We start from the raw sequence: 57,379 nt of genomic DNA on the forward strand, positions 1-57,379 counted from the left end.
GGCTGCCGCCGATCCCGGCGACGCCCGGACTGCAAGACTACGTCCGGCTGGCCGCCGCCGGCTGGCTCGACTCGCCCATCCGCGACGGCGGCCGCTATCGCCACGCGGCCGGGGCCGGCGACTTCCGCGCCCAGCCGGCGGCCGACGCCGCCTGGATGACGAGCTGGCTCGCCGCGCTGACCGACGATCCGAAGCTGGCGGATCGCCTCCGCGCGGCGTCGACCGAGGCCGAGGCTCAGCTCCGCCCCGACCGCGATCTGCACTCCGCCGTGGGGCACAACCGCTATCCGGTCGCCCCACTCGTGCTCCCCGACGCCGGGACGGCGGACGACGGCGGCGCGGCGAGCTTCGACCGGGCGGTCGCGGCGGTCGTCGCCTCGTCGCGGATGTTCGAGCCCGACGGCACGCGCCGGTATCGGCCGGCTCGGGGCCGCCTCGATTACGGACGGACCCACTTCAGCGACGAGGCCAGCGGATACGCCGCCCAGCCGATCGACCAGATGCTCCGGCTGGCCGCCTACTCCGGCGACCGGGCGGCCGTCGACGAGGGCCTGCGGCTGCTGGCGATCCTCCGCGACCGCTTCCGCGACGGCGTCCCGCGCGGGGCGCAGACCTGGGAGATCGCCCTGCACACGCCCGACGTCCTCGCCTCGGCCTACCTCGTCCGGGCGTTCGCCCTGGGCTACGAGCTGACCGGCGACCCGTCGTTCCTCGACGCCGCGAAGTACTGGGCCTGGACCGGCGTCCCGTTCGTCTACCTCGTGGACCCGACCGACGCGAGCGGGCCGGAGGCCGTCGGACCTTATGCGACGATCCCCGTGCTGGGCTCGACCAACTGGGTCGCGCCCAACTGGATCGGCCTGCCGGTTCAGTGGTGCGGGCTCGTCTACGCCGACGCGCTCATCGAGCTGGCCCGCTACGACGCCGAGGGCCCCTGGAGCCGCCTCGCCGACGGCATCGCCGCGTCGGGGATCCTCCAGACCTATCCGCTCGACGACCCCAACCGGGGGCTCCTGCCGGACTCGTTCAACCTGACCTCGCAGGCGCGCAACCCGGCCGACATCAACCCCGGCACCCTCCAGCCCGGCGCCGTCCGGCTGCTCGCCGGCCCCCTCGCCCGGCCCTACCAGTTCCGGGCCCTGCGCGGGGCCGGCCTCTGGATCTGCGCCCCCGGCGCGATCGAGGTCGAGGCCGACGCCCCAGGCGAGGCCGCGTTCACCGTGCACCCCTGGAATCCCGGGCCGTCGTTCGTCGTCGTCCACGGCGTCGCCCCCGAAGCCGAGGTGTCGGGCGAGGTCGTCGGCCGTCGCGACCAGGGCCGGACGATCCGCCTCGAAGGCGGGGCGAAGCCGGCGCGGATCACGGTCCGGGCCCCGAAGTAATACGGATGTGGTTTTCCGACGATTCCGTCGGGAACGTTGTACGCGCCGGCTTATGGGGTACGATTGAGGAGGAAGACAAGCGCCCCTTTCTCGATCGACGGAGACGACGTCATGGGCCGGCAGTGCGTCCAGGGAGTGACCAACTACATCGTCTGGGATTGCCACGAGGCCGGGTCGTACATCACCCTCGCGAAGCTCCAGAAGCTGCTCTATTTCGCCCAGGCGCGGCACCTGGCGATGCACGGCGAGCCTTTGTTCGCCGGCCGCTTCGAAGCCTGGTCGCACGGCCCGGTCCTGCGGTCGGTCCACCGGCGGTTCGAACACTTCGGCTGGCGCGCCCTCGACGAGTTCATCCCCAAGCCGGAGCTGGACTGCCACACGATGCGGTTCCTCAAGGAGATGCTCGACGACCTGGGCTCCTACGACGCCCGCCAGCTGGAGGCGATGATCCGCCGCGACGACGCCTGGATCGCCGCCCGCCAGGGCGCGCCGGAGTGCGTCGACGGTCGCTGGGAGGGCGTGATCTCAGAGGACCTGATGCGCGACGTCCACCGTCGCATGTTGAACCTGGAACCCGCGGGGGTCTGACGCCGGCATGGGCGGCCCGAACGTCATCGTGCTCGCCGGCCCCAACGGCGCCGGCAAGTCGACCCTCGCCCCACCGCTCTTGCGCGACGCCCTGGCCGTCCGCCACTTTGTCAACGCCGACGCGATCGCCGCTGGCCTCTCGGCCTTCGCGCCTGAGACCGTCGCCGTCCAGGCCGGCCGCATCATGCTGGCGAGGCTGAAGGACCTCGCGGCGGCCCGCGCCGATTTCGCGTTCGAGACGACCCTCGCCACGCGATCGTTCGCGACCTGGCTTCGGACCTTGATCGCGGCGGGCTACGAGTTCCACCTCGTCTTCCTGTCGCTCCCCTCGGCCGAACTGGCCGTGGCGCGCGTGGCCGGCCGCGTGAGCCACGGCGGCCACCACGTCCCCGAGGAGGTCGTCCGCCGCCGCCACGCGGCGGGGCTGAGAAACCTCGAGGAGCTGTATCGCCCGCTGGCCGCGAGCTGGCGCGTCTACGACAACGCGAGGCCGGCCGGCCGCCGGTTCCTGAGGGGCGGGGGCGACGTCGGCCCGGCCTTTCGCGAAGTCTCCCTCGTCGACGCCGCCGTCGACGAGGCCGCGCGTGGGGCGGCGAGGCTCCACAAGAGCCTCGGCCTGCCGCTGGCCGCCTGGCGGGACGGCCGGGTCGTCCACATCCCGGCCGAAACGGTCGACCTGGCGGACGGGGCTCGCGAGGTCGACCCGATGGGCTGAGTCACTCGGCGACCGCGGCCTTGGGGGCGGGGCGGCGGATCTCCGGCGTGTCGGGGATCTGCTCGACCAGGCGGTTGGCGCGGCCGTCGGGCTGCTTCTGGAGTTCGAAGGCGTCGTAGAGGTCGCCGAGCGCCGTGCGGGCTTCGTATCGCAGGACGTCGCCGTCGACGGCGACCACCTGATAGAGCTGCACGTCCTCGCCCGACCGCTTCATCCACTGCTCGGGGTCGAGGACGTACATCTTGGGCCCGGAGACCGAGACGACGTAGACCGTGCCGGCGGTGGCGTCGGGATCGTCGCGCGCGGTGCCCCCCTCGGGGACGTTCTCATAGGACTTGAGCCCGGTCCGGGCGTAGGTGTGGTCGTGGCCCTGGAGCACGAGGTCGACCTTGCGGCGGTCGAAGATCGGCTGCCAGAGGCGGCGCAGCTCGGCGTTGTCGCGGTTCTTGGCCGGGGAGTAGATGGGGTGGTGGAACGTCAGGATCGTCCACTTCTGCGGGTTCTCGGCCAGGATCCGGTCGAGCCATTCGGCCTGCTCGGGCTGGCCTTCGTTGGAGTTGAGCGAGACGATGCGGACGCCCTGGTAGTCGAAGAAGTAGGCCGCCTCCTCCAGCCCGGCGGGCCCGTTCTCCGGCAGCGCGAACTGGGCCCGCCAGTGGGACGTGAGGACCCCCTTGGAGTCGGGGACGACGGTGCCGTCCGGGAGCCTCGGGCGTTCATACTCGTGGTTGCCGGGCGAGGGGACGCTGGGGACCATGCCGTTGATCCAGGCGCCGGCCCCGAACCACTCGCCCCAGAGGGCGTCGCTCGCGCCGCGGTTGATGAGGTCGCCGGCGTGGACCAGGAACGCGGAGTCGGGGGCGTCGCCGTAGGCCTTGCGGATCACCCGCGACCACATCGACTTGACGTCGTTCTGGGCGTCGCCGAAGTAGAGGAAGCGGAACGGCTCGGGATTGTCGGACGCGGTCGACACCTGGAACCACTCGCTCCAGTCGACGCCGTCGCCCACGCGGTAGGCGTACTTGGTGGAGGGCTCCAGGCCGCCGAGCAGGACCGAATGATAGCGGGCGGGGCCGAGGTTCGAAACGAGGTCCTGCGAAACGGCCGCGACGGTCGTCGCCTTCTCGGCGAACCGCGGGCCGTGCTCCGCCTTGGCGACCTGCGCCACGGCCTGGACGACGGCGGCGTCGGTGCGCCAGGTGACGGCGATCGAACGCGCCGGGTCGGCCGCGATCGTGCGGATGATGCGGTCCGGGATCGGCGACGGCCGGTGAGCCTCGGCCTCCGGCACGGGGGCGGTCCGCGTCGCGTTCGCCTGGGCCTGCGCCGGGGCGGGAGCGGCGGCGGCCGGGGCGGGCACGGGCGCCTGGGCTCGGGCGGCGGTCAGGGCGATCCCGAACGTGATCAGGGTCGGGAACGTCGAGCGGCTCGCGGTCATCGCGATCCTCCTGCGTCGGTGCGAAGGGGGGCGGCCGGGGACTTCCCGACGCACGGAACCGACTCTAGCCGGTCGGCCGCGTGGTTTCCAGTCGTCGCGAGGGCTCGCCTGATTGACGGGCGGGGTGCGGGGGGGCATCATGGCGATGTGGCCCGCGGCCCGACCCCCGACGGCGACGCCGCGCCTGCTCGGGCGCCGCTGCGATCGCCGGGATGGGCGTCGCGGCCCGGATGGAACCCTTCGACGGCGGGGGTGCTCGGTGATCGGCCCAGGCTCGACGCTCAACGATCGATTCCTCCTCAACACCGAGCTGGGCCGCGGCGGCATGGGCGCGGTCTACGCGGCGACCGACCTGGTCCTCCAGCGCGACGTGGCCATCAAGGTCCTGAAGGACCAGCAGGCCGGCGAGGAGGTCTCCAAGCGGCTCCGCCTGGAGGCCCAGATCGCCGCCCGACTCCTGCACGACAACGTCGTGCGGATCTACGACTTCGGCCAGGCCGGCGGGACGAGCTTCCTCGTCATGGAGAAGGTCGACGGCACCAGCTACGGCCGCCGCTGGCGCGGGATCTCCCTGGGCGAGCGGCTGAAGATCCTCGCCGGGGTGGCCGAGGCGCTCGACTACGCCCACCATCAGGGGGTCATCCACCGCGACGTCAAGCCGGGTAACGTGCTCCTGACCTCGGCCGACGTCCCCAAGCTCTCCGACTTCGGCCTCTCGCTGCTGGCCGAGCACGACGAGGCCGCCGGGATCGTCCGCGGCACGCCGCACTACATGAGCCCCGAGCAGGCCAAGGGGCAGAAGCTCACCTACCGGACCGACCTCTACTCGCTGGGCGTCATGCTGTACGAGTCGGTCTCCGGCGCGGTGCCGTTCGCGGGACCGCCGGTCACCGTCATGGCGCAGCACGCGAACACCGCGCCCCCGCCGTTGAACGCCCGCGCGGCCGGCGCGTCGCCCGAGCTCGAGAAGCTCATCTTCGCCCTGCTGGCGAAGAAGCCCGAGGACCGCCCCCCCGGCGGCTCGGCCGTGGCGAAGGTGCTCCGCGCCGAGGCGGGCAAGCTCCTGGGGGAGGCCGAGGCGGGCGTCGGCGAGGCGCCCCCGCCCGAGGAGGAGCCCGTCGAGCCGATGATGGACCTGGGCGCGCTCGCCGAGCTGGGCGAGGGGCGGGCCGTGACCCACGGCTCGGCGACCGCCGGGGGCCGGCCCGCGCGACGCCCCTCGACGGCCCCCGCCCGCATCACGGCCGCCGAGGCGGCCGACCTCGCCGCGTCGCCCCTCGTCCGCAAGATGCTCCGCACGATCCTGGCCGAGCCGATCTCGCTCAACCCCGACGAACGCTACCTCTCGGGCTACTACCTCGCCTACCTGCTGGTCGGCTCCCGGCGCAGGCCGTTCTACGCCCGCCGGCCGCTCGAACGCCTGAACGCGGACCGCGCGCGGCTGATCCTGGCCCTGACCTACGCCCTGACCGCGCACGATTCCGAGGCCGCCGTGCAGGAGGCCGCCCAGCTCCTCGACCAGCGCATCGAGGTCCGCCCGGCTCTCAACCCCGTAGTCCTCGCCAAGTTCCTGAGCTGGCGCGACAGCCCCAACCGTCGCCGCATGCTCCGACAGGTCCGCAAGGCCCTGCAGGACGCCAGCGCCTACGCCCGCGAGCACATGACCGACCCGAAGGGTGTGCTCAACGTCGGACTGATCCCCCGCTCGCTCGAGGACCTCCGCAAGATCGCTCCGGAACGCGAGGTCGGCGACGAGCTGGTCGAGCGCTGGAACCGCCTGGCCGAGGCCTGGCGCGAGCACGCCGACCTCCGCGAGACCGTCCTCCGCTACGCCGGCGGCGCCGCCTACCGCGACCCTTCGGGTGCCGCCTTGTGGGCCGAGGTGGTCTACCCGCTCGTCGAGATGGCCCGCTGGCAGCGGGCGCGGCGCGGCCGCCTGAGCGACGCCTGGCACTTCCTGGCGAGCCGCGTGCTCCACCTGCCCGACCCCGGCGAGAAGCTGCACCGGACCCTGACGCGGCACCTCGCCCCGAGGGTCGTCGAGCAGCTCGACCGCTCGGCCGTGCAGCTCGACCGCGTGCTCGCGCGGGTCGAGCCCGACGAGGACGAACCGGCCGACGACCAGGACGCCCGCGCCGCCAGGCTCGGCCAGGGGTCCGAGGCCTCGCGGATCGAGGCGATCGCCGCCGAGGCCGACGCCGAGGTCGACGATTCGGACCAGGTCCTGCTCGTCGACGTCGACCCGATCCGGTTCCTCCAGGGGGAGCTTCACGAACTCTGGAAGGAGGCCGCCGGCGCGATGCAGAAGGCCGCCGCCGGGCCCGGCGCCCGGCCGGTGGGGCACCGGCACACGCCGCTGGGCCCGTATCGCCTGACCGTCGTCCCGTCGATGCGCGGCGCGTCGGCCGGGCAGGTCGTCGTGCAGGGCATGCCCAGCAAGCAGCTCGAACTGCTCACCCCGTCGCTCCGGACCGCCGGCTCGCGAAGCCGGCCGATCGTCGCCGCCTGGCCCTACGCGGACAACAGCCTGCTGCTGGCCTACCAAGACTTCAAGAGCGTCCAGCGCTACATCCTCTGGGACGCCCCCCGGGGCCGACAGTCGAGCTACACCGACCCGGCCGAGGTCTACCGCGAACTCGCCGCGCTCGGCATGGAGGTCCCCTCGGCGATGGAGGGCGCCCTCAGCAAGAGCTTCCGCCCCCAGGGCGGCCGGCGCTGAGGATTCGGGTCAGTAGCCCGCGGCCGACTTGGGGAATTTCGACGTGTCGACGTAGAAGTACGCGCCGCCGGTCGTGGTCGCCAGCCGCCGCAGGGGCGTGTTCTGGCCGAGGTCGCGACCGAGTCCGAATTCGATGGCCTGGATCCGGCTCCGCCCGGATTCGGACAGCAGGGTCGCGACGTTGTCATTGGTCATCGACGCGGCGTCGGTCAGGAAGAAGATCACCTCGGGCTTGTCGACCAGCGCCGTGCGCAGGGCCATCAGGTGGTCGGTGCCGCCGAACGGCGCCACGGCGGCGAGCTGCGCGCGGACGCGGGCCTTGTTCGCCCCGGTCGCCGGCATCAAACCCGGGCGGCCCTGGGCGTCGGTCAGCTTGCGGGCGTTCAGGTCGTAGAACGTGACCGAGAACCGCACGTCGGGCGGCAGCCGGTCCAGGCTCGCCAGCAGCTCGCGCTTGGCGATGTCCAGGGCGTTGCGCGTGCTCATGCTGCCGGAGCAATCGATCACATAAGCGAACGAACGCCCGTGCTCGCGGCTGCCGAAGAACTCGGTCCCCGGCCCGATCCCCCGGCCGACGCCCCCGCCGGAGCCGCCCCCCTCGCCCCCGCCGCCGCCCGACCCCGAGCCCGGGATCAGCCCCGCGCCGGACGTGGGCAGTTCGGGGAGGTCGCGGAAGCGCGTCTCATCCAGCTTGACGTCGCTGCGGGGGAGGATCTCGGAGAGCAGGGCGTCGGCCGTGGGGTCGCGCACCGGCTTGATCTCGGGGGCGTTGCGGGGCCGGGCCGCCATCTCGGGGTCGCCGAGCCCGCCGATGTCTCCCGGGCCGCCGCCGCCCCCGACCCCCGATTCCTTCTCCTGCCCCTTCGCCCGGTTGTCGACCGGCTCCAGCTCGCCCCGCATGGCCTTGCGCCCGCCGTCGTCCGCCGGCGAGGTCAGCGCCGTCAGGACCGAGAGCGAGGCCAGCGCGGCGAGCGCGATGTGGAACAGCGCCGAGGTCCCCAGCGACCGCGGGTCGGTGAGCGGCGTCTCTCCCAGGCGGTGCTCATCGGCGATCGCCATCGTCGGCCTCCGGTTCCAGGAACTCGGGCGCGGGCCCGGGCGGGGCCGCCGATCGGCCGCCTCGACGACGATCCCGGCCGGCGGGGACGGCCAGCGAACGCCACGCGAGGAGCCCGGAGATCAGAGCGAGCCCGATGCACAATCCTACGATCGCGACCGGCCCCGGCCAGTCGGAAACCCCGGGACGGCCGACTACCGGCCGATCCTCCGCCGCCCGCTCCTCGACGCTCGGCGCGGCGGGGCCGACGATCAGGGGGGCGAGGCGATCGCCGTCGGCCTGATAGCGCACGCGCCTCAGGTAGACGCCGGTGAAGGCCACCGCCGCCCCCTTCGCGACGCCCGGGTCGCGGTCGGCGGCCGGGAAGACCAGGCAGAGGAGGTCCCCAGGCGGCTGCTCGATCCAGGCCTCGACCAGCGCGGGGAAGCTGCCGACGGCGTCCTGGCGGAAGATGCGGACCACCCGCCCCGCCACGCGGACTCGCACGCCCCGGAATTCGTCCGGCCGTTCCCAGAGCTGGCGGAACGTCGCGGGCCGGGCGGGGGCGTCGGCGTCGGCCCGGCCCGCGAGCGCCTGGTGCTCGGCGGCGAGGTCCGACAGCCCCAGGGGCGAATCGTCCTGCCGGGCGAGGGCGGTCGGCCCGTGCGCGACGAGGAGCAGCGCGGCGACGAGGGCCCGGCCCCCGGGCCGGATCACGGCGAGGCTCCGGCCGGGGCCAGGCGGACGGCGGCCACGCCGGAGGCCGAGCAGACGGCGATGATCCGCGCGGCGGGCTCGTACAGCAGGCGGTCGTCGGCGATCAGCCGGACGCGCATCGGGCGATCGCCGAGCAATTCGACGTAGCGGCGCAGCCGCTGGCCGAGCTGGGCCAGGTCGGGGACGGGGGCCTCGCCGAGCCTGAGCGTCTTCAGGTCGCCCAGGTCGTCGGCCTCGGCGCGGATCAGGACGTCGTTCTCCAGGTCCGCGTCGACCTTCCGCGAGGTCGGCCTCGCCATCCCGCGCGGGGCGCTGGGGAGGGCGGCGGGCGTCGTGGGCAGGTGCAGGTCGATGTGGGTCTCGGCCGTGGGGGGGCGGAAGGTCAGGATGAAGAAGGCCAGGAGCTGGAACGCCATGTCGAGCATCGGCGCGACCGGGAAATAGACGTCGTCGGGGGGGCCGGGGCGGTAGCGGCGCGACCGCCGGATCCCGTGCTCGTCCTCCTCGATGGGCGTGGTCGTCAGTTGCGGCGAGACGCTCACGGCTGCTCCCGGTTCAGGACCACGAGGCTGAAGTTGGCGAAGCCCTGAGACTGGGCGTCGGTCAGCGTCCGCCTCACCGCGCCGTAGGAGGCCTCGCGGTCGGCGCGGAGGACGACGATGGTCGGCAGCTCGCCGCCTGGGTCGGGGGTCGGGGCGGGGAACTGCAGGCGCAGCGTCGGCGGCTCGGGGGGCGCCGGCCCGGCGGCCGGGGCCTCCTGGATCAGCTCGAGCCCCGCGCGCCGGGAGTCGGCCTGCCGCTTCCACCACGCCGAGGCCTCGGGCCCCTCGTAGGTCCGTCCGTCGGCCAGGAGGTTCCCCCGGGCGTCGATCGCGGCGGCGAGCCGATCCATCGCCAGGTCGGAGCCGGGCAGGGCGGCCGGGGCCACGGGCAGCCGCACCGCGCGGGTCTCCCCTTCGATCTGGTTGCCGAAGTGGATGAGCATCATGAAGAACGTGATGAGCTGCAGGACCAGGTCCAGCAGCGGCGTCAGGTTCGGGTTGAGCGAGTGCGACGTGGATGAACGCGGCATGGCGGCCTCGACCGGGGTCGCTCGATCACTCGGTATGGGCCGGCGGCAGCGCCGAACGGGGCGGGCCGCCGGCCGACGCCGCGAGCGCCGCGTTGAGCGCGAACGGATGCGGGTGCGAGCCCGGCCCGGCGGGGCCGGGCGAGGGGGCCGGCGCGGGAGCCTCGGGCTTGACCCCGGGCGCGAAGAGTTCGAGGAGCGGCTCGGCGGCCTTCTCGGCCTCCAGCGACATCCGGGCGATGCGGTTGCGGAAGAGGGCGTAGAAGTAGATGGCCGGGATTGAGATCGCGATCCCCTCGAGGGTGGCGAAGAGGGCCGTCGAGATCCCCTCGGCCAGCAGGCTGGCCTGCGGCGCGGCCCCCCGGGTGGCGATGACCCGGAAGGCCTTGATCATGCCGTAGACCGTCCCCACCAGGCCGATCATCGGGCCGAGCGTGCCGACGGTCGCCAGGTAGGTCGTCCGGTGCTCCATCTCCATCGTGGCGTCCTCGTTCGCCATCTCCATCGCCCGACGCGCCGGAGCGATCCCCGCGGGGAGCTTCTGCACGCCGGCCGCCAGCACCCTCGCGAACAGCGAGCGGTCGGTCGCGAGCCGGTTGTAGGCGTCGCCGTAACGCCGCTGGTCCAGCAGCTCGCGAGTCTCGCGCACCAGGAGTCGAGGCGCGGCGGCCGAGGTCCGGTAGTGCAGCGCCATCCAGACCACCAGGGCCACGAGGTAGAACGACATGACCGCGATGAGGACGCCGATCAGCCCCGACGCGCGGATCATCCAGCGCAGAAACGATTCGCCGTCGCCCTCGGGCTCAGCGGCCGTCGCGCCGCCGGTCGACGGGGGGGCGGAGGCGGCCGGGGGACTCCCCCCAATCCCGTCCTGCGCCGTCGCGCGCGACGGGGAGAGGGCCCAGCAGGCCGCCAGGAGCCAGATCCCGAGCAGGGACGCGATAGCCCGCACCCGGGCTCGTCGAGATATGATCACCGCCGGCCTCCCGCCTTCGTCGTCATCGATCCACCCCTCCCAACTTACTCGATCGACCCGGATGCGACAAACGCAACCGGCGAGGGCCCGGTCCGCCGGGCCTTGCGACCCCCCCCAAGCGCAAGCCTTCCCTCCTTCAGCGTCCTCGCGGTCGATCTCGTCCCGCGGATCCGCCCGCGCCGGGGCCGCGGGCGCAAGAGAAAGGCCCCCCCGCTCGCGGGGGAGCGGGAGGGCCCGGGATCACGACTTCAGGCCGGGAGCGGCGACGCGGGCGGCGATCAGCGGCCCGTGCCGACGCTCTCGAAGGACTGCTCGGCCGCGCCGGCGAGTTCGGCCTCCATCTCGCGGAGTTCCTTGCTCTCGGTCTTCGAGCGCCAGACGGCCCAGCCGACGCCGGCGATGCTCAGCAGGCCGACGACGTAGAGCGCCCAGGCGTAGTCGCCCTTGCCGGTGGCCAGGATGGCGGGGATGGCCAGCAGGCTGACCATGTTCATGACCTTGATCAGCGGGTTGAGCGCCGGGCCGGCCGTATCTTTGAGCGGGTCGCCGACGGTGTCGCCGGTGACGGCCGCCTTGTGCCGCTCCGAACCCTTGCCGGTGAACTCGGTGCGGGGCTCGTCCTCGATGAGCTTCTTGGCGTTGTCCCAGGCGCCGCCCGCGTTGGACATGAAGACGGCCAGGAGCTGGCCGACGATGATCATGCCGGCGAGGAACCCGCCGAGGGCCTGCGGGCCGAGGAAGATGCCCACGATGATCGGCACCAGGATCGCCAGCAGGGCCGGGCCCACCAGTTCGCTCTGGGCGGCCGAGGTGCAGATGTTGACGACGCGGCCGTAGTCCGGCTTCTTGACGCCCGACCAGATGTCCTTGTCGCGGAACTGGGCCCGGCACTCCTTGACGATCAGGAACGCGGCGCGGCCCACGGCCCGGATCAGCATCGAGCTGAACAAAAGCGGCACGACGCCGCCGATCAGGGCGCCGATGAAGACCATCGGGGCGGCGACCGAGAGCTTGCCGGCCTCGTTCAGGTAGTCGCCCAGGGGCATCGTGGCGACCTTGTCCTCGCTCCCCACCGCGACGACCGCGATGAAGCTGGAGAAGAGGCTCACCGCCGCGATCACCGCCGAGCCGATCGCGATCCCCTTGGTCTCGGCCTTGGTGGTGTTGCCCACCGCGTCGAGGTCGGCCAGGATCTGGCGGGCGCGGTTGTAGTTCTCCTCGCCCATCTCCTCCTTGTCGTAGCCCATCTCGCCGATGCCGTTGGCGTTGTCGGCCACCGGGCCGAACACGTCCATCGAGATCGTGTTGCCGGTGAGCGTGAGCATGCCGATGCCGCACATGGCCACGCCGTAGGCCACGAACAACGGGCTCGCCCCCTCATAGACCACGACCGAGAGGAAGATGGCCCCGGCGATGACCAGGGTCGCCACCACGGCCGACTCGTAGCCGACGGCCAGCCCCTGGATGATGTTGGTCGCGTGGCCGGTCTGGCAGCTCTTGGCCAGGCTCTTCACCGGCTCATACTGCGTGTGGGTGTAGTAGCTCGTCACCTTGTTTAGGGCGATCGCCAGGATGATGCCGATGAGGCAGGTCCAGGCGGGCCGCATGTCCAGCCCCTTCACCATCCCCAGGTCGGCCCAGAACGGCTGGGCGGCGAGGATCGGGCCCTCGTAGCCGGCGGTGAAGTCCTTGAGCGAGACGCCCGAGGCCAGGGCGGCGTCGCGGGCCGCGGCGAACTCGTCGGTCACCTTGTAGCCGTAGGCGGCCTGGGGATAGCTGTGGATGTAGGCGTCGTCGAAGTGCAGGTAACCCAGGCCCAGCGCCATGAAGCCGACCACGCTGATGATCGAGCCGATCACGAAGCCGCGGTGGACCGAGTGCAGGGCCTCGTCGCTGGTGCTGTCCACCCCCGCACGGACGCTGTAGGTGCTGATGATCGAGCCGAGCACGCCGATGGCCCGGACCAAGAGCGGGAAGATCACCCCCTTGTGGCCGAAGCTGGCGTAGCCCAGGATCATCGCCGCGACGATCGTGACCTCGTAGCTCTCGAAGATGTCGGCCGCCATGCCGGCGCAGTCGCCGACGTTGTCGCCCACGTTGTCGGCGATGGTCGCCGCGTTCCGCGGGTCGTCCTCGGGGATGTTCGCCTCGACCTTGCCCACCAGGTCGGCGCCGACGTCGGCCGCCTTCGTGTAGATGCCGCCGCCGACCCGCATGAACAGGGCCAGCAGCGTGCCGCCGAAGCCGAAGCCGAGCAGGACCTCGTAGGCCTTCTCGCCGAAGATGATGAAGATCGCCGTGCCGCCCAGCAGCCCCAGGCCGTCCGTGAGCATGCCCGTGATCGTGCCGGTGCGGTAGCCCAGCTGCATCGCGTTGCCGTAGCTCGTCCGCGCCGCGGCGGCCACGCGGAGGTTGCCCCGCACCGCCAGGTTCATGCCGACGAAGCCGACCAGCCACGAGAAGAAGGCCCCGACGAAGAACGCCGCCGCCCGCCCCACCTGCACCGCGCCGCTCGCCTGGGCGGTGAAGTAGAGGATCAGGGTCAGCAGGAAGATCAGCGGGAAGAGCGCCTTCGCCTGCCGCATGAGATAGGCCCACGCCCCCTCACGCACGGCGTCCGCCACCTCGCGCATCTTGGGCGTCCCCTGGTCCGCGCCCAGGACCTGCCCGACCAGCATCCCCGCGTAGCCGAGGCCCGCGACCGCGATCAACAGCGTCAGGATCAGGCCCACGCGCTCGGGCAGCTCGTAGTCCGTCAGCGGCTCGAACAGCTTGACCGAGTGCTCCTCCGCCGCGGCGATCGGCACCGGCGCCGGCGCGGCGGGAGCTGGGGCGGGGGCCGCCGCGGCGGGCGCGGCCGGGGCGGCCTCTTGCGCAGCGAGGTACGCGGGGCCCATGAACATCGCCGCCGTCATGGCCAGCGACCTGAAGCCAATGCAGGGGTGCATGATCCCTCTCTCCGGATTGTTTCAGAAAGTTTTCGCACCGTGGATTTCGATCGTCGATCGATCCGACGGGTGGTTCGGGGCAAAGCCGCCCAGGGCCCGTTGCAGGCCGGTGTCTCGCGAATCTGATTCGTCGCGGGGGGTGGCGTCCAGCCCGGTCTCGGCGGCATCGACGCCGCCGGCCGTAGGCCGGCTCCTCACCTTAATGTGTTCGTCGCACTTCGAGTCGATTCTTGAAGGGCGACGCCGTGATTCCTCTTCGATTAGACACGAGCTTATCCCCTTGTGGAAGGGGGATGGCGGGGAAATCGCGAGAATTTCCGGCGCGGGTCGCAGGCCGGCGTCGGCGAGATCACTGCAAGTCTAAATATCGGGATGCGTTGGGTTCCATGAAGGGGCGCCGGGCCCGCGCGGCCGGCCTCGCGTACGGGCCGGCCTGCACGTCGGACGAGCGCATTCGGCCCGTGAAGTTCGATGCCGGCCGGCAGGGGATCGGCCTCCTCGGTCGGGACGGCGACGGTTCCGATATGTTCGCCGAAGTCGGCGATGCGATGGAAACGTACGTTACGGCCGTCTCGGTCGAATTTCGCGAAATCTGTGGAATCGACGACGCGGCCGCCGTCGCCGACCACGTCCTCTCCGGGCCGCGGACTTCGAACGCGACGACGCCGGACGACCTCGCCAGGCTCTGCCGATCGCCGAGGTAGACGAACTGGAAGTAATGGATTCCCCGCGCGAACTCCTTCGAACGGAAGGCTGCGTCCGCGTAAAACCGGCCGTCGGGCGTGACCTGGACGAAGGCGAAGGGCCGGCCGTTGTCGAGGAAGAGCACCCCCCCGCTCAAGGGTGGATAGCCCTCGTACTCCGTGAGGCGGACCTGGAGTTCGACCCTGCCGTCGGCGTACTCGAAGGCGGAGGCGGCCATGTTGACGGTCCGCCTGGGGTTCTCGTAGGTCGACGCCATGCGGGCGGGGGCGAAGTCCGGGTCGCCCTCTTCATAGGAACCGATGGCTCGATAGAAGCCGGGTCGGGATCGGACGTCCTCCGGCGGCATGCCGGCCCCGCCCGCCTGCTCGACCGGCCAAACCGTCGCGGCGAACACGCCCGTCGGCTGGACGAACCAGCGTCCGGGGGACTTCAGGCCTGCGTACAGGCCCGCAAAGATCAGCGGGCGGGGACGCTCGACGACGAGCGTCACAGGCTCGGTTGTGGTGACCCGGCCCGCCTCGTCGACGACCTCGGCGCGGAAGCGGCGGCCCGATTCGGCGAAGCGGGCGGTGCCGCGGAGCCAGGGTCGGCCTTCGCCCTCGACGTCGACCCAGGCGAGCCCATCGTCGCTGACCTGCCAGCGGACGGAGCGGTAGGCGCCGCCGCCCGGCAGCCGGATCGTGAAGGTTTCGCCCGCCACGGCCATGACGGTCCCCGGGGCCTCGACCGCGAACGGCGGCGGGACGATTTCCGGATCGGGAGCCGGGGGAGGCTTCGGCGTGGGGGCCGTCCCCGGGAGCGGGGCCGCCAGACCGGTCGCCACGGACTCCCCGGGCGGCTTCACGACCGTGCGGTGGACGCCCGACGAAGCGGCGGCCGTCCGTGGGTCGCCGAGGTAGACGAACTGGAAGTAATGCGGGCCGGCGGAAAGCCGGACCGTCGTCGAGGCCACGACGCGACCGCCGACGACCGCCACCTGCACGAACGCGAAAGGGACGCCCCCGTCGAAGAAGACGACGCCCCCGCCTGGAGCCGGGCCGGTCCCGGACGAATCGAGGACCGCCGTGATCGTCGTCGCCGCGCCGAGCGTCGCCTCCGCCGGCGTCTCCGCGTTCAACGTGGATCGGTTCCTCTCGACCCAGAGGGTCCGCACGTTGCTCGCCGGGGCCGAGACGTCGTCGCCCAGGTAGGAGACGCGCAGGTCGCGGGCCCCCGCCGCGGCCGCGCCGGGGATCGTGAAGACGGCCCGGCCGTCGACCAGCGCGGCCTCGTAGGGGCCGAAGTCGGACGACGGCCAGTACGATTCCAGACGGACGATCCCGGTGGGCGTCGGCAGGCCGGGGACGGCCGCGTCGACCCGGACCACCAGCGTGACCGGCGCCCCGACCGGGGCGGGATTGACGTTGAACGCCAGGGCGATCTGCGGCTCCGCGCGATCGGCCCGGAGCAGGGCGGGGAGGCTGGCGCGGGACGCGCCCGACTCGGGGTCGACGAACACGACCCGGAAGAGGTCCCCGGCGTCGGCCGCCCTGATTGAGAATTGCAGGGTCGAGCCCGTCAAGCCGCCGGAGGAAGTCGTCCGCACCTCGCCGGCGGCGTCGCGCCAGGAGGCTCCGCCGTCGTCGCTGGCCTGCCACCGGGCCTCCAGGCCCGGGGCGTCGGCCGCGGCGTAATACGTCGCCGGCCGGCCGACGATGAGGTCCTGGGGGAACGGGCCCTCCACGACGTCGAACCCGTCGACGAGGTCGAACGCGTAGATCGCGCCACTGCGGCCCCGCGCGCCGTCCCTCGCGTCCGAGACGACGACGAACCCGTCGCCGGTGAGCGCGGCACCCAGGCCGAACAGCATTCCCGACGGTTCCTCGAGGGGGGTCTTGCGAGGTCCGGGCACCCAACCCGACTCGGAACGCCGGAAGACGATCGCCACGCCCCGGGTGTCCTCTCGGTCGATCCAGGCGCCGAACGCGGTCGTCAACGCGACCGAGCCGTCGTGGTTGACGTCGATCGCCTCGCCGACGTCCCAGACGCGCCACTCTTCCGGGATGCCGAGGTAGCCCGACCGCTCCCACCCCGCCCCGACGCGAGAGAGGACCAGGATGCCCTGCGGCCCGCCGTTCCGGGTCACGGCCCCGCCCACGAACGCCGTCGAGCCGTCGCCGCTGATCGCCACTGATCTGCCCAGGATCCCGCCCACCCAGACTCCGGGCTCGGCCCGGAGCTGCGCCTGCCGGACCCATCCCGTTCCGGAGTCGGCGTAGATGAGGGCGGCGGAGCGGTATTCGTAGAGGATCCCGTTGACGGGAGCCCCCACGACCAGCGTCGCGCCGGCCGCGTCGAGGTCCAGGCTCGCGCCGAAGGAGTTGTCCGGGAGGTCTTCGGGCTTGGGGATGACGCCGGCACGCTCCCAGTCGACGCCGCTCCTCTTGAACGTCGCGATCCCGAGGCCATGGCCGACCCAGTCGCGCTCGACCGCCACGATCACGGCCCCGTCGGCCGAGACCGCAAGGGGGCCGACGAGGCGGGCGGCGTGGGAGTCCTCCGCCGCCGAGAACGTCCCCGCGATCGACCATTCGGATTCGTCGCGGATGTAGACCGAGAAGCTCGACGCGTCCCCGACGACCAGTGTCGAGCCATCGTCGCTGACGGCCACCGAAGCCCCGAACTCGTAATGACCGGAATCCGGGACGATCACGGCCGTTTCGACCCAGGCGCCGCCGGACCGCTCGAAGACCCGGACCAGGCCGGGCGTGGCACTCCCTTCGCGCGGCTCTCGCGGCGTGCCCACGACCATGAGCCGGCCGTCGGGCGTGGCGTCGAGCGCGGGGTAGGCGAACCAATCGTGGAAGACGGCCGGCGTACCCGTCTGCACGTACGGGTCGACGACCAGCGGGTAGACGGCCTCGGCGTCGTCGACGAGGATCGCGATCCTCGGGCTCCCGGGCGCGGCGACCACGGTCATGGTCGCGGGGATCGACCGGCCCTCGGCGTCGTAGGCGATCAGGCCGCCGTAGGTGGCGACGGGCGAGCCGTCGGGGCGCGACAGGGCGACGGAGGTCCCGCCCGGCTCGGGAGTCGCCGCCAGGCCGCCCACGTCGAGGACGATCGTGAGCAGGCCGTCGGCCGGCGAGTCCTCAGGCCGGGCGTCGAGCGTGAAGCCCTGCTGGAGGCCGAGCGGGCCGTTGACGTACCACTGCGTCACCGCGCCGTGGTCGTACTCGACCCGGTTGGCCGCCGTCGCGACGGTCGCCGCGCCGAGCGGCCGGATTTCGTCGCCGTAGCCGAGGCCCGCCACGGTCAGCGTCCAGGAGTCCGCGCCGGCGGCGATGCGGAAGCCGTCGGCGGCGACGGTCGCGGCGTAGGCGTTGGCGGGGTTCGCCAGCGCGTACACCTCAGGGCCCGCCGCCACGGCGACGTAGGACCGGTCTTCGCGTCCGAGCGACTCCGAGGCGGCGTAGCGGGCCTCGATGGGCATTCCCGCCGACAGGCCCGCCGCCGGCGCCCGCCGACCCTCCAGAGGCTCGAGGCCCGGCCGGAGCCGACGCCTCGCGGCCGGCGGCCCCCCGGCTCCGAGTCTCTCGAATCGTGAAATCGGCCGCGTCCCGCTCGGTGGATTCTTCATCGTCGATGTTTCGGCCCAGAGAGGGGGCGGGCCCTCGTCCCGCCGTCGGGGGCTCATCTCGGTCGTCGCCTCGCGACGCCATCGTGCCACCACGGGGGCAAACTAACATCCAGCCCGACGCGTCGCCAGTTGACGGCGCGAACTTGCCGCGCCGTGGACATGGGCGGCGTCTCCGCCCGAGGCTCCTCCATCGACGATTCGGCTAACCCTCTCATGCGGCCCCGAAACGGGACCGCCTTCGGCCGGAAGCCCCCCGTCGACCGCATCGCGGCGAACGCGGGGAGCGTCGGCCCGCTGGGATCGCTCGCCGTCTGCGAGGCGAGCGACGGCGTGGCGGCGGGCGGCGTGATCGTCAGCTTGTACAGCGGCGACGACGAGGCGTACGTCCCGGGGTTGCCGAGGTAGACGAGCTGGAAGTAGTGGTCCCCGGGAGCGAGCCCGGCGGTCGCGAAGGTGGCCGTGATCCGTCCTTCGGCGTCGACGGAGAGCTGCTCGAAGGCGATCGGCCGGCCGCCGTCCATGAACATGACGCCGCCCCCCGGCGTCGCCACGGTCCCCGAATGCCCCAGCACGGCCGTCAACCGCACGAGGGAGCCGGCCGTGGCGGTGGCCGGAATCTCGGCCGTCAGGGTGGACGTCCCCCGCACGACGGCGAGGGGCGCGGCGGCGGACGCCGCGCCGTATCTCAGGCCGTCCCCGCCGTACGAAGCCGTCGCGACGTGGCCGCCCATCGCCAACGTTGTGGGGATCGAGAAGGTCGCCATGCCGTCGACGAGCGCGGCGGTCAGTCGGAACGTCCCGACGGTCAGCTCGACGTCCCCCTCGGGCGGGGCGTCAGTCGTGGCCGACCTGGCGACGACGGTGACGACCAGGGGGTCGCCCACCCGTCGCGGGTTGTCCCGGACGCCGAGGGCGAGTCCGACCTGATGCTCGACGACGGTCAGCGTCGCCGGCTCGGACGCCGCGACCACGCCGCCCGCCGTGCGAAAGACCGCGCGGAAGCGCTTCCCGGAGTCGGCCAGGGCAGGGCGGATCGTGAGGACGACGTCGTCGGCGCCCGCGATGTCCGCCCACCCGCCCCCGGCGTCGCTCGCCTGCCAATGCACGGACGCGAACGTCCCGTCGGCCTGGGCTGTGAAGGTCGCCGGTGCGTCCGCCAGCACGGTCTGGTCGGCGGGGCCCGCGATCTCCAGGCCGCCCCTCGCGTCGCGATAGGCGTAAACGACGCCTCGCGAACGGCCGTTGACGATGCTGGGGCGGAAGGCCGTGATGAAGAATAACCCGCCGCTCGCGACCATCGTCGCGCCGAAATTGTCGCCCGCGAGCCCGTCGGCGGCCGTCAGCCTCGCGACGTGCGACCAGGTCCCGCCCGAACGTTCGAAGACGTGGACGGCGCCGCGATTCGCCGCGCCCGAGACGGTCGCCTCGTGGGCCCCCGCGAGGATGGTCGCCCCATCGGGGCTGAACGCGAGCTTCGCGCCCGCCGACGTCCCGGCCCCGATCGGGTCGGCCGAATCCGGGTCGGGGGCGGTCAAGGCGGCGGTCAGGCTCCAGGTCGAGCCGGAGCGATCGAAGACGAGCAAGGCGGGCCTCGCCGCGGCCGGGGCGGCATCGACCCGCGCCCCGGCGACCAGGGCGCTGCCGTCGGGGCTGAGCGCGGCCCGGCCCGTCAGGCCCAGCACGCCGGGGTGGTGGCGCGAGTCCAGGAGGAAATCCCGGGTCCATCCCCCCGCGGCCGTCGAGTAGACCGCCGCGAGCCCGCCGGGCGTCGTCAAGGTCAGCGCGGTGACCAGCAGCGTCGCGCCGTCGGCGGCCAGCTCGACGCCGACCGTCATGTCGACCGAGGCGGTCGTCCCCTCGGCCGGCTCCAACTCGGCCTGCTGGGACCAGACGCCGGATTCGTGGACGAAGACGTAGGCCGAGACCTTGTTCGCCAGCTGCGCGACGCCCCCGCCGCGTTCGGCCCCCACGGCGATCGTCCGGCCGTCGCCGCTGACGGCCACCGAGTAGCCGAAGCGGTCGCTCGCCCGGCCGTCGGACGCGGTCAGAGTCTGGACGAGGGCCCCATTCGTCGCCGGTGCGGGCGTAGACGTACACGGCGCCCTGCGAGGCGCGGCCGTCCACGGCCGTCAGCGGCGCCCCCACGGCCAGGGTCGAGCCGTCGGCGCTCAGGGCCACTTCGAAGCCGAAGCGGTCGGCCCCGACGGCCGAGAAGTGGGCCGCCCGAACCCAGGCGTCCCCCGAGCGGACGTAGATCGACGCCGAGCCCTTGCCGCCCGATCCCGCGATCACCTCGTCATACGCGCCGACCGCGAGCACGGCGCCGTCGGCCGAGGCGGACAGGGTCAGCCCGAAGCCGTCGTCGAGGCCGGCGGTCAGCGTCGTCAGCAGGGCGAACGGCTCGCCCGTCGCGCCGGCCGGATCGAACGTCGAGGGCGACCCGGGGGGCGAGCCCGACGTCGTCGCGGGGGCGGCGGGGGCCCCGAGCGGCGTCGCGAGACCGGGCTGGACGGTCGAGCCCGCGGGCTTGATCGTCATGCGATAGACGCCCGACGAGGCGGCGTAGGTCCGCGGGTTGCCCAGGAAGACGAGCTGGAAGTAGTGTTCGCCCTCGGCGAGTCGAGCCGTGCTCAGGGCGACGGCGTAGCGGCCGTCGGCCTGAAGCGAGAGCTGCACGAAGTCGATCGGGCGGCCGCCGTCCAGCAGGATGACGCCCCCTGGGCTCGGGTGCCCCTGCGGCATCCACTGGTCGACATGCGCGGTCAGCGTCGTCGGGGCCCCCCGCGCCGCCTCACGAGGGATCTCGACCGCGATCCGGCCCGCCCCCCGCTGCACGACGAGCGGATCGAGCGCGGCGGCGACGGGCGCCGTGAAGGCGTCGCCGTCGTAGGAGGCGTCGAACGCGTAGGTCCCGGGATCCAGCGTGTCGGGGATCTGGAAGACCGCCTGGCCGGCGACGAGCACCCCGGCGAGTTGCAGCGGCCCGATGGAGACGCGCGTCAGGCCCCCCGAGGGCGGGGTGCGGCCGGGCTCGCCCGAGGCGACGCGCACCGTGACCGTCATCGGCTCGCCGATGCTCCGGGGGCTGGCGCTCGGCGTGACCGCGATCGTCGACGCCGCGCGCGACAGGCCCAACGTCGCCGGATCGGTCGGAAGCGGGTCGCCCGGGTCGGCCAGGAAGACCGCGCGGAACCGGCGGCCGTCCTGGCCCGGGGCGGTCGCATAGCTGTACCAGGTGCGGGTCGCGTCGGCCACGGTGACGGTCCTGTCGCCGTCGGGCAGGTCCGACCAGTTCGCGCCGCCGTCGTCGCTGGCCTGCCACCGCACCGTCAGGCCGGGGGCGTCGGCCGCCGCCTGGAAGACGACCGCCTGGCCGACGCGGGCCTGCACCGGGACGGGCTGCTGGACGATCGAGAAGCCCGCCGGCGCCAGGCGGACCTCCAGCAGGTCCAGGGACGGCCGCAGCCGACGCCTCGCGGACGATCGCTTCGGATTCCGGATGAAACTCATGGTGGCCGCTTGAGATGGTTGGTCGTCGAGGGTCTTCACGCTCCGCCGTCGTGTCAGCCGGCTCGGCCGAGGACTTGTGCGAGAGAGGCCCCACTCGCCGCGCCGGACTCGGTCTCGATCCTAACATGGCGTCAAGCACGCTGTCATCCGGCGGGTGGGTTTGCCTGGCGGATCGGCCCGGCCCCATTCCCGGGATTGACATTCTCGGAAAGCGGGGCGTCGATTAGGATTCGCCGATCCTTCGGGACAGGGATCATTCTCACGGACGAGACGACCCCGGCGCCTCCGCGTCGCGAGGAGTCCGTCCGTCGGCAGCGGAGACTCCTCGGATCATGGCGCACCCCGACGAACCCGGCCTGGTGACGGCCCCGCGAGTCCTTCGTGATGGGGGCGATGCGAGCCCGACCGGCGGCGATCCGTCGCCCCGGCCTTGGGAACGTCGGCTGTTGATGCTCATGGCCGTCCTGATGGTCGCGTTCTCGGCGCCCCCGCTGGTCAACCTGTTCCGGGGCGAGCCGAACAAGGATTACAGCCTCTGGTATCAGGTCGGCGCCGCCGTGCGCGAGGGGCTCGAGGTCTATCCCGACCCGGACTCGAACCGGCTCTTCCCGTTCATGTATCCGCCGTCGGCCGCGGCGCTGCTGGGGTACGTCAGCTACGTCGGGCCGTATGCGACGGGGGTCTTGCTGGTCCTGGTGCACTCCGTCGCCTGGCTGGGGGCCGTGATCCTCTCGGTCCGGCTGGCGACCGGCGGCGGGGCGAGGGGGCGGAACCCCCTTTTGTATCTGCTGCCGTCGCTGGTGATCATCGCGCTCATCCACAACACCTACCTGCTCGGCCAGCCGAACCTGACGCTGCTGACGCTCCTGCTGGGTGCCTTCGCCTGCCTGCGGGCGGGGAAGGACGGCTGGGCGGGGACGCTGGTGGCGACGGGCGCGGCGATCAAGGCGTTCCCGATCCTGGCGCTGGGCTACTTCGTCTACCGGCGACGCTGGCGGGCTTCGGCCGCGACGGTCGTCGCGCTGGCGGCCTGGCTGCTGGTCGTGCCGCTGGCCTTCCGCACGCCCGAGCAGGCCGTTCGCGACGTGAAGGTCTGGGCCGGCGGGATGCTGTTCACCTACAACAAGCAGGGGATCGCCCAGCGCCCCTTCCGGTCGTACAGCTACAAGAACCAGTCGATCATGGCGATGGCGCATCGCCTGCTCCGCGACGTGCCGGCCGACGGCGAGGCCGTGCTGGCGAAGCGGATCGGCAAGATCCGCCGCGACCGCAAGCTCGGCGGCCCGGACGCCGCCCGCGCCGACGGCTCCCTGGACCTGAAGGCGATGCTGGAAGGGCCTTCGCAGGGCCAGGCCGCCGTCGCCGCCGCGTTCGAGGGGATCGAAGAGGACCTCAAGAAGGCCTGGCGAGTCAACGTCGCCTCGCTGGACTTCCGGGCCGTCACGCTCGCCACGCTCGGCGGCATGGCCGCCCTGAGCCTCTTCACGCTGGCCGCCTGGCCCCGCGAGCGGGCCCGCACGGCGCGGACCGACGCGATCGAATTCGCGATGGTGACGACCCTGATCGTCATGTTCTCGCCCCTGTCGTTCAACTACGCGTTCGTCTGGCTCATCTACCCGATGACCGTCGCGCTGCACGAGGCCCTGGAACACCCCGCGGCCGACCCGCGCCGCCGGGCGTTCGAGCGCGTCGGGCTCGCCGCGATCCTGCTCGGGCCGGCGACGGCCGTGGCCTTCCCGCTCGCCGCTCAGGCCTACGGCAACCTTTTCGTCCCCGCCACGCTCCTGGTCCTGACGCTCGGCGCCAAGCTGTTCCGCATCCGCCGCGAGGCCGTCGAGGGCCCGCCCCTCGCGACCCTGCCCGCCGACGACGGCGGACCGATCGCCCGCGCGGACGCCCAGGCCGCCTGAGCGACGCCCCCCGGCGGACGAGACCGGGAAACGGCTGGGTCGAAAAAGCGCCGGAAGCTCCTTGAAAGTTCGCTGTTCGCCGCGACAATGGGTCCCCGTGCGCGAGGCCGGCGAGGCCTCGCGTGGGTCGATCGATCGACGACGGGGCGAGGCCGACGGCATGAACGCCTGGGTCCAGATCGCGGTCGGACTGGCTTCGTCGTACCTGGCGGCGACGCTTTCGGAATCGTTCCTGCACCGCACGGTCGGCCACGCCGGCCCCCGTCTGAGGCGGGCCTGGGCGCGACGGCCCCGGCTCTGCGGCCACCTGCTCCGCGCGCACTACCGGCATGCGGTGGTCCATCACGGGCTCACCTTCGCGCGGGACCACGTGACGCAGTTCCTCGACGACGAGGATAAGGCGAGGGTCGACGCGATCATCGAGCCGCGCGGCGACCCGCTGATCCAGCGGGAGCGGTACGGGCTCTCCGTCGGCCTTCGGGGCTTCCTGACGTACAACGGGGCGGTCTGGCCGCTGATCCCGGCCCTCGCCCTCGGCGTCGGCCCCTGGGCCGCCCTCGCGGCGCTGCCCATCCCGCTGGCGGCCCCGTTGCTGTCGATGTTCATCCACCCGTATCTGCACCTGCCGCATCGCGAGGCGTTGAGGCGGGCCCCGCGGCCCCTGGCCTTCCTCCTCGACACGGCCTACTTCCGCTCCGTCGCTCGCCACCACTACCTGCACCACGCCTACCCCCGGTCCAACTTCAACCTCCTGCTGGGGGGCGATCGGCTGTTGGGGACGCACCGCCGACCGACGGCCAAGGACCTGGACGCGATGGCGGCCCTGGACATCCCCGCGCGATGATCCGGTCGCCGAGGGCGCAACCGACATGTATCGGCTTTCCGGGCGTCTTGGGATTGCCTTTTTTCGGGGGTTCGCCAAGAATGCCGCGACCTGCTGGTGATGCACCTCCCATGCTGAAGGCGGCCCGCAACGGGCCGTGCTGGATCAGGCTTCAGGAAGCAAGGCGCGTGAAAAGCGTCGGGCGGAGATGAAGGCGCGGGCCGAGCGCGAGGACGCCGGCCCCGGTTCGCGGGCTGTACAGGGATGACGCCGCGGGCCGGATGCGGGGGGTGAGCGGAAAAAGGGCTGGCTGGCAAGGCAAGGAGGCGATGCCCATGGCACGCTGGTTCGTCGATCGTCTACCGCAGCGTGGGATCCCCTCGGTGAGCCTCCGACGGCTGCTCCCCGGGGCGCAGTTCGTGGGATGTCCCGACTGGGAGGTCACCGGATGCGCCGTGGACCACCGCCGGCTCGACCCGGGCCAGGTGTTCGTCGCCGTCCGCGACGCCCGCTACGACGGCCACGGCCACGTCCGCGAGGCGCTCGACCGGGGCGCGGCGGGGGTCGTCGTCGAGCGCGAGGTCCCCGAGGCCGGCCGGCTCCAGGTCGTCGTCGACGACGCCCGCGAGGCCCACTCGCGGATCTGCCAGGCCCTCGCCGGCGACCCCTCGTCGAAACTGGCGATGCTCGGCGTCACCGGCGTCCACGGCAAGACGGTCGTCGGCCTGATGGCCCAGGCCATCCTCGAAGCGGCCGGCGTTCGCTGCGGCCTGGTCGGCGGCGCGGGCTGGTCCGACGGCTTCGTCTCCCGGCCGATGGGCGCGGGGCTCGCCGAGCCCGGCTCCGAGCCGACGGGCGCCTGGCCCGGCGGCGCCGCCGGCCTGGCGTCGATCCTCTCGCACATGGTCGAGCAGAAGTGCGAGGCCGGCGTGATCGAGGTCGGGGCCGAGGCCCTGGAGGCCCGCCGCCTCGAAGGCGTGACCTTCCAGGCCGCCGTGGCGACCGACCTGACCCTCCCCCCCGGCTTCCCCGTCGAGGCCGGCCTCCGCAAGCGTCGGGCGAAGGCCCGGCTCTTCCGCAAGATCGCCCCCGGCGGCGCGGCCGTCGTCAACGACGACGACCCCAACGCCGAACTCCTCGGCGGCCTGAACCTGGACGCCCGCCGCGTGAGCTTCGGCCTGGAGCGGCCCGGCCGCGTCGACGTCTCGGCCGTGATCGAGCGCCTCGACGCCTCGGGCTCGCGGTTCGTCCTCCAGGGCTTCGACCGCGCCCGGACCGTCGACCTCCGCCTGGTCGGGCCCCGACACGTCAGCCACGCCCTGGCCGCCGCCGCGCTCGCCTGGTCGCTCCACCTCGACGTCGACGCCGTGGCGGCGGGGCTGGAGAGCGTCTCGTGCGTCGCGAACCACCTGGAGGCGGTCGACGAGGGCCAGGACTTCGACGTCCGCATCGACGGCGCCCAGACCGCCGCGCCGCTGGCCCAGGCCCTCGCCGCGCTGAAGTCGGTCTCCGCCGGCCGCATCCACCTCGTCCTCAGCGCCGAAGGGGGGCAGGACCGAGCGACCCGCCGGGCGCTCTCCCACGTCGCCGAGACCTCGGCCGACCGAGTGGTGCTGACCCTGGGCAACCCCCGCGCCGAGGATCCCGACCTCGTCCTCGACGACGTGCTGGGGGGCTTCCGCCGGCCGGGCAAGGTCCAGGTCGAGCCCGACCGCCGGCGCGCCATCGAGGCCGCCCTCTCCGACGCCCGCGGCGGGGACGTCGTCCTGATCGCCGGCAAGGGCCGCCACGCCTACCAGATCTTCGCCGACCGGGTCTCCCCCTTCGACGACTTCGCCGTCGCCCGCCGCGCCCTCCTCGGCCGCCGCGCCCGCTTCAACTCCTCGCGCTCCGCCTGAGCCCCGACGAACCGACCGCCCTCACATCGCCCGACGGCCGGAGGCCCCCATGCCCCCGGCCGTTCGCACGCGCCTCGGGCCCTCATGCGAACTCGGCGTGGTATGATCGGCCTCGTCGGGGCGGGTCGACGCCGAGCGGCGTCCGGGGCGGAGGACGGCGATGGGCGTCCGGATCAACATGCTGATCGATCACGATCTGGCCGATTTCCGCGACGTCGGGGAGGTCCTCGCGAGGCTCCACGCCGCGTCCGGCGCCGCGCGGTCGTTGGAGGAGTTCTGGCGGGCGACGGAGCCCGATCACCTCCCGGACCCGCTCCGATCGTGGGAGGCCGACCCGGAAAACCCCCGCCGGCCGGGCCTGCGGACCTTCAACGGTCCCGGGCGTCTCTTCCTGACCGTGACGGCCGCCGCGATGCAAGTGCGATGCGGGGGCCGGTGGCGGGCCCTCGTCGCCGACGAGCCGCTGCGGCGGGCCCACCTGGACGCCTTCCGCTCGATCGCCCGTGGCCTCGGGGCCGGCTTCCTGGCCCTGCACGCCGACTCGGACGACGTGGACGAACTCCTCAGGGACGGTCGGCCCGCCTGGGAGTGCGTCCTCCGGATGGAGTCGCTCTGGGGGCCGCCGGAACGGGGCGTCGAGTGGCTCGACGCCGAGCCGGGCGAGGGCGGGGCGACCTGGCTCCCGAGCCACGCGTGGTTCCTGGAGGACGTCCAGGGCGGGCCCTGACCCGCCCCCCGGCGCGACGCGGCCGGAGAGGGCGGATGCCGACGCCCATCCTCACTCCGCGTCGTCGGGGAGGTTCAGGATCTGCCCGACGACGAGGTGAGCCGGGTCGTCGACGACGTCGCGGTTGAGGTCGAGGATCTCGCGGGCGCGGCGCGAGTCCCCGAGGCGGTCGCGGGCGATGGAACGCAAGGTCTCGCGGGCGCGGATCTTGTGGACGGGGCGGCTCTCGGCGCGACGAGTCACCGTCGTCGGCTCGTCCAGGTCTTCGCGGGGCGAGATGCGGCGGCGGTCGCGGTCGTCGCGATCGGCGACGCGTTCGGTCGAGGGATCGGAGACCGGCAGGTTCAGCTCGCCGTCGTTCCGGCCGGAGCGTCGGACGGCCGGCGCGGCGTCGGCCTGGGCGGTCCGCGTCGGGGCGGTCTCGGGCTCGGCCGGGTCGCGGTTGCGGGCGGAACGGCCGCCCGGCGGGTCGATGAACGCCGGGTCGAGATCCTCGGGGGGCGGGATCCGGACGACGGCCCCGACGTACAAATCTTCCAGGCGCTGGAACTGGTCGGCGTTGGCCTTGCCGAGCGCGCGGTAGTAGCGTCCGGAGGCGTAGTGGGTCCGCGAGATGGTCCAGAAGTTCTCGCCGGGCTGGACCTTGTGGAGGACCGTCTCCATCCGGCCCTCGTCGCGCCGGGCCGAGGCCGGGTCGACGGCCGGCGGGGCGGCCGCCGTCGGGACGGGTGCCGCCGACGCGCTTCCTTCGGAGACGAACCGGAGGGGCTCCTCGGCTTCGAGATCCCGACGTTCGCCGAGCGGGTCGGCGTCCCGGCCGGGACGCGCCTCGAAATCGGCGTCGGTCAGGTCGAGGTCCCCGGGGTCGAGTTTCGGCTCGCCGGCGCTGTGCTTGATCGGCACCCAATCGCCGTCGGGCGGCTCGGCCGTCCGGCCGCGGTCCGGGGCCGGATCGGCGTTGGGGAGCGGATCGCCCCCCCCGCGGAGCGTCGTCGGATCGGACTCGGGGACCCGCCCAAGCGGAGGGACGTCGGTCGGGGGCGTCGTACCAGTCGTCGGGTTGCTCGGCAGCGGAAGCGGTAAGGGCACGGGCACCGGCACGGGGGCCGCATCGGCCGGCGGGGCCGGGGCCGACTGGGGAAGGCCGATGGCCGCGGGAGCGGCGGAATCGGCCGCGGGAGCCTCGGGGGCCGCGTCGGCCACCGCGGGGAGGTCGAGCGCCCCCGGCGCCTTCGGCGTCTCGGCCGGGGCGGAGGCCGCCGGCGGTTCCGTCGCGGGCTTGGTCGGCTCGGGGGCTGCGCCGAGGTCGGTCGGAGCCGGATGAGCCGCGGGGGCCGGGGCCGGCTGTTTCACGTCTGCCGCGGGCGAGGGGGCGGTGCCCTGGTCGGCCGCGGGGGCGGGGAGGGGGGCTGGGCCGAACGAGGGCTCTTTGGGCTCATCGAGTGGTGCGGGTGCGGGGGCCGCCTTGGGCTCCTCGGCGTCCGGCTCCAGGGCGGGTGCTGGCAGGTCGCCCTTGGGATCGAGATCGGCCCTGGCGAGCAGCATCGACGCCCCCGCCGGCGCGGGGAGCGCGGGTTCGTCGAGATCCGGCGCGGGGGGCTCGCCGGGCGAGGGCTCGTCCATCGCCGGCAGGGCGGGGAAGCCGAGCTCGCCCAGGGCGCTCGTGCGTTCCACCTCGTCGGTGGCCGGCGCCGGCGCGGGAGCCTCGGCGACCGCTTCCGAGGCGGGAGCCGGGGGCTCTGCCTCCTGCGAGGTCTCCGCTGCGACCTTTTCGGGGAGGCGCGGCTCGTCCCCCGGCCGATCCGTGTTCGATGCGGCCGGCGATGGCTTGGGGCCGGGGAGCTGGACGGTCGGCGACTTGCCGGACTTCAGCGAGAGCACGCCCGCGAGGACCAGGACGGACAGGGCGGAAGCGGCCGAGGCGCGGGGATACGCCCAGGCCAGGCCCGCGACCCGGCCGGCCGCGAACGACGCCGCCTTCCCGCAGGCCCCGGCGACCGCGACGGCCCCGTGCAAAACCTTCGCCATGGCGGCCGGCGACCTCGCCGCCTTCGCCTCGGCTTCGAGCGCCGATCCGTCCGCAGCCTCGTCGTGGTCCGCGTAGCCCGTCGTCGCGCCGGCCGGGGCGTCGGGCTCGGCGTATGCGTAGGCCTGCGCCTGGTCGTCGAGGTAGGCCGGGGCGTGGTCGACCGCGTCGGGCGTCAGGGCCTGGGGCTCGTCGGGGTCGGGATAGCTTCCTGGTTCGACCATCGTTCGGCCACCCTTAGTTTGGCGCTGCGGGCGCGGGGGTTGACGGCCGTTTCCTCGGCCGTCGCGGTGACGGGTTTCTTGGTCAGGACGGCCCACCTCGGGTCGTTGCGGAACGCCCACTTCACGCGTCGGTCTTCCAGCGAGTGGAAGCTGATGATCGCGGCGCGACCCCCGGGGGCGAGGATCTCGGGCAGCTCCGCCAGGATCGCGTCGAGGTGCTCCAGCTCGTCGTTGACCAGGATGCGGAGGGCCTGGAAGACCCGGGTCGCCGGGTCGATCGGGCCGTGCCTGAGCTTCCCCGGGATGCACCGCCGGACCAGCTCGGCGAGCTGTCCGGTCGTGGTCAGGGGCTCGGCGTCCCTCGTCTCGACGATCCGCCGGGCGATCCGGCGGCTGAACCGTTCCTCCCCGAATTCGAAGAACGCCTTCGCGAGGTCCTCGGCCGAACTCTCGGCGAGCAGCTCGGCGGCGGTGGGGCCCTCGGAATCGGCGTCGAACCGCATGTCGAGCGGCCCGTCGGCCCCGAAGCTGAACCCGCGATGCCGCCAGGCCAGCTGGTCCGACGAGAGCCCCAGGTCCAGCAGCACGCCGTCGACCGCGCCGGCCTCGATCCCCAGCCCGGCCAGCCGTCGCCGCATCGCGCTGTAGGGGGCGTGGACCAGGTCGACCGGCAGGCCGGCGACGGCCGCGCGGGCCAGTTCCAGCATCTCGCGGTCGCGGTCGAAGCCGACGACCCGGCCCGCGGCGCCGACCCGGCGGGCCAGCGCGGCGGTGTGGCCGCCGGCCCCGGACGTGCCGTCGACGAGGATCGACCCCTCGCGGGGCGCGAGCCACTCGACCACCTCGTCGATCAGGACGGGGCGATGGACGGCCCTGGGCCTCCGCTCCGGCTCGGCTCCTCCCGCTGGCTCCTCGGGTGACACGGCCTGGACGCTCGTTTCCGTTTGAAATGACGACGCCCGTCCCGTCGCCGGGATGGTGCGCCGGAATCTAACCGACCGCCCGATCCTGTCAACCCCGACGCCCCGACGGGCGTCCGGCCGCGGCGGACGATCACTCCTCATTCATCATAAGATCGTCGCCCCGACCGCGCCTCTTGAGGCCAAGTCGCCGGCGCCCCGCCCTCGCGTCGATTCCACTGGCCTTTCCGACGAGGGCCGCGATCGGATAGGATCGCCAGGCAGGGGTCGAGCGGCGCCGTGGCCGGACGAGACGTGGACCAGGGACGGCGAAGCCGAGCTGTTTGATCGCGGCCGACGCGGCCGAGGCGAGTGCATCATGACGCGACGTTCTCGAGGGCGCGAAGTCGCCCTCCAGGTGCTCTATCAGCTCGAGCAGAACTCGGGCGTCATGACGGCCGACGTCCGTCGCTTCATCGACCGCCGCCTCCTTCGGGACCGGCCCCTCGTCGAGTTCACGACCGGGCTGATCGAGGGCGTGCGGCAGAACCAGCCCCAAATCGACGAGGCCATCAAGCAGGTCGCCGAGAACTGGCGGCTCGACCGCATGGCCGCCATCGACCGCAACATCCTCCGGCTCGGCGCCTTCGAGATCCTCCTGGGCTCCGACGTCCCCGCCAAGGTCGCCATCAACGAGGCCCTGGAGCTGGCCAAGCGCTACAGCACGGCCCAGTCCAGCCGGTTCGTCAACGGCATCCTCGACAAGGTCCTCCAGCTCCAGGCGCCGGCCTCCCGGTCCGGGGCCGAGCCCGAGAGCGAGCCCGACGTCGCGGCCGAGACCCAGCCCGGTCCCGAGTCCTCGCCGACGACCGCCGGGGAAGGCCCCGCCGCGTGATCCGCCGCGACGCCGACCTGCACGTCCACACCACCCACTCCGACGGCGCCTGCTCCCCGCGCGAGGTCGTCGTCGCCGCGGCGCAGGTCGGGCTCGCCGCCCTGGCGATCACCGACCACGACACCGTCTCCGCCCTGCCCGACGCCCGCGACGAGGCCGCCCGGCTGGGCGTGGAGCTGGTCCCCGGCGTGGAGCTGACCTGCGAGTACGAAGGCCGGGAGGTCCACCTCCTGGGCTACTTCTTCCGCGACCATCCCGACCTGACGGCCGCCGTCGACCGGCTCCGGGCCGAGCGCGTCGGCCGGTTCGCCGCGATGGCCGCGAAGCTCGGCGAGCTGGGCCTGGTCGTCGACCTGACGGCCCTCCGCCGCTGCTTCCCCCGGGCCGTCCTGGGCCGGCGGCATCTGGCCGAATACCTGTTCCGGACTAAGCAGACCCAGACCGTCCGGGAGGCCTTCGACCGCTTCCTCGCCGACGGCAAGCCGGCCTGCGTGGTCAAGGAGCGGCTCGACGCCTTCGAGGCGATCGCCCTGGTCCGCGCGGCCGGCGGCGTCGTCTCGTGGGCGCACCCGCCGTTCAACCTGAAGCTCGAATCGCTGCGGACGCTCACCGGGGCCGGGCTCGGCGCGATCGAGACGGCCGGGCCGGGGATCCAGAACCGCGTCGGCCGCCGGTTCCGCGACTGGGCCGAGATCCTCGACCTCGTCCCCACCGCCGGATCCGACTTCCACGCCCCCGACCGCCCCGGCCGCCGCGTCGGCGCCGTCGCGACCCCGGACGCCGACCTCGAGCGCCTCCGCGGCCGGGCGACGGGCCCGCCGGGGCCGGCCTCGGCCTGACCGGCCCGGCGTGCTAAAATGGCTTCATCATCCCCGGGCCGCGCCCGAGGACGGCGACACTCGACCCGCAGGGAGACGAAGGGCGGACATGGCGATCAAAGGGATCCTGGAGCGGTTCAAGAAGGGGCTCGCCAAGACGGCGCAGCTGTTCAACGTACGGTCGTGGTTCGGCCGGAAGGTGGACCAGGCGTTCCTGGACGAGCTGGAAGGGCGGCTGATCCAGGCCGACGTCGGCGTGGCGGCGACCTCGCGGATCATCGAGTCGGTGCGCGAGGCGTTCGCCGACCAGACGGCCGACGAGAACCTCGTCGCGTTCGTGAAGGATCAGCTCAAGGAGCTGCTTCGCGACCCCAGCCCGGACGCCCTGACCGTCTCGGCCAAGAAGCCGAGCGTCTACCTGATCGCCGGCGTCAACGGCTCGGGCAAGACGACCTCGATCGCCAAGCTGGCGCAGCGTCTCCGTGACCAGGGCAAGTCCGTGGTCCTGGCCGCGTGCGACACCTTCCGCGCCGCGGCCGCCGACCAGCTCTCCATCTGGGCCGAGCGTTCCGGCTGCGAGATCGTCCGGGGCGCCCCGGGGGCCGACCCGGCGAGCGTCGCCCACGACGCCTGCCAGCGCGCCCTGGCGCGGGGGAGCGAGGTCCTGATCGTCGACACCGCCGGCCGGCTCCACACCCAGACCCACCTGATGCGCGAGCTGGAGAAGATCAAGTCGGTCGTCCAGCGGCAGATCCCCGGCGCTCCGCACGAGGTGCTGCTGGTGCTGGACGGCACGAACGGCCAGAACGCCATCCGCCAGGCCGAGGTCTTCACCAAGAGCATCGGCTGCACGGGGGTCATCCTGACCAAGCTCGACGGCACAGCCAAGGGGGGCGTCGTCGTCGCCGTCCGGCAGACGCTGAAGCTGCCGGTGAAGTTCCTGGGCGTGGGCGAGGGGATCGAAGACTTCCAGCCGTTCGACGCCGAGGCGTTCGTCGAGTCGCTCTTCTCCTGAGGGTCCCGCCCGAGGCCGCCCGCGATTGACAGATCGGGCGGAATGTGGATAACACGGTCGCCCCGCGACGCGTCCGGCGTCCGGCCCAGGGACGGGCCATGACGACGGGCGGTTCTCCCGACCGGGGCGGATCCGTGGAGGATGGATGGCGACCTTCCGCATCGACGCGCTCGGCAAGACGCCGGCCCGCCTTCGCTCCTGGCTCGACCGCACCCGCAAGGCGACGGCCGGACGCTCCGCGACCTCGCGGTTCGCCCTGCTGGCGCTGATGGCCGGCGGGATCGCCGCGGCCGGCGGCCTGGCCGCCTGGTCGATCGCGCCGGCCGATCGCGTCTATCTCGAATCGGGGCGGGATTTCCCGCGCGAGGACCTGGGGCGTGTGGGGCGGGCGCTGCGGGCCCAGGGGGTGGACTACAGGATCGAGGGCCGCCGCGTGAGCGTCGCCGGCCGCTCGTCGGTCGCCGCGGCCGCGATCCTCGCCAAGCTCGACCTCGGCCCGCGATCGCCCGGCGAGCTCCGCGAGAGCGCCGCCGCCGGCTCCTCCTTCTGGGAGTCGCCGCGCGAGAAGGAAGAGCGCGCCCAGCGCGAGAACGCCAAGCTCTTCGAGGCGATGATCGACGACCTGCCGGGCGTCGAGAGCTCGTTCGTGTTCTTCAAGAGCGAGGCCCAGCGAGGCGTCCTGCGGCCGACGACTCGGACCACCGCCGTGGTGCAGGTCCAGACCGTGGAAGGCCGCGAACTCCCCTCCTCCACGGTCGAGACGATCACCTCGATCCTCACCGCGGGCGTCCGCGGCCTGACGCGGCAGTCGTTCACCGTCGTCGACGGCGAGGGCCGCGTCTATCGCGACGCCGACAACCCGGCCCTCGCCGCGCTCTCGAACAACCGGGCCCGCGAGGAGGAGCTGAGCCGCCGCATCCACGACAAGCTCGACTGGATCAAGGGCGCGCGGGTCGACGTGAAGATCGAGGACGCGCCGGCCGAGCCCGAGCCGGTCGCCCTCCGCCCCGCCCCGACGCCCATCCCCTCGGCCTCCGCCCCGCGGCCGGCCCTGGCCGTCGGGCTCAACCGGGCGATGGAGCTGGACCCCGACGAGGAGGCCCCGGCGCCCGAGGCGGACGCGATCCTCGCGCCGGCCCGACGGGCCCAGGGCCGCGTCCGAGTCCTGGTCCCCCGGAGCTACTACTACAACACCGGCCTCATGGCCGACGGCGGCCACGCCTCGCACGAGGAGTACCTCGCGCTCAAGGACCGGACCGAGGCCCTGGTCCGCGACACGGTGCGGCTCATCGTCCCCGAGGCCGACCCGGTCGACTGGGAGCCGACGCTCGTCGAGGTCCTGCCCGACGGGATCCCGTCCGACCACGCGCCGGCCGCCGCTTCGACCTCGTCGCGGCGGACGGGCCGGGAGTGGGCCATGGCCGGCGCGGCGGGCGCGGCGGCCGCCTCGCTCGTCGCCTTCGGGACGTGGGTCTTCGGCAGCCGACCCGCGCCGCGGCGGGCCTCGCCGTCCCGAGGCGACCTGCGCTACCATCGCGGGACCGCCGGCACCCCGCCCCCGACCGAGCGCGTGCTGGAATTCGTGCGACGCAACCCGGAGACCGCCTTCAGCGTGCTCAACCGCTGGACGAGCCAGGGAGGGGGAAGGTCATGAACCCGTCGACCGCGTCCGCTTCCGTCCGAAAGCCCCACGCCCAGGTCGGCGCCGACCCCCTCCGCGGGGACGCCGGCGCCGGGCTCGACCCGCTCGCCCCCGGGGCCGAGGCCGCCGACGCGCCGTCGATCGCCTCGATCCCGCCGCTGCGCAAGGCGGCGATCGTCCTGGTCAGCCTGGAGCAGTCGCTCTCGTCGCAGATGCTCGCGCACCTCGACCGCGACGCCGTCGACGCGGTGACCTGGGAGATCGCCCGGATGGAGAGGGTCGACCCGGCCGAGCAGGCCGTGGTGCTGGAGGAGTTCCTCAGCCTCGGGCTCCGTCGCCTCTGCTTCGTCTTCGAAGACCTCCTCCGCATGGACGACCGCGAGATCCGCGCCGCCTTCCGCGCCGAGGACGCCGAGGCCTGGGCCCTGGCCCTCGCCGGCTCGGCCCCGCCGCTGCGGGCCAAGGTGATCGGCGCCCTGAACGCCTCGGCCGGCCAGACGCTGCAACGCTACCTGGAGAACCTGGGCCCGTTCCGCCTCTCCGACACCGAGGTCGCCCAGGTCGAGGTCTCGGAACGCCTCCGCATCCTCTACGACCAGGGGGTGATCGACCTGCCCGACCCCAGCGGCCGCGAGGAAGTGCTGGTCTGACCGGACCCGCCCCGACCCGCGATCCCCCGCGCTTCGCCCCGCCGAACGGCTCCCGCGACTCATGAAGGACCCTCGCATGGAACGAGCCAAGCTCTCCCTCCTCGTCGCGCTGCTGCTGGCGTTGGCGACCGCTCCGGCCGCGTCGGCGCAGGACGTCGCCGCCCCGCAAGCCGTCCCTGCACGACCCCATATCGAAACCGCCGCGAGCAAGAAGTCGCGAGGGGCCTCGCTGGCGCCCGGCTCGCAAGGCTGGTGGCTCGGCACGGCGTTCATGGTCGTCGTCCTGGGGGCGGCCGGCGTGGTCTGCATCGCGGCGAAGCGCCAGGCGGTCGGCGGGCCCTCGGTCAAACTGCAGGTCGTCGGCCGCGTCTCGCTTCCGCCCAAGCACGCCGTCTTCGCGGTCAAGGCGGGCGACCGGACCCTGCTCATCGGCGTCGGCCCCCAGGGGGCCCCCGCGCTCCTCGGCGAGCTGGACGACGAGGCCGTCGCCGAGGCCCCGCCGCCGGCCGCACGGGTCGCGGCCGTCCCCCCCGCCCACCGACCGATCGCCTCGCAAAGCCGCTTCGACGTGCGGATCGGAGACGAATCATGAGCGGGCGCCACGACGAGCCAGGAGCCGTATCCCCTTCCCCCCTGGTGGGGGAAGGTGGCCCGCAGGAGCGGATGAGGGGGACCATCAAGGCGAACTGCGCGAGTCCGCAATGGGATCTTCGGGCCGCCCGTCACTCCGAAGGGTGTTCATGCTCGTCTTCCCCCTCATCCGGCCCTGCGGGCCACCTTCCCCCGCCAGGGGGGAAGGGATGGTTCGTCAGAATCGCCGTGCTGGTCCTCCTGACGACGGTCTTCGCCGGCTCAGGCCTGGCGCAGACGACCTCGAAGGAAGCCCGCAAGCCTGCAGCCCCGTCGCGGTTGAACACTCCGGCGGCGGTCGTCGAGAAGCCCCCGGCCGAGGACGTCGAGCCCGCGCCGAGGAGTGCCGAGGCCCAGCCGCCGGCCCCGACGGATTTGACCCGCACGCTGCAGTCGGCGGTCCTGTTCGGCGCGGCCTCGCTGGCACCCGTAGCGCTCCTGATGATCACGCCGTTCGTGCGGATCAACATCGTCCTGATCCTGCTGCGGCAGGCGCTGGGCAGCCCCCAGGTGCCGGGGAACCAGGTGCTCATGGCGCTGGCGCTGCTGCTGAGCGCCCTGGTCATGCGGCCGGTCGCGGAGCGGGTCTACGCCGAGGCCGTCGAGCCTTACATGGCCGGGAAGGCCGGCCCGGTCGAGGCCTGGAACGCGGGGTCGAAACCGATCAAGAAGTTCATGGTCGATCAGATCGTCATGACCAACCACGGCGAGTACCTGACGACCCTTCACGATCGGGCCCGGGGCGGGACCCCCGGCGCCGCCCAGCCGGAAGCCCCCGAGGACTTCGCGATCGGCGTGGTCGCCCCGGCCTACATCCTCAGCGAGCTGACGACGGCGCTGAAGATCGGCTTCCTGCTGTACCTGCCTTTCCTGGTCATCGACCTCGTGGTCTCGGCGGTGCTGGCGGCGATGGGCCTGTTCATGCTGCCGCCGACCCTGGTCTCGACCCCCGCGAAGCTGATCGTCTTCGTGCTCGCCGACGGCTGGCTGCTGGTGGCCGACATGCTGCTCGCCGGCTTCTCGGTCTAGAAGGGAGGCTCCACGTGGACATCAATCAGGCGATCGACTGGACCCGCGAGGCGCTCCGGCTCACGCTGCTGCTCGGCGGGCCGCTTCTGGCGGCGGCGCTGGCGGTCGGGCTGGCGGTGAACATCCTCCAGACCCTGACCCAGCTCAACGAGCCGGTCGTCGGCCTGGTCCCCCGGCTGGTGGCGGTGGTCCTGGCGACCCTGGTCCTGCTCCCCTGGCTCGCGGCCCGCTGGATCGACTTCACGGTCGACCTCATCGGCTCGATCCCGGATATGATCTGACCTCGATGCGAAGGACGGGGCCGCGATGACCGACCTGCCGCTCGACGTCGGCTGGCTGACCGCCAACGGCGCGGCCTGCGCCCTGATCGCGGCGCGGTCGGCGGGCGTCTGCTTCACCGCCCCGGTGCTGGCCGCGCCGGGCGTCGACTGGCGGTTCCGCATCGTGCTGGCGCTACTGCTCGGGGCCTGGATGGCGCCCCTGGCCGCGCCGCTGGTCGGCACGCCGTCCTCGCCCTACGGGCTGGGCTGGCTCGCGATCAACGAGGGGCTCGTCGGCGCCCTGATCGGGATGGCGGCGTCGCTCGTGGTCGCCGGGGCGAAGCAGGCGGGGGACATCGTGGCGGCGCAGGCGGGTCTGTCGACGGCCTCGCTGTTCGACCCCGAGTCGGGCGAGGAGCTGACGGCGCTGGGCCACCTCTACGGCCTGATCGCGATCGCCGCGTTCCTGGCGGTCGACGGCCCGCTGCGGATGACCGAGGCCCTGCTCCAGAGCTTCGAAACCGTCCCGGCCGGGCGGCTCGTCTTCGAGCGGTCGACCGTGCAGGCGATGTTCGCGCAGGCGGCCGAGGCGCTCCAGCTGGCGGTCCGCGCGGCGGCGCCGCCGGCGGTCGCGCTGGCGACGGCCGGGGTTGCGCTGGGCTGGCTCGGCCGGCTCGCGCCGAGCGTCCCCTTGATGGCGCTCTCGCTGCCGATCCGCGCGGCCCTGGGCGTGCTGCTGGTGATGGCGGGCCTGGTCGCACTGACGGCCTGCCTGGAAGCCGCCTGGATGGACTGGGCGCGGGCCGGATTCTGATCGAACGCGAGCGGAGGAGGGGAGGGCCCGATGTCGGAAGATCGCACGCAGCCCGCGTCCCCGATGCGTCGCCAGCTCGCCCGCGAGCAGGGCCAGGCGGCCCACAGCCCCGAGCTGACCGCCGCCGCCGGCTGGCTCGTCGCGGTCTCGCTCCTGACCGCCTTTGAAACGCGATTGACCGGCTCCCTCGTCGCCCTGGTCCGCGCGCCGATGACCGGCCCCGCCGCACCTCTGGCCGACGCGGCCGACCTGGCCTGGGTCGTGCGCGACGCGGCGGCGGGGGTCGTCCTCCCGGTCGCCGCGGTGCTCGCCGGCTTCGCCCTGGGGGCCTTCGCGGCGCATCAATTCCAGACCCGGGGGCTCTGGGCGCCGGCGCTGCTGGCTCCGGACCCCTCGCGGCTCTGGCGAGTCGGCCGCGGCGGCGGGTTCGGGATGAAGGTCGAGCGGGGCGTCTGGTCGGTGGCGAAGGCGCTGATCCTGTCGGCCGTCGCGGCCTGGGGCGTCCGCTCGCGCTGGGGGGCCCTGCAGGGGCTGAGCTTCCTGGACTTCCCCGACGCCGCGCGGGGGGCGTTCGCGATCCTGACGGCGCCCGCCTGGGCGCTGGCGGCGGCGATGATCGCCGTCGGGCTCGTCGACTACGGCCTCCGCTTCGCGCGGTTCGAGGCCATGCTGCGGACGACGCCCGAGGAGCAGCGCGAGGACCTGAAGACGATCGAGGGGGACCCGAAGGTCCGGGCCTCGCGACGGCGGCTCGCCCAGGCGCTGCGCGACGGCACGCCCGAGCTGCTCGAAGGGTCGTCGCTCGCCCTGCTGGGGGACGCCGGGCTGATCGTCGTCCTCGCCGGGGGCCCGCCGCCGCGCAAGGTGTTCGTGCGGGTCGTCGCGCGGGGGGCCGCGGCGCTGTCGATCCGCGGGGCGGCGGCGCGGTCGGGGCTGCCGATGGTCGACGCGGCGTCGCTCGCCCTGCGGATCGCCTCGCGGCCGGACGCCGGATCGCCGCGCGCGGCGGTCGCCGATCCGCTCCTGACCGCCCAGCTTCGCGGCGTCTGGCCGTCCGCCTGATCAGGCCGGCGAAACCCCGCCCGGGGGGGCTTTCGACCTGGACAGTCCGGGGCGATGGATGTATTGTCCCCGCACACATCACGCGGGCCGATTCGGGCCTGCTGGAGACGGCTCGACCGGCCGCCCCCCTTCGCTCGCGACGGGTGGCCGAGGCGGGCGGATGGAAGGTTCCGGCGAGTGGGCGCGGGGCGTGGATCGCCCGCCGCGTCGGCGTGTGGATTTGGTGCGTCGTTCGGTCCGTTGGGAGTGGAATGGATGCCCCCGTCGACTTCGGATCGTGCCGCCTCCGCCTGGCGGGCCGCCTCGGGGCTGGTCCTGCCGATCACCCTCGTCGGGGCGGTCCTGGTCTTCGTCGTGCCGGTCCCCCCGGAGCTGCTCGACCTCCTGCTGGCGGCGAACCTGACGCTCGCCGTCCTGGTCCTGCTGACGACCCTGGCGATCCGATCGCCGCAGGAGTTCAGCGCCTTCCCGACGATCCTGCTGACGACCACGCTCACCCGGCTGGTCCTGAACGTCGCCACGACGCGGCTGATCCTCACCCGAGGGGCCGAGCACGGCGCCGACGCGGCCGGCTCGGTGATCCGGGCGTTCGGCGAGTTCGTCGCCGGCGACCAGGTCCTCGTGGGGGTGATCCTGTTCTCGATCCTGGTGGTCATCCAGTTCGTCGTCATCACCAAGGGCGCCACGCGGATCAGCGAGGTCGCCGCGCGGTTCATGCTCGACGGCCTGCCCGGCCGCCAGATGGCGATCGACTCCGACCTCCATGCCGGCCTAATCGACCAGCGCCAGGCCCAGGCCCGGCGCGACGAGGTCTATCGCCAGGCCGACTTCTTCGGGGCGATGGACGGGGCCGGCAAGTTCGTCCGGGGCGACGCCGTGGCGGGCGTGGTCATCCTGCTGGTCAACGTCGCCGGCGGGCTGTTCATCGGCGTGGTCCAGAACGGCATGGCCGTGGGCGAGGCCGTCGAGGTGTTCACCAAGCTGACGATCGGCGACGGCCTGGTGAGCCAGGTCCCGGCGTTCCTGATCTCGCTGGCGGCGGGCCTGATCGTCACGCGGTCCTCGTCGGCCAGCGACATCGGCCGCGACGTGGTCGGTCAGCTCACGACGAACCCGGCCGTGCTGGGCGTCTCGTCGGCCTTCCTCGGCCTGCTCGCGTTCACGCCGCTCCCCAAGATCCCGCTCCTGGCCCTCTCGGGCGTCCTCGGCTGGCGGGCCTATCGCCTGCGAGGCTCGACGCCGATCGAGGCGGAGGAGGCCGAGCCCGAGGCCCGTCCGGCTCCGCGACGGTCGCCATCACGCGCCGACGCCCCCGAAACCGCCCGGCCGACCGCCGCGACGACCCCCGCGACGCCGGCTCCGGACGTGCGGCCGGAACCCGCCCGCTCCTCGGGCGACCCGACGTCGGACGACATGGAGAACCTCCTGCACGTCGACCTGCTGGAGCTGGAGATCGGCTACCGGCTCATCAGCCTGGCCGACTCGACGCGGGGCGGCAACCTGCTGGAGCGGCTGCGGACCGTCCGCCAGAACGTGGCCCGCGAGCTGGGCCTGATCGTCCCTCAGGTGCGCATCCACGACGAGATCGGGCTCTCGGCGCACGAGTACCGGGTGAAGATCCGGGGCACGGTGGTCGGCGGCGGGTCGGCTTACGCCGGCCGCTTGCTGGCGATCCCTCCGGCCGACGCCGCCGAGCCCCCCGAGGGCCGCGAGGCGGTCGACCCCGCGAGCGGGCGGGCCGCCGTCTGGATCCACGCCGAGGGCCGCGAGGTCGCCGAGCTGGCCGGCTGCCGGATCCTCGAAGCCTCGGCCGTCGTCGCCTCCCACTTCGGCGAGATCGTCCGCAGCCACGCCGACGAGCTGCTCACCCGCGACCAGATCGAACGCCTGCTCGACCGGGTGCGGACCACCGCCCCCACGCTGGCCAACGAGGTCGTCCCCGGGCTTCTCCGCCCCGGCGAGCTGCAGCGGCTGCTGCAGAACCTCCTCCGCGAGCAGGTGAGCATCCGCGACCTGGAGACGATCCTGGAGACCCTGGCCGTGCACGCCGGCAAGACCAAGGACGTCGAGCCGCTGACCGAGCTGACCCGCCAGAGCCTGGCGCGGCAGATCACCGAGAGCCACCGCTCGGTCGACGGCCGGATCCGCGTGGTCACCCTGTCGCAGGACCTCAACTCCCGGCTCTCGATCGTGGCGGGCCAGTCCGAGGCGCACCCCTCTGAGGCCCTGGGCGACGAGACCGTCCGGAGCATCCTCCGCGCCGTGGCGCAGGGGGTCGGAGCCCTGGTCGACGCCGGCCTGCCGCCGATCGTCCTGACCTCGGCCCCGGCCCGCGCCGTGCTCAAGGACCTGACCCGGGCCGACCTGCCCCGGCTGGTCGTCCTCAGCCAGCGCGAGATCCCCCGCGACACGCCCGTCGAGGTCCTGGGGACGATCGTCGAGGAGCCCGCCGAGGGCGACGACGCGGCCGAGCCGGCCGTCGATCCGGTGACGTTCGCGACGACCGAGGCGTTCGCATGATCGGCGAGCGGCCCGCAAGCCGGGCGAAAGAGGGGGAAGCGGCCGCCAGGACCTACCGAGGCCGGACGATGCGGGAGGCGCTGGCGCGGGTGCGCCGGGACCTCGGCGGCGACGCCGTGATCCTCGCCGCCCGCGAGGTCCGCCGCCGCCGGTTGTTCGGCCTGTCGGCCCGCGACACGGTCGAGGTGGACGCCTCCTCGCCCTCGTCGGAATGGGTCGCGGCCCCCGCCCCCGCCAGGCCCCCGAGGGGGCTCCCGGGCGACCTGGGCCGGGTCCACGCGATGGTCGGCGAGCTGAGCCGACGCGGCCTGATGGAGCAGTGGTCGCCCGACCTCCCGGCCGAGCTGGCCTCAACCTACGCCCGCCTCCTGGAGGCCGACGCGCCGGAGCCCTCGGCTCGGGCCCTCGTCCTGGAGGCCGCGCGGGCCTCGGGGCCGGAGGACCTGCGGACGCCCGCCTCGGCCCTGGCGGCCGTCCGGCGCGTCCTGGAGGACTCGCTGGCCGTCGCGCCGCCGATCCGGGCGGTCGCGGGCCTGCGACGGGTCGCGGCCCTGGTCGGGCCGACGGGGGTGGGCAAGACGACGACCATCGCCAAGCTCGCCGCGACGCTCAAGCTCCGCCGCGGGGTGAAGGTCGGGCTGCTCACGGTCGACGCCTATCGGATCGCCGCCGTGGAACAGCTCCGGACCTACGCCGAGATCCTCGACGTGCCCCTGGCCGTCGCCGACGAGCCCGAGGCCGCCCGCCGCGCGCTCGACGACCTGGGGCCGCTGGACGTGGTCCTCGTGGACACGGCCGGCCGCAGCCCTCGCGACCGCGAGCGGATCGGCGAGCTGGGCGAGCTGCTGGCCCGCCTACGCCCCGACGAGGTCCACCTGGTCCTGGCCGCCTCCACCTCGCGCCGGAGCCTGCGAGCCGCGGCCGACCTGTTCGCCCCGGCCCGGCCCGACCGCTTGATCTTGACCAAGCTCGACGAAGCCGAGACTCTAGGGCCGCTGCTGGCGGTCCTGGGTCGCTCCGACCCCCCGGTCGGCTACCTGACCACCGGCCAGGCCGTCCCCGACGACATCGAGCCCGCCGCCCGCGGCCGGCTCGCCCGCCTGATCCTGGGCGAGGAGTCGGCGGGATGACCCCGGCCGAGACCCGATCGCGCAGCCGTCCCGCGTCCCTTCCGCCGCGTCCTTCACGGAGGCGTCCCATGAACGACCAAGCCGAGAGCCTGAGACGACTGGTCCGAGCCCATCGGGATTGGGAACGGCTGACGGCCGCCCCCCCGACGGCCCCTCGGCCCGACGCCGACCGCGAAGGTTCGGCCTCGCGGGACGCCCCCCGGCGTGCCGGCGCGACCTCGGCCCCGGCCCCCCGGGCCGGCCGCGGAGACTCGCGAAACCCGAGGTGAACGCCGAGGCCGGGCCGGCCGCGACCAGGGATGGGTGGGATCGGGCCCGATCGGCGGATTGTTCGGATTCTTCGGACGGCGAGGCTCAAGACGAATGGGCGGGTCGTCCGATGAGTAATGAGGATCGAGTTCCTTGAATGGCGAGGGGCATGGGGCGGCGGCCCCGGCCGACGCGGCCCGAATCCCCGGCGGGGCGGGCGGGCGGATCGGACGGGACGCCCCGCGATCGCCGGCGGACGGGATCCTCGTCCCTTCCTCGGAGGCCGCACAGGGATGTGCGCCCCCCTCGCGCAGCCGACACGGAGGTCAGGATGTCAACCAAGGTGGATGTGGATGTGACGGAACTCTGGCGGGAGTTCAAGGAACAGCCCACCACGGAGATGCGGAACCAGTTGGTCGAGCGCTACTTGGCCCTGGTCAAGTACAACGCGGAACGCATCTGGCAGCGCCTGCCCGAGGGGGTCGACCTCGACGACCTGATCTCGGCCGGCGTCTTCGGCCTGATGGACGCGATCGACGCCTTCGACCTGACGCGCGGCGTCAAGTTCGAGACCTACTGCGTCCCGCGGATCCGGGGGGCCATGCTCGACGAGCTGCGGACGATGGACTGGGTCCCCCGGCTCGTCCGATCCAAGGCCACCAAGATGGAGGAGGCCCGCAAGGAGCTGGAGGCCCGGCACGGCCGGCCCCCCACCCCCGCGGAGCTGGCCGAGCGCCTCGGCCTGCCGATGGAGGAGTTCGACAAGATGGCGTCCGACGCCAACGCCGTCGGCCTCATCTCGCTCAACAAGAAGTGGTACGAGACCGACAGCTACAAGGACGTCCGCGAGATCGACATCCTCGAGGACAAGAAGGGGGAGGACCCCACCCGGCGTCTCCAGCGCAAGGACCTGATGCGCATGGTGACCAAGGGGCTCAACCGCAACGAGCGCCTCATCATCATCCTCTACTATTATGAAGAGTTGACGATGAAGGAGATCGGCGCCACGCTCGACCTGAGCGAGTCGCGGGTCTCGCAGATGCACTCGTCGATCATCCAGCGGCTGCAGTCGCAGCTCTCGCAGCGCCGCCCCGAGTTCGGGACCTGACCCGCCGAGGTCCCGCCTCGACCCGATCCGGCCGCCGCGCCGGACGAGTCGCGAGCCCGAGCACGGCTGCGTCGGGCCCCCGGCCGTCCCGCGCCGATCCGATCCCCTCCGAACCGAATCGATCCGATCCGCCGAGCCCGCCCCCCGGCTCTCGGGAGAACCCCGAAGGCCGAGGGGCGGTCCCGCGCGCGGCGGCGCGTCGTTCCCAGGCCCCGGCGCTTCAATTCCCCGTCGGCCCGACTTAGAATGGGAGCCGCGAAGCCATCCGCCCTCGATCGACCGTCGGGCGCGCCGCGGGGACGGTCCCGGGCGCCCGCCGCCCTCGACGGCTCCCCCTCGTCCCGATTCGGGTGCCCGACGATTATGAAGACGCCACTCGCGCCGGCCCTCGTGATCAGCCTGGCCGTCGTCTCCGCCTCGCCGGGAGTCGCCCGCGCCCAGGACATGGGCATAGGGTGGTTCATGCCCTGGAACAACGTCCCCTCGCCGACGAACTTCATCAACGACTGGGCGTTGCAGAACGCCGCCCGGGGCGGCCGCCGGCCCCCCTCGAACAATGTCTACGCCAACAACCCGAACTCCTACGTCAACCGGGTGCGCGACAACGGTTTCGTCACCCAGTACGACGCGCGGGGACGCTCGCCGGGCCGCCGTCGCCCGGCGTCTTCCGCAGCCTCGACCTCGCTCGGCCAGCCGCCCACGGCCGCCGCGCGGCCGGCCGCCGAGGCCGCCCCCCAGCCCGCCGCCCCGTCGCGGCCCGTCCCCTCGCTGGCGAGCTTCTTCGACGCCGCCGGCCGGCTCGTCTGGCCGTCGGACTCGCCCGCCGGCGACCTCCAGGCGAAGCGGGACGTCTCCGACCAGGCCGTCTCCGCCGTCCGCAAGGAGGTCGACGCCCAGGGCTGGGCGCCCATCGCCCTGGCTGCCGAGGCCCGCCAGAAGCTCCTGGACTACGGCCGGCCGGCCCTCCAGGAGATCCGCGAGGAATCCTCCCCTCGGATCGCCGAGGCCTTCCACGGGTTCCTGATGGCCCTCTACGACTCCCTCGCCGCCGCCAGCATCCCGCCGGCCCCGCCGGTCTCGCGCTGAGGCGAGGCCCGGCCGAGCCGCGCCGGGGCCGCCGAAGATCAGCGGCCGAGGAGCTTGGAGACGGTGGGCTCCAGGTTCTTCCGCACCAGGTCCATGCCCACGACCTTCCCTTCGGCGTCGATGAGGACGCTGGCGGGGATCTCGGCCACGCCGTAGGCCTTGGCGACGTCCGCGTCGCCGGGGCCGTTCATCAGGATCGGCCAGCGCAGGTTGTAGTCGAGGGCGAAGCGGCGGACGCCCGGGACGAAGGCCGCGACGTCCGACTTCTCGTCCTGGAGCGGGTCGAGGTTCACGCCGACGATCTCGAACCCCTTGGCGTGGTCGGCGTCGTAGGTCTCCTGGAGATAGGCCGTCTCGGCCGCGCTGGGGAGGCACCAGGTGGCCCAGAAGACGACCAGGACGACCTTGCCGCGGTGCTCGGCCAGGTCGAAGGGGCGGCCGTCGAGGTCGACGCCCCGGATCGCCGGGGCGGGCCGGCCGATCAGCTTGAGCCGGTCCAGCCGCGAGGCCAGGTAGTCCTTCACCTCGTCCGACTCGGCCTGGCCCAGGACCAGCTGGAAGGCCCGGGTGGCGACGTCGTAGCGGCCGGCGTGGACCAGCCGCTGATAATAGGCGTCGGCGACGCCGATCAGCTCCGGGGTGCTGAGGACGTCGGCCGCCTGGTCCGGGCCGTCCTTCTTCGCGAGCAGCGCCGCCAGGTCCTTCAGCGACTGCTCGTGGTCGCCGCGGTCGCACTCGGCGATCAGCTTGACGAGGTGGGCCAGCGCCAGGCAAGAGGGGGAGGGGAGGCCGGCCTGGATCGCGGCGTCGGCGGCGGGCTCGGCCTCGACGAAGAGGTCCGCGGCGATGGCCGACCGGAAGAGCTGCTCGAAGACGGCGGCGGCGCCCTTGGGGGGCAGCCCGGCGGCCAGCGTGTTCAGCTGCTTCAGCCGGGCGAGGTCCAACCCCTTGAGCTTCTCGGCGTAGGCCGTGTCGATGGCGAGCAGGGCCTCGGCCGTCCCCTTCTCGGGGCGGCTGAGGTTCGCCGACTCGCCCTTGGTCGTCGTCGCGGGGGAGGCGGAGGGCGGGGCGACGGCCGGCGCCTGCTGCCCCCACGCCGCGCCGGCGGACAGGAGCAGGCCGAGCGCCGCCGCGGGGGCGGCCTGGGCTCGGCCTCGGCGAGCGGCTCGGTCGGGGGCGGACGGGGTGCGGCGCGTCATCGGGAAGCCTCCTGGTTCGGCGGGGTCGTGGAGCGTGCGGCGACGATCGGCGTCGCGGTGGGCGCGGCGGCGGCCTTGCGCGGGGCGGCGGGCGACGAGGCCCGGGCCCGCCCCCGGCCGGACGGAGTTCTCGGCGTCGGCCGGTTCACCAGCCGCCAGAGCGCGACGGCGAACAGGATCGCCGCGAGCAGCGCGACCGCCCAGAGCGCCGCCTTCAGGCCCGCCGACAGGGGGGCCGCCGGGACCTCGCGGAGATACTCCGGGAAGCTCTTGACCGGGCCCCCGGACGCGACCGATTCCTGGACGAACAGCTCGTGCTCGCGCCGCCTGATCGAGATCTCTTGCTCGGGATGGTCGCGTCGCTCCCCGGACATGCCGCCGTTCTCCGCGCGGGGCCGAAGCCCCCGTCGATCCTGGTCCGCCACTCCAGACTAGTGACGCCGCGCGGCCCGCACAAGGGAAGCGCGGGCTTCGGCGTCGGCGTCAGACCTCGGCCCGGAAGGACCAGTCCCAGCTCGGGGCCTCGCCCGCCAGCTCCAGGGCCCCGGCGAAGTTCTCGTCCCAGGGGTAGAGCACGCGATCGAGCGCGACCGATCGGAACCCCGCCTTCTTGAAGCGGTGTTCGAACTCGAAGGGCTGCCAGAACTTCTGACGGAGTCCCTGGAAACGGAAGCGGCCGAACGCGAAATCGTAGTAGCGATGCTCGCCGTGGAGCGCCGCGAACCGCTCGGCGTCGGCGGGCTCGAGCCCCTGGTCGAGCGCCTGCTCGTAGAGCAGCATCGTGTGGTACTGGATCGCGTCCATCGACGGCGCGATCCCGAGGAAGACGCCGCCGGGCCGCAGGGCGGCGCGGATCGACGTCAGCACCCGGTGGATCCGCCGCACGTCGGGCATGACCAGCGAGTTGTTGGCGATCGCCACGTCGAGCGTGCCCGCGAGGTCGTCGATATCCTCCATTGACCGCTGGAGGAACGTCACCCGAGGCCGGTCCTCGGGCGCGACCCGCTCCCGGGCCTTCGCGAGCATCCCGGGCGCGAAGTCCAGGGCGACCACCCGGCCGAAACGCCCCAGCAGCGTGTTGATGAGCGGGCCCGTGCCGCATCCCAGGTCGGCCACCGTCTTCGAGCCGGCGTCGGCCACGGCGTCGAGCGCCTCCCACTGCGGATTCCGGACCTTGGGGCCGTACGGGTCGAGGAAGACCTCGTCGTAACGCGCCGCGGCTCGGCTCCACGACCGTTGCTGATCGGGCGTCTTCCGGCTGAATGTGGACACGATCGCAAGTGCCCCCCGGATCGGTCCGGCCGCCGGCCGGCGCGGCCTTCGGCGTTTTCGACCCGCAAGAATTCCACTCCAAGGCAAGTCTAGGTCGCCCCCGGCGTCGGGGTCAGGAACGGGGAGGAGTCCACCCGGCGGCCAGGACCAGCTCGGTCCCGTCGAGCACGAGGCTCCCGAGGCGGGGCAGGGCGAGGAAATCGAAGCCGTTGGCGTTCCCGAAGGCCCACGACGCCGCCCTGGTCGCGCGTCGCGTCCTGCCGGAGAGCCGCCGCCAGGTCGAGCGCAGCAGGGCGTCGGCAGGCTCCCCCGTCTGAACGACCACGCGACGATTCCGTGACAGCGCCTCCACGATCGAGTCCACCCGAGGGTCCGCCGCGTCCTCCTCGCGACCCCCGAGGCCGGCCGGCTTCAGCCGTCCCTGGGCGAGCGGGGCGTCCTGATCCGAGGCCGTCCAGTCGGTCCGGAACGCCGGCTCGAAGGCCAACGGACACGCCCCCGCGCGGCGATACGACCACGAGGAGACGAAAAGCCCGTGGAACGCCAGGGCCCCCGGGCGACCCTGGTCGTCGCAGCCTAGCGAGTCCGCCTGGACCACCATCCAGGCCGAGCGGTCCACGGGCATCGCGAACACGCTGCGGAAACGGCCCACCCCGGCGGGACGCTCGCCGAACCGGCCGCAGGCCCGCTTCAGGGCGTCTCGCCAGGCCGGCGGGCAGCCGGGCGAGGCCGCGAGCAGGGCGTAGCCCTTCGACCAGAATGGAAAGCTCCCGTACACCGCCTGCTCGTATCGTATCCCGCCGAACATCGAGGCTCCGCCCCCCGGACCCGAGGCCTGGACTTCCCTTCGCCCTCCCAGGATACCGCAAACGGCCGAGGGCCGGGGGCGACGCGGAGAAATCCCGGGTGCCGACGGGACGGGCGCGAGCGAATCCGTCACTCGGCGATCAGCGAGATGCTGATCGGCACGTCGGCCGCCGACACCGCCGCCGGATGCCCGGCGGGGAGGTTGGCGGGGACGGTCCCCGCGGCGACCCGATCGGTCGCCACTCCCGCCCGGACGAGCGCCTCGCGGACGGCCTCCGCCCGGCGCAGGGCGGCCTCGCGGGCCTCGTCGGGGTCGGCGTCCCGGAGCGTCTCCCGGCCGTCGACCCGGAGCTTCACGTCCGGGTAGGCCTCGGCCACCCTGGCGAGCTGCCCGATCGAGGCCACGGCCCCGGTCGTCAGCGCGCCGTCGCCGTCGAAGGTCAGCTCGCCGGCGACGAACCCGCGCGACACGGTCGGTTTCCCCTGTCGCAGAGCCTGCACCATCCCCTCCAGGTACGAGCCCGCCGCGACTTCCAGCTTGACGTCGCGCGGAAGCGCGAGCGAGACCCGTCGGGCGGCGGTCTCCACCACCTGCCGGCCCTCGGCCGTGACGACGTCGTCGGCGGGCGGAGGAGCGTCGGCCGACTCGCGGGCCAGGTCGGTCGCGGGCTCGTTCGTCGCCGGGGCCCGGAGCGGATCCTGCGCGGCGTCCGGGTCGATCTTCCGCGGCAGCATGAGGAACCCGACCACGAGCGCGAGCACGCCGAGCGCGACCGGGGCCACCCATCGCGGCCGGGGGGGCTCGACCCGTTCGATCCGGAGCCCCGGAGCGATCGCTGACGGGTCGCGAGGGGTCGCCGCCAGGTCGGTCAAGCTCCGCACCTCCAGCACGTCGGCGAGGCCGCCGGGGGCCCGGCGGGCGACGGAGCCGACCTGGTCGGCCAGGAGCCTTCGAAGGGCGTCCGGGTCGGCCCCCCGGCCGTCGAGCGACTCGCGGATCAAGCCCGCCAGCGCCGGGGCGAGGGCGGCCAGGAGGGCCGCGACCGAGGTCGATCGCGCGCCCGTATCGTCGGCGAGCAGGTCGATCACGCCGCCCAGCCGGTCGCCGAAGATCGAGCGGAGCAAAGGCCGCCCACTTCGGGCGAGGGCCTCCGGTGAGACGTCCGAAAGTGCCGGTTCGGGACCGGGCGTCGCACCCGGATCGCGCCCGAGGGCGTCGATCAGGCGGCCGGCCTCGTCCGGGGAGTGGGCGGCCCGGACGAGTCCCGCGAGGATCGTCGGCGCGCCGAGCGCGAGGGTCTGCTCCACGCGGTCGGGCTGCTCGTCCAGCGCCACGCCCAGGTCCAGGACGACCGAGGCGTCGAAGAGCGACTGGACCTTGCTGAGGAATTCGACGGCCATGATGCATCCCTCCATCGGTTCGCTTCCCGAGGATGGGCGGAGCCCGCCCGGAGCGAGGATGGCTCGTCGCCCACCTCCGGGACTCGTCCCTCCGACAGGGGAGGGGCGTGATGGAGGACCTCACAGGCAATCGCCGTACCGTCGGCCGCCGCCGCGCCGCTCGATCGCGACGCGACGCGGCGACCTGGCCGCTCAGTCGACGAAGAGTCCGTTGAGGACGGCGTTGTGTCCGGCGAGGCGTGTGAAGCGGAAGGAGACGCGGCCCTCGAGCCGCCAGGTGAGGTAGACGCCGTCGCGGAAGGAGGCGATGGACCGGGAGTCGATCACGTTGCCGGCGGCGTCGAGGACGTCGATCCGCTGGGAGCGGGAGCTGGTGTCCCAGTCGAGGAAGTAGAGCGAGACGTCGCGGGGCCCGGAGGAGAGGTCGAGGGCGACGGTGAAGGAGCTGTTGGAGTACCAGGTGGAGGCGATCCGGGAGGTGCCGGCGGGCGTCTGGAGGGCGCGGGGGTCGGCGGTGGATGCGGCCCAGGTGTAGAGGGATGCGCCCGAGGTGGCGAGGCCGGCGGGGGGGAGGGCGGAGGTGGTGGCGGCGACGGCGTATGCGGCGGCCCCGTAGGTCCCCTTCCACGTCCCCCGGGTCGTCGCGTCCGTCCCCTGGAAGCCCAGGTCGTCGGCCGGCGGCGGCGGCTCCGAATCCTCCACGGCGTCGACGAAGAGTCCGTTGAGGACGGCGTTGTGTCCGGCGAGGCGTGTGAAGCGGAAGGAGACGCGGCCTTCGAGCCGCCAGGTGAGGTAGACGCCGTCGCGGAAGGAGGCGATGGACCGGGAGTCGATCACGTTGCCGGCGGCGTCGAGGACGTCGATCCGCTGGGAGCGGGAGCTGGTGTCCCAGTCGAGGAAGTAGAGCGAGACGTCGCGGGGCCCGGAGGAGAGGTCGAGGGCGACGGTGAAGGAGCTGTTGGAGTACCAGGTGGAGGCGATCCGGGAGGTGCCGGCGGGCGTCTGGAGGGCGCGGGGGTCGGCGGTGGATGCGGCCCAGGTGTAGAGGGATGCGCCCGAGGTGGCGAGGCCGGCGGGGGGGAGGGCGGAGGTGGTGGCGGCGACGGCGTATGCGGCGGCCCCGTAGGTCCCCTTCCACGTCCCCCGGGTCGTCGCGTCCGTCCCCTGGAAGCCCAAATCGACTTCGACGGCCGGCGGCGGGGCGGCTTGCTTCACCGCGGCGCCCACGTCGAGCGTGCCGCCGGTGGCCACCTTCCCTTGCAGGGCGGTGAGCGGCCTCGCGGTGCTCAGGAGCTGGTCGACGATCTGAGTGTAGGTCCATTCGGGGTGGCCGGCGAGCAGCAGCGCGGCGGACCCGGCGACGAACGGGGCGGCCATGGACGTGCCGCTCATCGAGGCGTAGCGGTTGCCGGGGAGCGTGCTGAGGATGCCGACGCCGGGCGCGGCCAGGTCGACGGTCGTCCGGCCGTAGTTCGAGAAGCTCGCCAGCGCGCCGTTCGAGCCGATCGCGGCCACCGAGACGACGTTCGGGCTGGAGGACGAGGCCGGCGAGAACGCGGTGACGTCGGTGTCCAGGCTGCTATTGCCCGCGGCGGCCACGAAGACCGAGTCGGCCGCGGCGGCGGCGGCGATGGCCGAGGCGAGCGTGCTGCTCACCGCGCCGACGCCCCCGTAGCTGTTGTTGGTGACGCGGGCGCCCTTGGCGGCGGCGTAGCGGACGGCCGCCGCCGCGGCGGAGTCGAAGCCGTTGCCCGAGCCGTCCAGGAACTTCAGGGCCATGAGCTGGACCCGCCAGTTCACGCCCGTCACCCCGACCCCGTTGTCGCCCACCGCGCCGACGATCCCGGCGACGTGGGTGCCGTGGCCGTGGTCGTCGTACGGCCGATTCGTGTTGTTGACGAAGTTCCAGCCGATGATGTCGTCGACGTAGGCGTCGCCGTCGCTCGAAACGCCGTCGGCCCAGCCTCCCTGTCCGGAGTCCCCGCCGGACGAGGTCCGATACAGGGAGACCAGCAGGTCGGACCCGGTGATCCGGCCGTCGCCGTTCGAGTCGGCGACCTTGCCGGGGCCCTGATTCGGCTTCGAGCCGTCCGGCGCCGTGTGGTTCAGGTCGTAGAACGTGATCAGGCCGTCGCCGTCGACGTCCGTGAGGTTGGCACGCCGCGAGGCCGGGATCTCCCCCTGGTTGATCCAGACGTTCAGATAGAGGTCGGGATGGTCGTAGTCGATCCCCGTGTCGACGATCCCGACCGCGACCTTGCTGGAGCCCTGGCCGTAGTCCCAGGCCGTCGGCGCGGCGGCCCCGGCCGCCCCATTCAGGCCCCACAGGAAGCCGTTCGCGTAGTACGGGTCGTTGGGGAGCTCCACGGCGACCGAGAACGAGACCCGGGGCTCGACGTACCCCAGCCCCGGGGTGGACTCCAGGCGGCCCGCCAGCCGGTTCAGGGTGATCGATGTGCCGGTCATCTGCAGGACCCCCGGTTCCAGCGTCGGGATCAGCGTCGCGCCGAGGCGGCCGGCCGCGGCCGAGACCTCGGCGAGCGAGGCGTCCTTCAGCTGCACGAGCAGCGCCGAAGTCGGCGTCGTGCTCAGGACCGTACGGGCCTCGAGGACGTCGTAGGAGACGCCTCGCTGGCGGCCGAGGCGGGCCCTTCCCGACCTCGGATTCGTCATCCGGATTCTCATAGGTGCAGATCTCGTTGTGAGGACGCGTCAAGGAATCGGCGCGGCGCGATCCGGCCAGCCGTGAGGACGCCCGGAACCCTGGCGGGCGAGGCGGACGTCCTAGCGGTCGAGGGGATTGCGCGGCGATCGGGTTGCGGGCGATGCGGTGCGTCCACCAGCCCCACAGTGATGCGGAGATTGGCGGCCGGGAATTGCGTGAACACTATTCTAATAGAACGCCTACGCGGGGTTGCAAGACGAGACGGCCGGATTCCGCACCCATGGCGGCTCGCGATTTACGAACCCCGCACCGCCGGCTAAGCTTGAAAAAGCGAGGCAGCCCCGAGCGCCGGCGGCGGCCCCCCCCACCCCACAGGCCGAGGTTGAACGTCGATGAATCCTCGCGGCCCTCGCGACGCGGCCCCCTCCACGCCCCCCCGCCGAGTGCGCCCGGCCCGCGCCCTGATCCTGGGCGTCTGGCTCCTCGCGGCCGCGAACGTCGGCGCCCAGGACGCGCCCATGCGCGAGCCCGAGACCGTGCGGCTCCTCACCGTGGGCAACAGCTTCTCGCAGAACGCCACCCGCTACCTGGCCGACGTCGTCCGCGCGCAGGGGGACGCGCTGGTCCACCACTCGGCGGCCATCCCCGGCGGCACGCTGGAGCAGCATTGCGAGAAGGCGGACGTCCACGCCGCGAAGCCGAAGGACCCCCGGGGGTTCTACCTCGGCAGCCGTCGGAGCCTGGTCCAGGAGCTGCACGACGAGCCCTGGGACTTCATCACCGTCCAGCAGGCGAGCCTCCGCAGCCACGACGTCGCGACCTACCGCCCCTTCGCCGCCCGCCTCGTCGAGATCCTCCGCCGCGAGGCGCCCTCCGCGCGGGTCGTCCTCCACGAGTCCTGGGCCTATCGGATCGACGACCCCCGATTCGATCCGGCCGCCGAGCACGCGCCCGGCGAGCCCGCCGACCAGGCCGCCATGCATCGCGGCCTGGCCGACGCCTATCGAGCCATAGCTCACGAATTGGGCGCCCCGCTGATTCCGGTCGGCGACGCCTTCCACCTGGCCGACGCCGACCCGACCTGGGGCTACAAGCCGGACGCGTCGTTCGACCTGGCGACGGCCGCGCATCCCGCGCTGCCGGACCAGACGCATTCGCTGCACATGGGCCGCCGGTGGTCGAAGCGGGCCGACGGGACCTACGGCCTGGTGATGGACGGTCACCACGCGAACGTCGCCGGCCAGTACCTGGGCGCGCTGGTCTTCTACGAGTCGCTCTACGCCAGTTCGGTCCTCGGGTGCACGTTCCGGCCCAACGGGATCAACGCCGAGTACGCGCGGTTCCTGCAGAAGACCGCCCACGAGGCCGTGAAGGCCCTGCGCGGGACCGAGTTCGAAGTGAAGCCGAAGGCCCGCGTCGCCGCCTCGCGGTGAGAGGGCGTTCCGATCCCGAAGCCCTTCCCTCCCCGCGGGGGAAGTTGGCCCGCAGGGCCGGATGAGGGGGAGGACGAGTACGAGGGCCGTCGGAGAATCGGACGCGCGCGAGGGCCGTCGCTCCCTCCCGCGGGCTTCCTCGACGGCCCCCCTCGCCCGGCCTTCGGCCGCCGTGGCGAGGGGCCCGGGTCGAGGCTCAGTCGGACCCGCGCGGCGGGGCGTCGGACTTGGGGAGCCACTTCGCCAACTCGGACTTCCGCGCGGCGTGCTCCGGCGCCGCGGCGAGGTTGGTCCACTCGTAGGGGTCGGCGGCCTCGTCGTACAACTCCTCGCTGCCGTCGGCGTAGCGGATGTATCGCCAGCCCTCCGAGCGCACGGCGTGATTGCCGCGTCCGAAGGTCGTCAATGCGGGGCGGTCCCATGCGGAGGCCGGGTCTTTCAGGAGCGACCGGAAGCTCGGCCCTTCGACGTGCTTCGGCGTCTCGATCCCGCACAGGTCGGTCAGCGTCGGGTAGAGGCTCATGAAGTCCACCGTGCGCTCGCAGACCGAGCCGGGCGTGGTCACGCCGGGGGCGACCCAGATGAGCGGCGCGCGGGTGGCCTCCTCCCAGAGGGCGAACTTCCGCCAGTGGCTCTTCTCGCCCAGGTGCCAGCCGTGGTCGCCCCACAGCACGACGATGGTGTCGTCGCGGTAGGCCGAGCGGTCCAGGCCGTCGATCAGCCGGCCGATCATGGCGTCGGCGTAGGAGATCGCGGCGAGGTACGCCTGCACCGCCTCCTTCCACCGGCCCGATTCGAGCATCGCCTTGTGGTCGCCGTTCGGCTTCGCCATGCGACGGCCCGCGGGCGGCACGTCGTCGAGGTCGTCCTCGCGGTGGGGCGGGAGCTGGATCGAGTCCAGCGGGTGCAGGTCGTAGTATTTCCGAGGCACGTTCCAGGGCATGTGCGGCTTGTGCAGGCCGACCGCCAGGAAGAACGGCCTGTCGTGCTTCCGCTCCAGCTGATCGATGCCGTACTGGACGATCTTCCACTCGCGCAGGTCCTCGTCCTTCGCGTCGTCGAGCGGGGCGAACTTGATCCCGCCGACGCCGACGTCCCCGGTGGGCTTCGGGTCGCGTCCCGAGTCGGCGAGGTAGTCGTCGTATTCGTCGCGGCGGTTGTAGGCCTCGTGGTAGATCTTGCCCGCCCCCAGGACCTCGTAGCCCCCCTCGCGGAAGGCGGTCGTGAGGGGCAGGTCGCGAGAGATCGCCGGCCGCCAGTCCTCGTCGTTCTGGTAGACCCCGGTGGTGGTCGGCCGCAGGCCGCTCATCAGGGCCGCCCGCGACGGGTTGCACAGCGGGGCGGCGCAGTACGCCCGGGTGAACCGGACGCCCCGCGACGCGAGGCGGTCGATGTTGGGCGTGATCGTCTGAGGGTTGCGGCCGAGGTGGCCGACCCAGTGGTTCAGGTCGTCGACGGCGATGAACAGGACGTTGGGCTTGCGCCCGTCGCCTTCGCCGGCCCACGCCGGCGCGGCCGTCGCCAGCGCGAGCCACGCGAGGGCCGTCAGCTTCAGGATTCTCATGCGTTCACCTTCTTGTTGATCGATCCGATTTCAGGATGGGCGCCGTTCTTCAGTCCCGGGCCGGCCCGCCGGGGCCCCACAGCGGCTCGACGAGCTGGGCGTCCCAGCCCTTCCAGGCGGCGAGCAGCTCCGCGACCTTCTCGGGACGCTCGGCGGCCAGGTCGCGGGACTCGCCCGGATCCTCGGCCAGGTTATAGAGGCGGAACGGCGTGACCTCGACTTTCGCCGCGTTGGAGCGGGCCCCGGGCGCGTCGACCGCCGCGTCGTAGCGGACGAGCTTCCAGTCCCCCTTCCGCACGGCGGCCTGGGCGCCCATCCGCCAGAACAGCTCCTCGTGGGGCGTCCCGGCGTTCGCCCCGGTCAGGAACGGCAGCAGGTCCACGCCGTCCAGCTTCCCCTCGGGCGCCACCTCGACACCGGCCGCCGCCAGCGCGGTCGGCAGCACGTCGAGCTGGATCACCGGCTTGCGATAGACGGCCCCCGCCGGCAGCTTCCCCTTCCAGCTCAGGGCGAACGGCACGCGCACGCCCCCTTCGAGCGAGGTCCGCTTCGAGCCCCGGAACGGCGCGTTGCTCGACCCGTTCTGGGTCGTCCCCGGCATCGTCGGCCCGCCGTTGTCGTTGAAGTAGACGATCAGCGTGTCCTCGGCGAGGCCCGCGGCCTCGATCTTGTCCACGATCGTCCCGACGGCCTCGTCCAGCGCCGTGAGCATGGCCGCGTACTTCCGCCGCTGCGGGTCCGCGATCGCCGTGAACCGCGCGAGCCGCTCGTCGGTCGCGTCCATCGGCGTGTGCACCGCGTTGAAGGCGACCTCCAGGAAGAACGGGGCGCCCTCCTTGTGGCGGTCGATGAAGTCCGCCGCCTCGCGGGCGAAAGCGTCCGTCAGATAAGCCTTCTCCCTGACGACCTCGGTGCCCCGATAGACGTTCTCGGTCGCCTCGGCGAAATAGGTGTGCGCTCCGCCGAGGAAGCCGAAGAACTCGTCGAACCCGCGACTCTGCGGGTGCAGCTCCGGCGTCCCCCCCAGGTGCCACTTGCCGACCAGCCCCGTCGCATAACCGGCCGCCTTGAGCCGGTCGGCGATCGTCTTCTCCGAGGTCGGCAAGCCCTGCTTCGGGCTCCCCCCGGGGTTCCACTCGTGACCGAACCGCTGCTGATACCGGCCCGTCAGGAACCCGGCCCGCGTCGGGCTGCAATACAGGCCCGAGACGTAGCCGTCGGTGAACCGCACGCCGCTCGCCGCCAGGGCGTCGATCCTCGGCGTCGGGAAGTCCCGGTTGCCGTGGATGCCCAGGTCGGCGTAGCCCATGTCGTCCGTGATCAGGACGACGATGTTCGGCCGCTTCTCCGCCGCCCCCGCCGTCCTCGCGGCCGCTAACGCCGCCAGCCCCAGCGTCAGGCCCGCAGCGACCCGCCGGCCCAGACTCGTCGATCGCATCATGAACTTCATCGCGGCCCCATCCTCCTCATTCCCTCGTCCATCCGGCTCCGCGCCGATCGCGGTCCGCCCCTCCGCATTCAACCCGACTCGAACGCCGACCGTTCCGTCGGCGACCCACCATAGCAATGTCCTATTAGTTCGGTCAAGAAACTTGGGTTTTAATGTTGACAAATCCGATAGGAAAAACAAAGATGCCGCGGTTCAGCCAGGGAAGTGATGGGCCAGCGTCTTACTGGAGGTTTTCGATGCGAGCGGGACGAAAAGTACGGCAGGCAGGTCGGGTCGGCTTCACGCTGATCGAGCTGCTGGTGGTGATCGCGATCATCGCGGTTTTGATCGCCTTACTTCTGCCGGCGGTCCAGTCGGCGCGGGAGGCGGCGCGACGGATCCAGTGCACGAACAACGTCAAGCAGTTGGGGCTCGCGCTGCACAACTACCACGACGTACACGGCCGGTTCGCCCCGGGCTCCATCCAGGTGACGACGCCGGCGACCTATCGCCAGCCGTTCATCACATCCTTGCTGCCGTTCCTGGAGCAGGGGAATCTGACCAGCAGCTTCAATTTCAACCTTTCATTCGAGAACCCCAGCAACATCACCACGCGAGCTTCGCGGGTGAACTCGTTCGACTGCCCGACGGACCAGAAGATCGTCTTCGTCAACAACGGCGGCAACGTCACCGACGTGAAGGGGAGCTATGGCGTCAACTGGGGCCAGAACACGTATGGCGACCAGATCCTCGCCTCGCCCTTCGGCCTGAA

46 protein-coding genes and 1 pseudogene (2 of these 47 running past the window's edge) are annotated in these 57,379 nt (G+C 72.9%); 27 read left to right on the top strand and 20 right to left on the bottom strand.

Annotated features, from left to right (window positions below; translation table 11 throughout):
* The 3 genes from G6O68_RS07170 to G6O68_RS07180 all read left to right on the top strand — a co-directional run.
* A protein-coding gene (locus G6O68_RS07170; protein WP_165246312.1) for a hypothetical protein crosses the window boundary here: on the top strand, nt 1-1,382 show its 3' portion. Its footprint begins 1,351 nt before the window's first position; only the last 1,382 of its 2,733 coding nucleotides appear in the window; its start codon lies off the left edge, out of view; the stop codon is at nt 1,380-1,382.
* A 111-nt stretch (nt 1,383-1,493) separates the two neighbouring features.
* Nucleotides 1,494-1,970, top strand: coding sequence for a Panacea domain-containing protein (locus G6O68_RS07175; RefSeq protein WP_165246313.1), 477 nt, complete (start codon nt 1,494-1,496; stop codon nt 1,968-1,970).
* Nucleotides 1,971-1,977: 7 nt separating this feature from the next.
* Nucleotides 1,978-2,685, top strand: a complete 708-nt coding sequence (locus G6O68_RS07180; protein WP_165246314.1) for an AAA family ATPase — start codon at nt 1,978-1,980, stop codon at nt 2,683-2,685.
* Between the two features lies 1 nt (nt 2,686).
* Here the strand turns inward: G6O68_RS07180 and G6O68_RS07185 are convergent, their stop codons facing one another.
* On the bottom strand, nt 2,687-4,123 hold the full coding sequence (locus G6O68_RS07185) for a purple acid phosphatase family protein (protein WP_165246315.1): 1,437 nt from the start codon (nt 4,121-4,123) through the stop codon (nt 2,687-2,689).
* A gap of 259 nt (nt 4,124-4,382) precedes the next feature.
* On the opposite strand from G6O68_RS07185, the gene G6O68_RS07190 reads away from it, so the two are divergent.
* Nucleotides 4,383-6,842: a serine/threonine-protein kinase gene (locus G6O68_RS07190; RefSeq protein ID WP_165246316.1), complete on the top strand. Its 2,460-nt coding sequence runs from the start codon at nt 4,383-4,385 to the stop codon at nt 6,840-6,842.
* A gap of 9 nt (nt 6,843-6,851) precedes the next feature.
* Here the strand turns inward: G6O68_RS07190 and G6O68_RS07195 are convergent, their stop codons facing one another.
* The 9 genes and pseudogenes from G6O68_RS07195 to G6O68_RS33510 form a co-directional block, all read right to left on the bottom strand.
* On the bottom strand, nt 6,852-7,901 hold the full coding sequence (locus G6O68_RS07195; protein WP_165246317.1) for a VWA domain-containing protein: 1,050 nt from the start codon (nt 7,899-7,901) through the stop codon (nt 6,852-6,854).
* A complete protein-coding gene (locus G6O68_RS07200; RefSeq protein ID WP_165246318.1) occupies nt 7,885-8,595 on the bottom strand; it encodes a hypothetical protein in 711 nt (236 codons plus the stop codon). The genes G6O68_RS07195 and G6O68_RS07200 overlap by 17 nt, the downstream gene beginning before the upstream one ends.
* On the bottom strand, nt 8,592-9,137 hold the full coding sequence (locus G6O68_RS07205; protein ID WP_240911089.1) for an ExbD/TolR family protein: 546 nt from the start codon (nt 9,135-9,137) through the stop codon (nt 8,592-8,594). Before G6O68_RS07205 ends, G6O68_RS07200 begins: the two co-directional genes overlap by 4 nt.
* Entirely contained in the window at nt 9,134-9,667 is a 534-nt protein-coding gene (locus tag G6O68_RS07210; protein ID WP_165246319.1) for an ExbD/TolR family protein, read from the bottom strand. Before G6O68_RS07210 ends, G6O68_RS07205 begins: the two co-directional genes overlap by 4 nt.
* A gap of 25 nt (nt 9,668-9,692) precedes the next feature.
* Nucleotides 9,693-10,640, bottom strand: a complete 948-nt coding sequence (locus G6O68_RS07215) for a MotA/TolQ/ExbB proton channel family protein (RefSeq protein ID WP_240911090.1) — start codon at nt 10,638-10,640, stop codon at nt 9,693-9,695.
* 278 nt (nt 10,641-10,918) lie between these two features.
* Nucleotides 10,919-13,588, bottom strand: coding sequence for a proton/sodium-translocating pyrophosphatase (locus tag G6O68_RS07220; RefSeq protein WP_206108039.1), 2,670 nt, complete (start codon nt 13,586-13,588; stop codon nt 10,919-10,921).
* Nucleotides 13,589-13,937: 349 nt separating this feature from the next.
* Complete coding sequence (locus tag G6O68_RS07225; protein ID WP_165246320.1) at nt 13,938-17,765, bottom strand: Ig-like domain repeat protein; 3,828 nt, start codon at nt 17,763-17,765, stop codon at nt 13,938-13,940.
* 200 nt (nt 17,766-17,965) lie between these two features.
* The gene (locus tag G6O68_RS07230) at nt 17,966-19,960 is read right to left on the bottom strand and encodes a hypothetical protein (protein ID WP_390625360.1); all 1,995 of its coding nucleotides are present in this window, start codon (nt 19,958-19,960) and stop codon (nt 17,966-17,968) included.
* A gap of 49 nt (nt 19,961-20,009) precedes the next feature.
* A pseudogene (locus tag G6O68_RS33510) lies at nt 20,010-20,654 on the bottom strand (hypothetical protein); the annotation flags it as partial.
* Between the two features lie 181 nt (nt 20,655-20,835).
* Between G6O68_RS33510 and G6O68_RS32685 the strand changes: the two are divergent.
* From G6O68_RS32685 to G6O68_RS07265, 6 genes are all read left to right on the top strand, one after another.
* Entirely contained in the window at nt 20,836-21,138 is a 303-nt protein-coding gene (locus G6O68_RS32685; protein WP_165246322.1) for a hypothetical protein, read from the top strand.
* Between the two features lie 9 nt (nt 21,139-21,147).
* Nucleotides 21,148-21,435 carry a hypothetical protein gene (locus tag G6O68_RS32690; protein ID WP_165246323.1) on the top strand — a complete coding sequence of 96 codons (288 nt, stop codon included), beginning with the start codon at nt 21,148-21,150 and terminating at the stop codon, nt 21,433-21,435.
* 319 nt (nt 21,436-21,754) lie between these two features.
* On the top strand, nt 21,755-23,332 hold the full coding sequence (locus tag G6O68_RS07250) for a glycosyltransferase family 87 protein (protein WP_165246324.1): 1,578 nt from the start codon (nt 21,755-21,757) through the stop codon (nt 23,330-23,332).
* Nucleotides 23,333-23,492: 160 nt separating this feature from the next.
* Nucleotides 23,493-24,176 carry a hypothetical protein gene (locus G6O68_RS07255; RefSeq protein WP_165246325.1) on the top strand — a complete coding sequence of 228 codons (684 nt, stop codon included), beginning with the start codon at nt 23,493-23,495 and terminating at the stop codon, nt 24,174-24,176.
* A gap of 314 nt (nt 24,177-24,490) precedes the next feature.
* Nucleotides 24,491-26,053, top strand: a complete 1,563-nt coding sequence (locus G6O68_RS07260; RefSeq protein ID WP_165246326.1) for a Mur ligase family protein — start codon at nt 24,491-24,493, stop codon at nt 26,051-26,053.
* A 160-nt stretch (nt 26,054-26,213) separates the two neighbouring features.
* On the top strand, nt 26,214-26,780 hold the full coding sequence (locus G6O68_RS07265; protein ID WP_165246327.1) for a hypothetical protein: 567 nt from the start codon (nt 26,214-26,216) through the stop codon (nt 26,778-26,780).
* 51 nt (nt 26,781-26,831) lie between these two features.
* Here the strand turns inward: G6O68_RS07265 and G6O68_RS07270 are convergent, their stop codons facing one another.
* Both G6O68_RS07270 and rsmH read right to left on the bottom strand, forming a co-directional pair.
* Complete coding sequence (locus G6O68_RS07270) at nt 26,832-29,030, bottom strand: LysM peptidoglycan-binding domain-containing protein (protein ID WP_165246328.1); 2,199 nt, start codon at nt 29,028-29,030, stop codon at nt 26,832-26,834.
* Nucleotides 28,982-29,953, bottom strand: coding sequence for a 16S rRNA (cytosine(1402)-N(4))-methyltransferase RsmH (rsmH, locus tag G6O68_RS07275; RefSeq protein ID WP_240911091.1), 972 nt, complete (start codon nt 29,951-29,953; stop codon nt 28,982-28,984). Before rsmH ends, G6O68_RS07270 begins: the two co-directional genes overlap by 49 nt.
* Before the next feature lie 355 nt (nt 29,954-30,308).
* Here rsmH and nusB point away from each other — a divergent pair, with 355 nt between their 5' ends.
* From nusB to G6O68_RS07350, 15 genes are all read left to right on the top strand, one after another.
* Nucleotides 30,309-30,824 carry a transcription antitermination factor NusB gene (gene nusB, locus G6O68_RS07280; RefSeq protein ID WP_165246330.1) on the top strand — a complete coding sequence of 172 codons (516 nt, stop codon included), beginning with the start codon at nt 30,309-30,311 and terminating at the stop codon, nt 30,822-30,824.
* Entirely contained in the window at nt 30,821-31,663 is an 843-nt protein-coding gene (locus G6O68_RS07285; RefSeq protein ID WP_165246331.1) for a PHP domain-containing protein, read from the top strand. Before nusB ends, G6O68_RS07285 begins: the two co-directional genes overlap by 4 nt.
* 88 nt (nt 31,664-31,751) lie before the next feature.
* Nucleotides 31,752-32,657 carry a signal recognition particle-docking protein FtsY gene (gene ftsY / locus G6O68_RS07290; RefSeq protein WP_165246332.1) on the top strand — a complete coding sequence of 302 codons (906 nt, stop codon included), beginning with the start codon at nt 31,752-31,754 and terminating at the stop codon, nt 32,655-32,657.
* Between the two features lie 145 nt (nt 32,658-32,802).
* Complete coding sequence (locus tag G6O68_RS07295; RefSeq protein ID WP_165246333.1) at nt 32,803-34,311, top strand: hypothetical protein; 1,509 nt, start codon at nt 32,803-32,805, stop codon at nt 34,309-34,311.
* The gene (locus G6O68_RS07300; protein WP_165246334.1) at nt 34,308-34,949 is read left to right on the top strand and encodes a FliG C-terminal domain-containing protein; all 642 of its coding nucleotides are present in this window, start codon (nt 34,308-34,310) and stop codon (nt 34,947-34,949) included. The genes G6O68_RS07295 and G6O68_RS07300 overlap by 4 nt, the downstream gene beginning before the upstream one ends.
* 76 nt (nt 34,950-35,025) lie before the next feature.
* Nucleotides 35,026-35,541, top strand: a complete 516-nt coding sequence (locus G6O68_RS07305) for a flagellar biosynthetic protein FliO (RefSeq protein WP_165246335.1) — start codon at nt 35,026-35,028, stop codon at nt 35,539-35,541.
* Between the two features lie 227 nt (nt 35,542-35,768).
* Entirely contained in the window at nt 35,769-36,608 is an 840-nt protein-coding gene (locus tag G6O68_RS07310) for a flagellar type III secretion system pore protein FliP (protein ID WP_240911092.1), read from the top strand.
* A gap of 14 nt (nt 36,609-36,622) precedes the next feature.
* The gene (locus G6O68_RS07315; protein WP_165246337.1) at nt 36,623-36,889 is read left to right on the top strand and encodes a flagellar biosynthetic protein FliQ; all 267 of its coding nucleotides are present in this window, start codon (nt 36,623-36,625) and stop codon (nt 36,887-36,889) included.
* A gap of 25 nt (nt 36,890-36,914) precedes the next feature.
* Complete coding sequence (locus tag G6O68_RS07320; RefSeq protein ID WP_165246338.1) at nt 36,915-37,682, top strand: flagellar biosynthetic protein FliR; 768 nt, start codon at nt 36,915-36,917, stop codon at nt 37,680-37,682.
* A gap of 30 nt (nt 37,683-37,712) precedes the next feature.
* Complete coding sequence (locus tag G6O68_RS07325; RefSeq protein ID WP_165246339.1) at nt 37,713-38,744, top strand: EscU/YscU/HrcU family type III secretion system export apparatus switch protein; 1,032 nt, start codon at nt 37,713-37,715, stop codon at nt 38,742-38,744.
* Nucleotides 38,745-38,999: 255 nt separating this feature from the next.
* Nucleotides 39,000-41,264 carry a flagellar biosynthesis protein FlhA gene (locus G6O68_RS07330; RefSeq protein WP_165246340.1) on the top strand — a complete coding sequence of 755 codons (2,265 nt, stop codon included), beginning with the start codon at nt 39,000-39,002 and terminating at the stop codon, nt 41,262-41,264.
* Nucleotides 41,261-42,394, top strand: coding sequence for a flagellar biosynthesis protein FlhF (locus tag G6O68_RS07335; RefSeq protein ID WP_240911093.1), 1,134 nt, complete (start codon nt 41,261-41,263; stop codon nt 42,392-42,394). Before G6O68_RS07330 ends, G6O68_RS07335 begins: the two co-directional genes overlap by 4 nt.
* Nucleotides 42,395-42,462: 68 nt before the next feature.
* Nucleotides 42,463-42,663, top strand: a complete 201-nt coding sequence (locus tag G6O68_RS07340; protein WP_165246341.1) for a hypothetical protein — start codon at nt 42,463-42,465, stop codon at nt 42,661-42,663.
* Between the two features lie 311 nt (nt 42,664-42,974).
* Entirely contained in the window at nt 42,975-43,751 is a 777-nt protein-coding gene (locus tag G6O68_RS07345) for a FliA/WhiG family RNA polymerase sigma factor (protein WP_165246342.1), read from the top strand.
* Between the two features lie 363 nt (nt 43,752-44,114).
* A complete protein-coding gene (locus tag G6O68_RS07350) occupies nt 44,115-44,837 on the top strand; it encodes a hypothetical protein (protein ID WP_165246343.1) in 723 nt (240 codons plus the stop codon).
* Between the two features lie 38 nt (nt 44,838-44,875).
* On the opposite strand, the gene G6O68_RS07355 is transcribed toward G6O68_RS07350, so the two are convergent.
* The 6 genes from G6O68_RS07355 to G6O68_RS33200 form a co-directional block, all read right to left on the bottom strand.
* The gene (locus G6O68_RS07355) at nt 44,876-46,036 is read right to left on the bottom strand and encodes a TlpA family protein disulfide reductase (protein WP_165246344.1); all 1,161 of its coding nucleotides are present in this window, start codon (nt 46,034-46,036) and stop codon (nt 44,876-44,878) included.
* On the bottom strand, nt 46,033-46,410 hold the full coding sequence (locus G6O68_RS07360; protein ID WP_165246345.1) for a hypothetical protein: 378 nt from the start codon (nt 46,408-46,410) through the stop codon (nt 46,033-46,035). Before G6O68_RS07360 ends, G6O68_RS07355 begins: the two co-directional genes overlap by 4 nt.
* A gap of 109 nt (nt 46,411-46,519) precedes the next feature.
* Nucleotides 46,520-47,308: a class I SAM-dependent methyltransferase gene (locus tag G6O68_RS07365; RefSeq protein ID WP_165246346.1), complete on the bottom strand. Its 789-nt coding sequence runs from the start codon at nt 47,306-47,308 to the stop codon at nt 46,520-46,522.
* A gap of 112 nt (nt 47,309-47,420) precedes the next feature.
* Nucleotides 47,421-48,116, bottom strand: coding sequence for a hypothetical protein (locus tag G6O68_RS07370; RefSeq protein WP_165246347.1), 696 nt, complete (start codon nt 48,114-48,116; stop codon nt 47,421-47,423).
* 128 nt (nt 48,117-48,244) lie between these two features.
* Nucleotides 48,245-49,516 (bottom strand): DUF937 domain-containing protein, encoded by a 1,272-nt coding sequence (locus tag G6O68_RS07375; RefSeq protein ID WP_165246348.1) that lies wholly within the window; start codon nt 49,514-49,516, stop codon nt 48,245-48,247.
* 192 nt (nt 49,517-49,708) lie between these two features.
* The gene (locus tag G6O68_RS33200) at nt 49,709-52,189 is read right to left on the bottom strand and encodes a S8 family serine peptidase (RefSeq protein ID WP_165246349.1); all 2,481 of its coding nucleotides are present in this window, start codon (nt 52,187-52,189) and stop codon (nt 49,709-49,711) included.
* 384 nt (nt 52,190-52,573) lie between these two features.
* Between G6O68_RS33200 and G6O68_RS07385 the strand changes: the two genes are divergently transcribed.
* On the top strand, nt 52,574-53,614 hold the full coding sequence (locus G6O68_RS07385; protein ID WP_206108040.1) for a DUF4886 domain-containing protein: 1,041 nt from the start codon (nt 52,574-52,576) through the stop codon (nt 53,612-53,614).
* A gap of 196 nt (nt 53,615-53,810) precedes the next feature.
* On the opposite strand, the gene G6O68_RS07390 is transcribed toward G6O68_RS07385, so the two are convergent.
* Entirely contained in the window at nt 53,811-55,178 is a 1,368-nt protein-coding gene (locus G6O68_RS07390; RefSeq protein WP_165246350.1) for a sulfatase, read from the bottom strand.
* Nucleotides 55,179-55,227: 49 nt separating this feature from the next.
* Nucleotides 55,228-56,628: a sulfatase-like hydrolase/transferase gene (locus G6O68_RS07395; RefSeq protein WP_240911094.1), complete on the bottom strand. Its 1,401-nt coding sequence runs from the start codon at nt 56,626-56,628 to the stop codon at nt 55,228-55,230.
* 236 nt (nt 56,629-56,864) lie between these two features.
* Between G6O68_RS07395 and G6O68_RS07400 the strand changes: the two genes are divergently transcribed.
* Nucleotides 56,865-57,379 carry the 5' portion of a DUF1559 domain-containing protein gene (locus G6O68_RS07400; RefSeq protein WP_165246351.1) on the top strand. 418 nt of this gene lie beyond the right edge of the window, so only the first 515 of its 933 coding nucleotides appear in the window; its start codon is at nt 56,865-56,867; its stop codon lies off the right edge, out of view.

This window comes from Paludisphaera soli, from assembly GCF_011064595.1.
In the GTDB taxonomy this organism is placed as follows: Bacteria; Planctomycetota; Planctomycetia; order Isosphaerales; family Isosphaeraceae; genus Paludisphaera; species Paludisphaera soli.

What these genes read in the sequence shown, in the direction of transcription:
- G6O68_RS07295 (WP_165246333.1), top strand. Translation starts at nt 32,803, where the DNA reads ATGGCGACCTTCCGCATCGACGCGCTCGGCAAGACGCCGGCCCGCCTT.
- G6O68_RS07300 (WP_165246334.1), top strand. Translation starts at nt 34,308, where the DNA reads ATGAACCCGTCGACCGCGTCCGCTTCCGTCCGAAAGCCCCACGCCCAG.
- nusB (WP_165246330.1), top strand. Translation starts at nt 30,309, where the DNA reads ATGACGCGACGTTCTCGAGGGCGCGAAGTCGCCCTCCAGGTGCTCTAT.
- G6O68_RS07260 (WP_165246326.1), top strand. Translation starts at nt 24,491, where the DNA reads ATGGCACGCTGGTTCGTCGATCGTCTACCGCAGCGTGGGATCCCCTCG.
- G6O68_RS07210 (WP_165246319.1), bottom strand. Translation starts at nt 9,667, where the DNA reads ATGCCGCGTTCATCCACGTCGCACTCGCTCAACCCGAACCTGACGCCG.
- G6O68_RS07180 (WP_165246314.1), top strand. Translation starts at nt 1,978, where the DNA reads ATGGGCGGCCCGAACGTCATCGTGCTCGCCGGCCCCAACGGCGCCGGC.
- G6O68_RS07395 (WP_240911094.1), bottom strand. Translation starts at nt 56,628, where the DNA reads ATGAAGTTCATGATGCGATCGACGAGTCTGGGCCGGCGGGTCGCTGCG.
- G6O68_RS07185 (WP_165246315.1), bottom strand. Translation starts at nt 4,123, where the DNA reads ATGACCGCGAGCCGCTCGACGTTCCCGACCCTGATCACGTTCGGGATC.
- G6O68_RS07345 (WP_165246342.1), top strand. Translation starts at nt 42,975, where the DNA reads ATGTCAACCAAGGTGGATGTGGATGTGACGGAACTCTGGCGGGAGTTC.
- G6O68_RS07370 (WP_165246347.1), bottom strand. Translation starts at nt 48,116, where the DNA reads ATGTTCGGCGGGATACGATACGAGCAGGCGGTGTACGGGAGCTTTCCA.
- G6O68_RS33200 (WP_165246349.1), bottom strand. Translation starts at nt 52,189, where the DNA reads ATGACGAATCCGAGGTCGGGAAGGGCCCGCCTCGGCCGCCAGCGAGGC.
- G6O68_RS07330 (WP_165246340.1), top strand. Translation starts at nt 39,000, where the DNA reads ATGCCCCCGTCGACTTCGGATCGTGCCGCCTCCGCCTGGCGGGCCGCC.
- G6O68_RS07220 (WP_206108039.1), bottom strand. Translation starts at nt 13,588, where the DNA reads ATGCACCCCTGCATTGGCTTCAGGTCGCTGGCCATGACGGCGGCGATG.
- G6O68_RS07360 (WP_165246345.1), bottom strand. Translation starts at nt 46,410, where the DNA reads ATGTCCGGGGAGCGACGCGACCATCCCGAGCAAGAGATCTCGATCAGG.
- G6O68_RS07335 (WP_240911093.1), top strand. Translation starts at nt 41,261, where the DNA reads ATGATCGGCGAGCGGCCCGCAAGCCGGGCGAAAGAGGGGGAAGCGGCC.
- G6O68_RS07320 (WP_165246338.1), top strand. Translation starts at nt 36,915, where the DNA reads ATGACCGACCTGCCGCTCGACGTCGGCTGGCTGACCGCCAACGGCGCG.
- G6O68_RS07175 (WP_165246313.1), top strand. Translation starts at nt 1,494, where the DNA reads ATGGGCCGGCAGTGCGTCCAGGGAGTGACCAACTACATCGTCTGGGAT.
- G6O68_RS07250 (WP_165246324.1), top strand. Translation starts at nt 21,755, where the DNA reads ATGGCGCACCCCGACGAACCCGGCCTGGTGACGGCCCCGCGAGTCCTT.
- G6O68_RS07225 (WP_165246320.1), bottom strand. Translation starts at nt 17,765, where the DNA reads ATGCCCATCGAGGCCCGCTACGCCGCCTCGGAGTCGCTCGGACGCGAA.
- G6O68_RS07350 (WP_165246343.1), top strand. Translation starts at nt 44,115, where the DNA reads ATGAAGACGCCACTCGCGCCGGCCCTCGTGATCAGCCTGGCCGTCGTC.
- G6O68_RS07355 (WP_165246344.1), bottom strand. Translation starts at nt 46,036, where the DNA reads ATGACGCGCCGCACCCCGTCCGCCCCCGACCGAGCCGCTCGCCGAGGC.
- G6O68_RS07265 (WP_165246327.1), top strand. Translation starts at nt 26,214, where the DNA reads ATGGGCGTCCGGATCAACATGCTGATCGATCACGATCTGGCCGATTTC.
- G6O68_RS07195 (WP_165246317.1), bottom strand. Translation starts at nt 7,901, where the DNA reads ATGGCGATCGCCGATGAGCACCGCCTGGGAGAGACGCCGCTCACCGAC.
- G6O68_RS07375 (WP_165246348.1), bottom strand. Translation starts at nt 49,516, where the DNA reads ATGGCCGTCGAATTCCTCAGCAAGGTCCAGTCGCTCTTCGACGCCTCG.
- G6O68_RS07385 (WP_206108040.1), top strand. Translation starts at nt 52,574, where the DNA reads ATGAATCCTCGCGGCCCTCGCGACGCGGCCCCCTCCACGCCCCCCCGC.
- G6O68_RS07325 (WP_165246339.1), top strand. Translation starts at nt 37,713, where the DNA reads ATGTCGGAAGATCGCACGCAGCCCGCGTCCCCGATGCGTCGCCAGCTC.
- ftsY (WP_165246332.1), top strand. Translation starts at nt 31,752, where the DNA reads ATGGCGATCAAAGGGATCCTGGAGCGGTTCAAGAAGGGGCTCGCCAAG.
- G6O68_RS07270 (WP_165246328.1), bottom strand. Translation starts at nt 29,030, where the DNA reads ATGGTCGAACCAGGAAGCTATCCCGACCCCGACGAGCCCCAGGCCCTG.
- G6O68_RS07390 (WP_165246350.1), bottom strand. Translation starts at nt 55,178, where the DNA reads ATGAGAATCCTGAAGCTGACGGCCCTCGCGTGGCTCGCGCTGGCGACG.
- G6O68_RS07255 (WP_165246325.1), top strand. Translation starts at nt 23,493, where the DNA reads ATGAACGCCTGGGTCCAGATCGCGGTCGGACTGGCTTCGTCGTACCTG.
- G6O68_RS07340 (WP_165246341.1), top strand. Translation starts at nt 42,463, where the DNA reads ATGAACGACCAAGCCGAGAGCCTGAGACGACTGGTCCGAGCCCATCGG.
- G6O68_RS07305 (WP_165246335.1), top strand. Translation starts at nt 35,026, where the DNA reads ATGGAACGAGCCAAGCTCTCCCTCCTCGTCGCGCTGCTGCTGGCGTTG.